54 protein-coding genes (2 of these 54 only partly in view) are annotated in these 55,455 nt (G+C 66.4%); 23 read left to right on the top strand and 31 right to left on the bottom strand.

The window, feature by feature from the left end; translation table 11 throughout:
- Both guaB and cysE read left to right on the top strand, forming a co-directional pair.
- A protein-coding gene (gene guaB / locus ABWV23_RS17635; RefSeq protein ID WP_353350085.1) for an IMP dehydrogenase crosses the window boundary here: on the top strand, positions 1-244 show its end. It extends 1,205 nt beyond the left edge of the window; 244 of the gene's 1,449 nt are visible here — the last part of the coding sequence; its start codon lies beyond the left edge, outside the window; its stop codon occupies positions 242-244.
- A 197-nt stretch (positions 245-441) separates the two neighbouring features.
- Entirely contained in the window at positions 442-1,260 is an 819-nt protein-coding gene (cysE, locus tag ABWV23_RS17630) for a serine O-acetyltransferase (protein WP_353350083.1), read from the top strand.
- Positions 1,261-1,317: 57 nt separating this feature from the next.
- Here cysE and ABWV23_RS17625 read toward each other — a convergent pair whose 3' ends face one another.
- The 5 genes from ABWV23_RS17625 to ABWV23_RS17605 all read right to left on the bottom strand — a co-directional run bounded on the left by ABWV23_RS17625 (position 1,318) and on the right by ABWV23_RS17605 (position 5,936).
- Positions 1,318-1,653 carry a carboxymuconolactone decarboxylase family protein gene (locus ABWV23_RS17625; RefSeq protein ID WP_353350081.1) on the bottom strand — a complete coding sequence of 112 codons (336 nt, stop codon included), beginning with the start codon at positions 1,651-1,653 and terminating at the stop codon, positions 1,318-1,320.
- Between the two features lie 190 nt (positions 1,654-1,843).
- Entirely contained in the window at positions 1,844-3,145 is a 1,302-nt protein-coding gene (locus ABWV23_RS17620) for a pyruvate dehydrogenase complex dihydrolipoamide acetyltransferase (protein ID WP_353350079.1), read from the bottom strand.
- Positions 3,146-3,156: 11 nt separating this feature from the next.
- The gene (locus ABWV23_RS17615) at positions 3,157-4,530 is read right to left on the bottom strand and encodes a pyruvate dehydrogenase complex E1 component subunit beta (RefSeq protein ID WP_353350077.1); all 1,374 of its coding nucleotides are present in this window, start codon (positions 4,528-4,530) and stop codon (positions 3,157-3,159) included.
- A gap of 1 nt (position 4,531) precedes the next feature.
- Entirely contained in the window at positions 4,532-5,545 is a 1,014-nt protein-coding gene (pdhA, locus tag ABWV23_RS17610) for a pyruvate dehydrogenase (acetyl-transferring) E1 component subunit alpha (protein WP_353350075.1), read from the bottom strand.
- Positions 5,546-5,636: 91 nt separating this feature from the next.
- Positions 5,637-5,936, bottom strand: coding sequence for an FtsB family cell division protein (locus tag ABWV23_RS17605; RefSeq protein WP_353350073.1), 300 nt, complete (start codon positions 5,934-5,936; stop codon positions 5,637-5,639).
- A gap of 197 nt (positions 5,937-6,133) precedes the next feature.
- On the opposite strand from ABWV23_RS17605, the gene ABWV23_RS17600 reads away from it, so the two are divergent.
- Together ABWV23_RS17600 and ABWV23_RS17595 are read left to right on the top strand one after the other, a co-directional pair.
- Positions 6,134-7,768: an acyl-CoA dehydrogenase family protein gene (locus ABWV23_RS17600; RefSeq protein ID WP_353350071.1), complete on the top strand. Its 1,635-nt coding sequence runs from the start codon at positions 6,134-6,136 to the stop codon at positions 7,766-7,768.
- Between the two features lie 70 nt (positions 7,769-7,838).
- The gene (locus ABWV23_RS17595) at positions 7,839-8,324 is read left to right on the top strand and encodes a bacterioferritin (protein WP_353350069.1); all 486 of its coding nucleotides are present in this window, start codon (positions 7,839-7,841) and stop codon (positions 8,322-8,324) included.
- Positions 8,325-8,388: 64 nt separating this feature from the next.
- Here the strand turns inward: ABWV23_RS17595 and ABWV23_RS17590 are convergent, their stop codons facing one another.
- From ABWV23_RS17590 to ABWV23_RS17580, 3 genes are all read right to left on the bottom strand, one after another.
- The gene (locus tag ABWV23_RS17590; RefSeq protein WP_353350067.1) at positions 8,389-9,282 is read right to left on the bottom strand and encodes a fructose bisphosphate aldolase; all 894 of its coding nucleotides are present in this window, start codon (positions 9,280-9,282) and stop codon (positions 8,389-8,391) included.
- A 258-nt stretch (positions 9,283-9,540) separates the two neighbouring features.
- Complete coding sequence (locus tag ABWV23_RS17585; RefSeq protein ID WP_353350065.1) at positions 9,541-11,121, bottom strand: hypothetical protein; 1,581 nt, start codon at positions 11,119-11,121, stop codon at positions 9,541-9,543.
- Between the two features lie 49 nt (positions 11,122-11,170).
- Positions 11,171-12,376: a phosphoglycerate kinase gene (locus ABWV23_RS17580; protein ID WP_353350063.1), complete on the bottom strand. Its 1,206-nt coding sequence runs from the start codon at positions 12,374-12,376 to the stop codon at positions 11,171-11,173.
- Between the two features lie 134 nt (positions 12,377-12,510).
- Here ABWV23_RS17580 and ABWV23_RS17575 point away from each other — a divergent pair, with 134 nt between their 5' ends.
- The 3 genes from ABWV23_RS17575 (at position 12,511) to ABWV23_RS17565 (ending at position 14,706) form a co-directional block, all read left to right on the top strand.
- Entirely contained in the window at positions 12,511-13,017 is a 507-nt protein-coding gene (locus ABWV23_RS17575) for a peptidylprolyl isomerase (protein WP_353350061.1), read from the top strand.
- Positions 13,010-13,567, top strand: a complete 558-nt coding sequence (locus ABWV23_RS17570; protein WP_353350059.1) for a peptidylprolyl isomerase — start codon at positions 13,010-13,012, stop codon at positions 13,565-13,567. Before ABWV23_RS17575 ends, ABWV23_RS17570 begins: the two co-directional genes overlap by 8 nt.
- Positions 13,568-13,722: 155 nt before the next feature.
- Entirely contained in the window at positions 13,723-14,706 is a 984-nt protein-coding gene (locus ABWV23_RS17565) for a DUF3179 domain-containing protein (protein WP_353350057.1), read from the top strand.
- A 73-nt stretch (positions 14,707-14,779) separates the two neighbouring features.
- On the opposite strand, the gene ABWV23_RS17560 is transcribed toward ABWV23_RS17565, so the two are convergent.
- From ABWV23_RS17560 to ABWV23_RS17545, 4 genes are all read right to left on the bottom strand, one after another.
- Complete coding sequence (locus tag ABWV23_RS17560; RefSeq protein ID WP_353350055.1) at positions 14,780-15,304, bottom strand: bactofilin family protein; 525 nt, start codon at positions 15,302-15,304, stop codon at positions 14,780-14,782.
- On the bottom strand, positions 15,294-16,619 hold the full coding sequence (locus ABWV23_RS17555) for a DUF5930 domain-containing protein (RefSeq protein WP_353350053.1): 1,326 nt from the start codon (positions 16,617-16,619) through the stop codon (positions 15,294-15,296). The genes ABWV23_RS17560 and ABWV23_RS17555 overlap by 11 nt, the downstream gene beginning before the upstream one ends.
- 183 nt (positions 16,620-16,802) lie before the next feature.
- Entirely contained in the window at positions 16,803-17,636 is an 834-nt protein-coding gene (locus tag ABWV23_RS17550; protein WP_353350051.1) for a ferritin-like domain-containing protein, read from the bottom strand.
- A 61-nt stretch (positions 17,637-17,697) separates the two neighbouring features.
- Complete coding sequence (locus ABWV23_RS17545) at positions 17,698-18,159, bottom strand: peroxiredoxin (protein WP_353350049.1); 462 nt, start codon at positions 18,157-18,159, stop codon at positions 17,698-17,700.
- A 195-nt stretch (positions 18,160-18,354) separates the two neighbouring features.
- Here ABWV23_RS17545 and ABWV23_RS17540 point away from each other — a divergent pair, with 195 nt between their 5' ends.
- From ABWV23_RS17540 to ABWV23_RS17515, 6 genes are all read left to right on the top strand, one after another.
- On the top strand, positions 18,355-21,609 hold the full coding sequence (locus tag ABWV23_RS17540) for a YhdP family protein (RefSeq protein WP_353350047.1): 3,255 nt from the start codon (positions 18,355-18,357) through the stop codon (positions 21,607-21,609).
- 41 nt (positions 21,610-21,650) lie between these two features.
- A complete protein-coding gene (gene queA / locus ABWV23_RS17535; protein WP_353350045.1) occupies positions 21,651-22,706 on the top strand; it encodes a tRNA preQ1(34) S-adenosylmethionine ribosyltransferase-isomerase QueA in 1,056 nt (351 codons plus the stop codon).
- A gap of 177 nt (positions 22,707-22,883) precedes the next feature.
- Positions 22,884-24,155: an MFS transporter gene (locus ABWV23_RS17530; RefSeq protein ID WP_353350043.1), complete on the top strand. Its 1,272-nt coding sequence runs from the start codon at positions 22,884-22,886 to the stop codon at positions 24,153-24,155.
- Between the two features lie 107 nt (positions 24,156-24,262).
- Positions 24,263-24,841, top strand: coding sequence for a DUF924 family protein (locus ABWV23_RS17525; RefSeq protein WP_353350041.1), 579 nt, complete (start codon positions 24,263-24,265; stop codon positions 24,839-24,841).
- 152 nt (positions 24,842-24,993) lie between these two features.
- Complete coding sequence (lpdA, locus tag ABWV23_RS17520; protein WP_353350039.1) at positions 24,994-26,388, top strand: dihydrolipoyl dehydrogenase; 1,395 nt, start codon at positions 24,994-24,996, stop codon at positions 26,386-26,388.
- A 193-nt stretch (positions 26,389-26,581) separates the two neighbouring features.
- Entirely contained in the window at positions 26,582-27,115 is a 534-nt protein-coding gene (locus tag ABWV23_RS17515; RefSeq protein ID WP_353350037.1) for a methyltransferase, read from the top strand.
- Between the two features lie 6 nt (positions 27,116-27,121).
- Here ABWV23_RS17515 and ABWV23_RS17510 read toward each other — a convergent pair whose 3' ends face one another.
- Positions 27,122-27,481, bottom strand: a complete 360-nt coding sequence (locus ABWV23_RS17510; RefSeq protein ID WP_353350035.1) for a rhodanese-like domain-containing protein — start codon at positions 27,479-27,481, stop codon at positions 27,122-27,124.
- A gap of 182 nt (positions 27,482-27,663) precedes the next feature.
- Here ABWV23_RS17510 and uvrA point away from each other — a divergent pair, with 182 nt between their 5' ends.
- Together uvrA and ABWV23_RS17500 are read left to right on the top strand one after the other, a co-directional pair.
- The gene (gene uvrA / locus ABWV23_RS17505; RefSeq protein ID WP_353350033.1) at positions 27,664-30,522 is read left to right on the top strand and encodes an excinuclease ABC subunit UvrA; all 2,859 of its coding nucleotides are present in this window, start codon (positions 27,664-27,666) and stop codon (positions 30,520-30,522) included.
- Positions 30,519-31,412, top strand: a complete 894-nt coding sequence (locus ABWV23_RS17500; RefSeq protein WP_353350031.1) for a patatin-like phospholipase family protein — start codon at positions 30,519-30,521, stop codon at positions 31,410-31,412. The genes uvrA and ABWV23_RS17500 overlap by 4 nt, the downstream gene beginning before the upstream one ends.
- A gap of 6 nt (positions 31,413-31,418) precedes the next feature.
- On the opposite strand, the gene ABWV23_RS17495 is transcribed toward ABWV23_RS17500, so the two are convergent.
- From ABWV23_RS17495 to ABWV23_RS17475, 5 genes are all read right to left on the bottom strand, one after another.
- Positions 31,419-31,619 carry a YgaP family membrane protein gene (locus ABWV23_RS17495; RefSeq protein ID WP_353350029.1) on the bottom strand — a complete coding sequence of 67 codons (201 nt, stop codon included), beginning with the start codon at positions 31,617-31,619 and terminating at the stop codon, positions 31,419-31,421.
- 134 nt (positions 31,620-31,753) lie between these two features.
- Complete coding sequence (gene mmsB / locus ABWV23_RS17490) at positions 31,754-32,626, bottom strand: 3-hydroxyisobutyrate dehydrogenase (protein ID WP_353350027.1); 873 nt, start codon at positions 32,624-32,626, stop codon at positions 31,754-31,756.
- Positions 32,623-33,672 (bottom strand): enoyl-CoA hydratase/isomerase family protein, encoded by a 1,050-nt coding sequence (locus ABWV23_RS17485; RefSeq protein WP_353350025.1) that lies wholly within the window; start codon positions 33,670-33,672, stop codon positions 32,623-32,625. Before ABWV23_RS17485 ends, mmsB begins: the two co-directional genes overlap by 4 nt.
- An 11-nt stretch (positions 33,673-33,683) precedes the next feature.
- Positions 33,684-34,826 carry an acyl-CoA dehydrogenase family protein gene (locus ABWV23_RS17480; protein WP_353350023.1) on the bottom strand — a complete coding sequence of 381 codons (1,143 nt, stop codon included), beginning with the start codon at positions 34,824-34,826 and terminating at the stop codon, positions 33,684-33,686.
- 164 nt (positions 34,827-34,990) lie between these two features.
- Positions 34,991-36,106, bottom strand: coding sequence for a carboxylate-amine ligase (locus tag ABWV23_RS17475; protein ID WP_353350021.1), 1,116 nt, complete (start codon positions 36,104-36,106; stop codon positions 34,991-34,993).
- Between the two features lie 147 nt (positions 36,107-36,253).
- Here ABWV23_RS17475 and ABWV23_RS17470 point away from each other — a divergent pair, with 147 nt between their 5' ends.
- On the top strand, positions 36,254-37,114 hold the full coding sequence (locus tag ABWV23_RS17470; protein WP_353350019.1) for a class I SAM-dependent methyltransferase: 861 nt from the start codon (positions 36,254-36,256) through the stop codon (positions 37,112-37,114).
- Positions 37,115-37,197: 83 nt separating this feature from the next.
- Here ABWV23_RS17470 and ABWV23_RS17465 read toward each other — a convergent pair whose 3' ends face one another.
- Together ABWV23_RS17465 and ABWV23_RS17460 are read right to left on the bottom strand one after the other, a co-directional pair.
- Positions 37,198-37,797, bottom strand: coding sequence for a L,D-transpeptidase (locus ABWV23_RS17465; RefSeq protein WP_353350017.1), 600 nt, complete (start codon positions 37,795-37,797; stop codon positions 37,198-37,200).
- A 160-nt stretch (positions 37,798-37,957) separates the two neighbouring features.
- On the bottom strand, positions 37,958-38,383 hold the full coding sequence (locus tag ABWV23_RS17460) for a hypothetical protein (RefSeq protein ID WP_353350015.1): 426 nt from the start codon (positions 38,381-38,383) through the stop codon (positions 37,958-37,960).
- Between the two features lie 254 nt (positions 38,384-38,637).
- Here ABWV23_RS17460 and ABWV23_RS17455 point away from each other — a divergent pair, with 254 nt between their 5' ends.
- Entirely contained in the window at positions 38,638-39,099 is a 462-nt protein-coding gene (locus ABWV23_RS17455; protein ID WP_353350013.1) for a DsrE family protein, read from the top strand.
- 64 nt (positions 39,100-39,163) lie between these two features.
- On the opposite strand, the gene ABWV23_RS17450 is transcribed toward ABWV23_RS17455, so the two are convergent.
- Positions 39,164-40,663 (bottom strand): CoA-acylating methylmalonate-semialdehyde dehydrogenase, encoded by a 1,500-nt coding sequence (locus tag ABWV23_RS17450; RefSeq protein ID WP_353350011.1) that lies wholly within the window; start codon positions 40,661-40,663, stop codon positions 39,164-39,166.
- Positions 40,664-40,763: 100 nt separating this feature from the next.
- Between ABWV23_RS17450 and ABWV23_RS17445 the strand changes: the two genes are divergently transcribed.
- The 3 genes from ABWV23_RS17445 to coaD all read left to right on the top strand — a co-directional run bounded on the left by ABWV23_RS17445 (position 40,764) and on the right by coaD (position 42,747).
- Complete coding sequence (locus ABWV23_RS17445) at positions 40,764-41,660, top strand: LysR family transcriptional regulator (RefSeq protein WP_353350009.1); 897 nt, start codon at positions 40,764-40,766, stop codon at positions 41,658-41,660.
- Positions 41,661-41,720: 60 nt separating this feature from the next.
- Positions 41,721-42,152, top strand: coding sequence for a CBS domain-containing protein (locus ABWV23_RS17440; protein WP_353350007.1), 432 nt, complete (start codon positions 41,721-41,723; stop codon positions 42,150-42,152).
- Between the two features lie 97 nt (positions 42,153-42,249).
- Positions 42,250-42,747: a pantetheine-phosphate adenylyltransferase gene (coaD, locus tag ABWV23_RS17435; protein ID WP_353350005.1), complete on the top strand. Its 498-nt coding sequence runs from the start codon at positions 42,250-42,252 to the stop codon at positions 42,745-42,747.
- 42 nt (positions 42,748-42,789) lie between these two features.
- Here coaD and ABWV23_RS17430 read toward each other — a convergent pair whose 3' ends face one another.
- Both ABWV23_RS17430 and gap read right to left on the bottom strand, forming a co-directional pair.
- Positions 42,790-42,933 carry a hypothetical protein gene (locus ABWV23_RS17430; RefSeq protein WP_353350003.1) on the bottom strand — a complete coding sequence of 48 codons (144 nt, stop codon included), beginning with the start codon at positions 42,931-42,933 and terminating at the stop codon, positions 42,790-42,792.
- Positions 42,934-43,014: 81 nt separating this feature from the next.
- A complete protein-coding gene (gap, locus tag ABWV23_RS17425; protein WP_353350001.1) occupies positions 43,015-44,016 on the bottom strand; it encodes a type I glyceraldehyde-3-phosphate dehydrogenase in 1,002 nt (333 codons plus the stop codon).
- A gap of 211 nt (positions 44,017-44,227) precedes the next feature.
- On the opposite strand from gap, the gene ABWV23_RS17420 reads away from it, so the two are divergent.
- The gene (locus tag ABWV23_RS17420; protein WP_353349999.1) at positions 44,228-45,196 is read left to right on the top strand and encodes a DUF808 domain-containing protein; all 969 of its coding nucleotides are present in this window, start codon (positions 44,228-44,230) and stop codon (positions 45,194-45,196) included.
- A gap of 60 nt (positions 45,197-45,256) precedes the next feature.
- Here the strand turns inward: ABWV23_RS17420 and gltA are convergent, their stop codons facing one another.
- Positions 45,257-46,552 (bottom strand): citrate synthase, encoded by a 1,296-nt coding sequence (gltA, locus tag ABWV23_RS17415; protein WP_353349997.1) that lies wholly within the window; start codon positions 46,550-46,552, stop codon positions 45,257-45,259.
- Between the two features lie 108 nt (positions 46,553-46,660).
- On the bottom strand, positions 46,661-48,076 hold the full coding sequence (gene gltX, locus ABWV23_RS17410) for a glutamate--tRNA ligase (protein WP_353349995.1): 1,416 nt from the start codon (positions 48,074-48,076) through the stop codon (positions 46,661-46,663).
- An 81-nt stretch (positions 48,077-48,157) separates the two neighbouring features.
- Here gltX and ABWV23_RS17405 point away from each other — a divergent pair, with 81 nt between their 5' ends.
- Positions 48,158-50,191, top strand: coding sequence for a ComEC/Rec2 family competence protein (locus ABWV23_RS17405; RefSeq protein ID WP_353349993.1), 2,034 nt, complete (start codon positions 48,158-48,160; stop codon positions 50,189-50,191).
- Here ABWV23_RS17405 and lexA read toward each other — a convergent pair.
- The 6 genes from lexA to ABWV23_RS17375 form a co-directional block, all read right to left on the bottom strand.
- Entirely contained in the window at positions 50,185-50,883 is a 699-nt protein-coding gene (gene lexA / locus ABWV23_RS17400; protein ID WP_353349991.1) for a transcriptional repressor LexA, read from the bottom strand. The two genes, ABWV23_RS17405 and lexA, sit on opposite strands and share 7 nt — an antisense overlap.
- 78 nt (positions 50,884-50,961) lie before the next feature.
- Positions 50,962-52,137 (bottom strand): molybdopterin molybdotransferase MoeA, encoded by a 1,176-nt coding sequence (locus ABWV23_RS17395; RefSeq protein WP_353349989.1) that lies wholly within the window; start codon positions 52,135-52,137, stop codon positions 50,962-50,964.
- On the bottom strand, positions 52,134-52,610 hold the full coding sequence (gene moaC / locus ABWV23_RS17390) for a cyclic pyranopterin monophosphate synthase MoaC (RefSeq protein ID WP_353349987.1): 477 nt from the start codon (positions 52,608-52,610) through the stop codon (positions 52,134-52,136). The genes ABWV23_RS17395 and moaC overlap by 4 nt, the downstream gene beginning before the upstream one ends.
- A 1-nt stretch (position 52,611) precedes the next feature.
- Positions 52,612-53,427, bottom strand: a complete 816-nt coding sequence (gene trpC / locus ABWV23_RS17385; RefSeq protein WP_353349985.1) for an indole-3-glycerol phosphate synthase TrpC — start codon at positions 53,425-53,427, stop codon at positions 52,612-52,614.
- Complete coding sequence (trpD, locus tag ABWV23_RS17380) at positions 53,424-54,443, bottom strand: anthranilate phosphoribosyltransferase (RefSeq protein WP_353349983.1); 1,020 nt, start codon at positions 54,441-54,443, stop codon at positions 53,424-53,426. Before trpD ends, trpC begins: the two co-directional genes overlap by 4 nt.
- Positions 54,440-55,021 carry an anthranilate synthase component II gene (locus ABWV23_RS17375; RefSeq protein WP_353349981.1) on the bottom strand — a complete coding sequence of 194 codons (582 nt, stop codon included), beginning with the start codon at positions 55,019-55,021 and terminating at the stop codon, positions 54,440-54,442. The genes trpD and ABWV23_RS17375 overlap by 4 nt, the downstream gene beginning before the upstream one ends.
- Positions 55,022-55,193: 172 nt before the next feature.
- Between ABWV23_RS17375 and ABWV23_RS17370 the strand changes: the two genes are divergently transcribed.
- Positions 55,194-55,455: the start of a divergent polysaccharide deacetylase family protein gene (locus tag ABWV23_RS17370; protein ID WP_353349979.1), read on the top strand. The gene runs 1,313 nt beyond the window's last position; only the first 262 of its 1,575 coding nucleotides appear in the window; it begins with the start codon at positions 55,194-55,196; its stop codon lies off the right edge, out of view.

The following is a 55,455-nucleotide window of genomic DNA, read 5'->3' as shown; positions in this document are numbered from 1 at the left end:
CGCCAGCGACAAGCTGGTGCCCGAGGGGATCGAGGGGCAGGTGCCCTACAAGGGAACCGCCAATGCGGTGATCCACCAGCTCGTCGGGGGGTTGCGCGCGGCGATGGGCTATACCGGCTGCGCCACCGTCGAGGAGATGCGCCACAACTGCAACTTCGTGCGGATCTCGGGCGCCGGGCTCAAGGAAAGTCACGTGCACGACGTCCAGATCACCCGCGAAAGCCCGAACTACCGGATCGGGTAAGTCCGACAAAAGACGCCCGGAGGGGATCGGCAACCGCCGTTCTCCCCGGGCCGTTCCGCACCTTGCCTCCTGCGGCCCCGATGGGTGCGGCGGGTGGCGGCGCCTGCATCCCTCTCTCACATCGCCGTCATCCCGGGTTTGCGTTTGGTGTTTTTTCGCCTAGATGGCATGCTAGGGACAGGAAAGGACCGTTCGCCATGCTTGAACCGCGCACGAAAATCGCCCCGATCGACCCGGTCTGGGACCGGATCCGGTCCGAGGCTCAGGACATCGTCCAGAACGCCCCGCTGATGGGCGGGCTGGTACATGCCTGCGTCCTGCATCACCCGAGCTTGAACAAGGCGCTGTCCTATCGCATCGCCGCCAAGCTGAGTTCCAACGAGATGTCGATGGTGGTGCTGCGCGAGATCGTCGATCAGGCCTATTCCGAGATGCCCGAGCTGATCGGGGCCGCCCGCGCCGACCTGATGGCGGTCTATGACCGCGATCCCGCCTGTCACCGGCTGGTGCAGCCGGTGCTCTATTTCAAGGGATACCAGGCGATGCAGGCCTATCGCATCGGCCACTGGCTGTGGAATCAGGGCCAGCACGACCTGGCCTATTTCTTCCAGATGCGGGTGTCGGAAATCTTCGGCATCGACATCCACCCGGCGGCGCGGATCGGCAAGGGGATCATGATCGACCATGCCCATTCCATCGTGATCGGCGAAACCGCGGTGGTGGGCGACAATGTCTCGATGCTGCACTCGGTCACCCTGGGCGGCACCGGCAAGGAAGAAGAGGATCGTCACCCCAAGATCGAGGATGGCGTGCTGATCGGGGCCGGGGCCAAGGTGCTGGGCAATATCCGCGTCGGCCATTGCAGCCGCATCGCCGCCGGCTCGGTGGTGCTGGAGGATGTGCCGCCGTGCAAGACCGTGGCGGGCGTGCCGGCCAAGATCGTGGGCGAGGCCGGGTGCGACCAGCCTTCGATCAGCATGGATCAGAACCTGCCCGCCGGGATCAGCGGCGACTGAGGGCAGGGGGAGACTTGTCGGAGGAAGCGGGGGCGCCGGCGGCGCCCCTTTTCGCGATCAGGCGGTGAACTCGTCGTAGGCCGCCAGTGCCTTGACCCCGTACATGTACGAGGGGCCGCCTCCCATCAGGATGCAGACGCCCACGGTTTCCTCGATCTCGGCGCGGGTGGCACCGGCCTCGATCGAGGCCTTGACGTGAAAGGCGATGCAATCGACGCATTGCTTGGCGATGCCGAGTGCCAGCGCCATCAATTCCTTGTGCTTGTTGCTGATCTGCCCCTCGGCGACCGAGGCGCCGTGCAGGGCGCCGAACCCCTCGGCCGTCGCGGTCTGCGCCGCGCTGAATCCCTCCATGCCGCCCTGCGCTTCGTTCAGTTTGTCGGTCCAGCTCATCCCGTGTTCCTTTCGAAAATTCCCTGATTTCCATGAGCATAGCGGGCTGCGATGCAGCGGACCTTGATGCACGTCATGGGCAGAGGCAGGCTGGCGCGATTCTCCACCGGCAGCGCGACGTGACCGGCGCAAGAAAAAGGCGCCGGTCACGGAAACCGGCGCCTGCATTCTGCGGGTGTCGCGGGCGGCTCTAGGCCAGCATCACCATCGGGTTTTCAAGGTTCTCGACGATGGCCTTGAGCAGCTCGGCCCCAAGCGCACCGTCGATGACCCGGTGATCGACGCTGAGCGTCACGCTCATCACGGTGGCCACCGTCAACTCGCCATCGGCACCGACCACGGGTTTCTTGACCCCGGCACCGACCGCGAGGATCGCGCCATGCGGCGGGTTGATCACCGCGTCGAAATTGTCGATCCCGAACATCCCGAGGTTGGAGATCGCAAAACTGCCGCCCTGGTATTCATGCGGCGCCAACTTGCGGTCGCGGGCGCGGGTGGCCAGATCCTTCATCTCCGCCGACAGCGCCGAGAGCGATTTCATCTCGGCATCTTTCAGCACCGGCGTGAACAGCCCGCCCTCGATCGCTACGGCAACCGCCACGTCCGAGGGTTTCAGCTTCAGCATCCGGTCACCGGCCCAGACCGCGTTGGCCTCGGGCACCGATTGCAGCGCCAGCGCGCAGGCCTTGATGATGAAATCGTTGACCGACAGCTTCACGCCACGCCCTTCGAGCTGTTTGTTCAGGTCGGCGCGGAACTTCAGCAGCGCGTCGAGCTTGATATCGCGACGCAGGTAGAAATGCGGGATCGACTGTTTCGCCTCGGTCAGCCGCGCTGCGATGGTCTTGCGCATGCCGTCGAGCTTGACCTCTTCGTATTCGCGACCCTCGTACATCTTGGCGACCGCATCGGCCGAGGGGCCGGCAGCCATCGCCGGGGCGGCGGCTTGCGGGGCAGGGGCACTCGCGGGCGTAGCGGCGGGTTTCGGCGCGGTGCTGGCCTCCTCGACGTCAGCCTTGACGATCCGCCCATGCGGGCCGGAGCCGGTGATCTGGCCCAGGTCCAGCCCCTTGTCGGCGGCGATCCGACGCGCCAGCGGCGAGGCGAAGATGCGGGTGCCGCCCGCTGTGGGCGCGGGCGGGGCGACCTTTGCCGCCGGTGCCGGTGCCGCAGCTGCCGGCTCTGCCTTGGCCTCCGGCGCGGGGGCTGCGGCCGGGGCAGGGGCGCTGTCAATGTCGTCGGCACTCTCGCCCTCTTCCAGCAACACCGCGATCGGGGTGTTGACCTTGACCCCCTCGCTGCCCTCGGGGATCAGGATCTTGCCGACGGTGCCCTCGTCGACGGCCTCGAACTCCATCGTGGCCTTGTCGGTCTCGATCTCGGCGAGGATGTCGCCGGATGCGACGGTGTCGCCCTCTTTCACCAGCCATTTGGCCAGCGTGCCTTCCTCCATGGTGGGGGAGAGGGCGGGCATCAGGATTTCGGTGGGCATGGTTCTGCTCCTTACCGGTAGGTCACGTGTTTCACCGCAGCGATCACCTCGTCGGTGGTGACCAGCGCCAGTTTCTCGAGGTTCGCCGCATAGGGCATCGGCACGTCCTTGCCGGTGCAGTTGATCACCGGCGCGTCGAGGTAATCGAACGCCTCCTGCATCAGCACCGACGAGATGTAGCTGCCGACCGAGCCTTGCGGCCAGCCCTCTTCGACGGTGACGCAGCGGTTGGTTTTCATCACCGAGCGGATGATCGTGGCGGTGTCCATCGGGCGCAGCGTGCGCAGGTCGATCACCTCGGCCGAGATGCCCTCTTCGGCCAGCTTGTCGGCGGCCTCCAGCGCATAGGTCATGCCGATGCCGAAACTGACGATGGTCACGTCAGACCCCTCGCGCCAGATCCGCGCCTTGCCGAAGGGAACGGTGTAATCGTCCATGTCCGGCACGTCGAAGCTGCGGCCATACAGGATCTCGTTCTCGAGGAAGATCACCGGGTTGGGATCACGGATCGCCGTTTTCAGCAGCCCCTTGGCGTCCGAGGCCGAATAGGGCATCGCCACCTTCAGCCCGGGGATCTGCATGTACCATGCGGCGTAATCCTGGCTGTGCTGGGCGCCGACACGGGCCGCCGCGCCGTTGGGGCCACGGAACACCATCGGCGCGCCCATCTGGCCGCCCGACATGTACAGCGTCTTGGCCGCCGAGTTGATGATCTGGTCGATCGCCTGCATGGCGAAGTTGAAGGTCATGAACTCGACGATCGGCTTGAGCCCGCCAAAGGCGGCACCGACGGCGATGCCGGTGAACCCGTGCTCGGTGATCGGCGTGTCGATCACCCGTTTTGAGCCGAACTCGTCCAGCAACCCCTGGCTGATCTTGTAGGCGCCCTGGTACTCGGCCACCTCTTCGCCCATCAGGTAGACCTCGCCGTCGCGGCGCATTTCCTCGGCCATGGCATCGCGCAGGGCCTCGCGCACGGTCTGGGTCTTCATCGCGGTGCCCTCGGGCCAGTCCGGGCTCAGATCGGCCTCGGGGGCGGCGGGGGCAGCGGCCTGCGCCGGTGTCGGTTTCGCCTCCGGCACGGCGGCCGGTTCCGCAGCGGCAGGGGCCGGGGCAGGGGTCGAAACGTCGCCGACCTCTTCGCCCTCTTCGACCAGAACCGCGATCGGGGTGTTGACCTTGACCCCCTCGGTGCCCTCACCGATCAGGATCTTGCCGACGATGCCCTCGTCGACGGCCTCGAATTCCATCGTCGCCTTGTCGGTCTCGATCTCGGCCAGGATGTCGCCGGAGGATACGGTATCGCCCTCTTTCACCAGCCACTTGGCCAGGGTGCCTTCTTCCATGGTCGGGGATAGAGCGGGCATCAGGATCTCGGTTGCCATCTCAGTTCACCTCCTGCGGGATTGCCTCGGCATAGATATCGGTCCACAGCGCATCGACCTGCGGTTCCGGGCTCTCGCGGGAGAAGTCGGCGGCCTGACTCACGATGTCCTTGATCTCCTTGTCGATGGCCTTGAGATCCTCCTCGCTCGCGTGCTTGCCGGTCAGCAGCATGGCGCGGACCTGTTCGATCGGGTCGCGTTCCTCGCGCATCTTCTGCACCTCTTCGCGGGTGCGGTACTTGGCCGGGTCCGACATCGAGTGGCCGCGATAGCGATAGGTCTTGATTTCCAGGATATAGGGCCCCTTGCCGGCGCGGCAGTGCGCCACGGCCTTTTCGCCCGCCTCCTTGACCGCCAGCACGTTCATGCCGTCTACCATGTCGCCGGGGATGCCGAAGGCCTCGCCGCGATGGTAGATGTCCTTGGTCGAGGTCGAGCGCGCCTGCGCCGTGCCCATCGCGTACTGGTTGTTCTCGATCACGAAGACCACCGGAAGCTGCCAGATCGCGGCCATGTTGAAGGTCTCGTAAACCTGGCCCTGGTTCGCCGCACCATCGCCGAAATAGGCAAAGGTGACGCGCCCGTTCTCCTTGTACTTGTCGGCAAAGGCGAGGCCGGCGCCGATCGGCACCTGGGCGCCGACGATGCCGTGTCCGCCATAGAAATTCTTTTCCTTGGAGAACATGTGCATCGAGCCGCCCTTGCCCTTGGAATAGCCGCCCTCGCGCCCGGTCAGCTCGGCCATGACGCCCTTGGGGTCCATGCCGCAGGCCAGCATGTGGCCGTGGTCGCGGTAGGAGGTGACGCGTTTGTCGCCCTCTTCGGCGGCGGCCTCCAGCCCGACGACGACGGCCTCCTGCCCGATGTACAGGTGACAGAAGCCGCCGATCAGGCCCATGCCGTAAAGCTGGCCGGCCTTTTCCTCGAATCGGCGGATCAGCAGCATCTCGCGGTAATAGGTGGTCAGTTCCTCGGCGGAAACGTTTGGTTTCCGGGCGCTTTTGCGCGTTGCCATCGCGGCGTCCCTCCTCCTGAAAAGGATAGTTTAGCGTTAAACTATCTATTACAGGATTTTGACTGCGCTGACGAGGGGGATTTTGCCGCGCCTAGCGGATGACGATTTCGTCGGCCCGCAACAGGCCCAGGACCGAGCGCGCCTGCTGGTCCAGCAGGTCGAGGTCAAGGTAATCGTCCGACAGCCGGTGGGTCAGATTCTCCATCCGGGCGATCTCGGCGTTCAGCTTGTCCAGATCGGCGCGCAGCGCATCGGCCTCGGCGGCGATCTCGACCCGGCGGAACAACCCGTAATCCCCCTGCACGGCGGCAAAGGTGAAATAGGCCCCGACCGCGAAGGCGGCCGCGAAATAGAAGAAGGCGCCGAAATGGGGTCGGTTGGAACGGGTCACGTGCTGCTGTCTTTTCTGCCTCGGGTGCGCCCTTTGCGGGCGTCTGTTGCCGATTATGACACAGGTGATTCGCGGTGTGAATCCCCTTTCTGCCTTTGCCGCCCCTCCCGTGGCGGCAGGCCTGACCCGGCGTTTCGATTGAAACCGACCGGGACCGGGCGCAGTCTTGCGCCGAAGCAGATGGGAGGAGTTTTGCAATGACCGTCACGCCACCCCGCGCCGACCTCGGCACGCATGAGGTCTCGAACCAGCCGGCGCCGCGCGGCGCCCGCGATCTCTGGGCCGAAGACGTGGCCCTGCGCAGCGCCGTGACCCGGGCCGGTGGTCGCGCCGATGACCTGGCCCACGCTGGCGCCATCTATGGCAGCGACGAGATGCTGCTGGCCGCCGAGGAAGCCCGCCGTGACAAGCCCCGGCTGATGCCCTTCGAGCGGTCCGGTCGCCGGCTGGACGAGGTACGTTTCAACGCCGGTTACCACCATGTGATGAAAACCGCCTCGGCGCTCGGCTATGCCGGTGCGGCCTGGAACGGCGAACCGGGCGGCCATGTGACCCATGCCGCCCATGTCTACATGCTCAACCAGGTCGAGCCGGGCTGCTGCTGCCCGCTGACCATGACCTATGCCGCCGTCCCGGCGTTAAACGCCGACCCGGCGCTGGCCGCGCTCTGGCAACCGAAACTGACCTCGGGGCTCTACGATCCCACCGCCCGGCCGGTGGCCGAGAAACCCGGCGCAACCATGGGCATGGCGATGACCGAGAAACAGGGCGGCTCGGACGTGCGCGCCAATACGACGCGGGCGGTCCGCGACGGCGATCACTATCGCCTGACCGGGCACAAGTGGTTCTGCTCCGCGCCGATGTCCGACGGATTTCTTACCCTGGCCCAGGCCGAGGGCGGGCTGACCTGTTTCCTGGTGCCGCGCTGGCTGGAGGGAGAACGCAACGGCATCCGCGTGCAACGGCTCAAGGACAAGCTGGGCAATACCGCCAACGCCAGTTCCGAGATCGAGTATGTCGACGCGCTGGCCCACCCGCTGGGCGAGGAGGGTGCCGGCGTGCGCACCATCATCGAGATGGTGCATCATACCCGTCTGGATACCGCGATGGCGCCCGCCGGGCTGATGCGCGCGGCCTTGGCCGAGGCGGCGTGGTGGGTGTCGGGCCGTGCCGCGTTCCAGCGCCGGCTGATCGACCAACCGCTGATGCGCAGCGTGCTGGCCGACCTGGCGCTCGACTGGGAGGCCTCGGTCAGCCTCGGCTTTTTTGTCGCCGCCGCCTTTGACCGCGACGACGCCGAGAGCCGCGCACTGGCCCGGATCGGCGTGGCGCTGGCCAAGTACCTCGGCAACAAGCGCTGCATCTCGGTGATCGGCGAGGCGATGGAGGTGCTCGGCGGCATGGGGTACATTGAGGAGACCCCGATGCCCATGCTCTACCGCGAGGCGCCGCTCAACGGCATATGGGAGGGGTCGGGCAACGTGATTTGCCTCGACATCCTGCGCACGCTGGCGCGGGAGCCGCTGGCGGGCGAGGTGCTGAATGCCACGCTGGACGGCGCGCGCGGACGCGACCCCCGCTTTGATACCGCGCTGGCGGCACACCGCGCCCGTTGGCCGACCCTGCCGCCCGAGGCGCAGACGCGCTGGTTCGTCGAGAGCCTGGCCAGCCTGCTTGCCGCCGCGACCCTGTTCGACACCGCCCCCGACGCCGTCGCGGCGGGTTATGTCACCTCGCGGCTGTCGGGCGAACGCGGCAGCCTGCCCGGCGCCATTGCCGGTCTCGACACCGAGGAGATCTTGAAACGGCTGACAGAACATACAGGTACATGACCGAAGGCCGGCGGGGCCGGTCCGATTCACGGACCGCACCCCGTCCGGCATCGGACAAAAGGAGTTCTCGATGACGAACGAACACGCAAGCCTGAAGACCCTGCAAACCGCCCTGTCGATGGAGATGGCGGCGGCTTCGCAGTACCTGCTGCATGCCCATGTGCTCGACGATTGGGGGCTCGACAAGCTGGCCGACCAGATGCGCGAGGAAATGCAGGAAGAACTGGGCCACGCCGGCCGGTTCATCGACCGCATCCTGTTCCTCGGCGGCGATCCTTCGGTCACGCCCGAGAAGGCCCCGGTGCGTGCCAAGAACCTCAAGGAGATGTTCGAGATCGACAAGGCCGACGAAAAGGAGGCGATCACCTTCTACACCCGTGGCGCGCGCGCCGCCTATGAAGCCGACGATATCGGCACCAAGGCCCTGTTCGAAGAGGTCGCGCTGGACGAAGAGGGGCACTGGGGCTGGCTCGACCTGCAACTCGACCTGCTGGAGCGGATGGGCGAACCGGCCTTCATCTCGAAATACATGAGCATCGACGCCCACGACGGCTGAGCGGCGCCGAAACGCAAGAAGGCCCGGCGCGATGCCGGGCCTTTCGCATGTCAGGGCGGGGTGTTCAGCCGGCCAGCGAGGCCTGGAAGATGCTGTCGATGCTTGCCGCGAGCATCTTGTCGAACTCCTCGTCGCTCTGTTGCGCCGAGAGCCCTTCGGTCAGCGCCCGCGAGAAGCTGGCGATCATTCCGGTGTTCTGCGCCAGCCGCGCGTTGGCCTCGTCGCGCGAATAGCCGCCCGACAGCGCCACGACACAGAGCACGCGCGGGTGATCCACCAGCGGCTTGTAGTGGTTGGCGACCTCCGGCAGGGTCAGCTTCAGCATCACCTGCTTGTCCTCGGGCAGGGCATCAAGCTGCTTGGCGATCTCGGTCCGCAGGATCTCCTCGGCCTCGGCCTTGTCGGCGATGCTGATGGTCACCTCGGGCTCGATGATCGGCATCAGCCCATGCGCCAGGATCTGCTTGCCGATCTCGAATTGCTGGGCGACCACGGCGGCGATGCCGCTGGGCGAGGCGGCGTTGATGACCGAGCGCATCTTGGTGCCGAAGATCCCCTTGGCGGCAGCCTTGTCCAGCAGCGCGTCCAGATCGGGCATCGGCTTCATCATCTGCACGCCGTCGGCCTCATCGGCCAGCCCCTTGTCGACCTTGAGGAAAGGCACGACACCGCGCTCCTCCCACAGGTAGGTGGCGGTGGGCACGCCGTCGATGTCGCGGTCCATGGTCATCTCGAACAGGATCGCGCCGGCGACCCGGTCGCCGGTAAAGGCGGTCGACTTGATGATCCGGCTGCGCATCTGGTGGACCAGGTCGAACATCTCCTGTTCCGAGCCATAGGCATCCTCGTCCACGCCATAAAGGCGCAGCGCCTTGGGGGTCGACCCGCCGCTCTGGTCGAGGGCGGCGATGAACCCCTTTGCGGCGCGGATCTGTTCGGTCTGTTTCTGTTTTGACATATCGGTTTTCCGCCCAAATTGATTATCTACTGCATGGTTTTCGGGGCCAGCCCCGCTGCCCTGTCCATAGGCAAGCGGGCCGCGCGTTGCAATTGAGTTAGCGCGAACATCCGGGCCAGGTCGGCGCGGGATGTGACAGGTGCTATGGGAACGCGCCCGGCCAGGAAAACACGAGCAGGGCGGCGGGGTGTTTTCCGGTCGCCCGATCCGTGCCATTCGCAAGGTTCTGTCAGTGGTCGCCGCGCAGCCCGCGCGAGATCAGCGCAGCCGCGCCGGAACGTCCTTGGCCATCCAGTCGCGCAACACGCCGTTCTCAAGGCTTTCGGCTTCGGCCGCCCATGCCTCCGCATCGCCGCGCAGCCGCAGGGTTTCGCTGATCTCGTCGCGCAGCGCCGCGCCCGAGGCATCGCCGGCCGCCGCCGCCATCGCCGCCCAGTAATAGGCCGCCCGCCAAGATCGCGCCCGCCCGGTCCCAGTCAGAAAGGCGCGCGCCGCCGCCCGCATTCCGGCCAGGTCCCCGAACAGGGCCTCGTCCGGCCCGCCCATCAGCACGTTCTGCGCCGCGATCACCTCCGCAAAAGGCAGCTCCCGCTCGATCCGGTCCAACACCGCCAGCGCGCCGGGTTCATTGGCCGCGGCGGCCCGCAGCGCATGGGCATAGGCATTGGCGGGCTGGCTCTCGGCCACCCCCTCGGCGATCAGCAGCGAGGCCTCGGTATTGCCGTCCCGCGCCAGCGGCAACAGCAGCCGCAGCCCCTGGGCCGGGTTGCGCGGTGCACCGATCCCGGTCATCAGCGCGCGTCCGATGGCCATGGCCTCGACCGGCGGGTTTTCGGCATCGAGCGCGGCCTGCAACGCCGCCACCGGCACCGCCCCGCGCAGCGCGGTGGGCTGTACCCCCACCTGCGGCTTCAGCGCGTCAAACAGCGCGCGGAACGAGTCCACGCTGCCTTCGTCCAGGCGAAACGGCCCATCGGAGATCGCGGTGGACAGCACCACCCGCCCGCCGGGGGCAAACCCGGCGGCGACCTGGCCGGCCTGTTGGGCAAAAGCGCGCTGCGCCGCGCTGGCCGGCACCTCCGGCCCGTTGGCCCCGGCAATGCCCTCGGCCACGGCGCCCTCGATCACCGGACCAAGGGCGCCCGGTTGTTTCAACTCCGCCGGCAGGAAATTCTGCGCCAGCGTCCAGGCGCCCAGGTCGCGCAGCACCAGTTCGGCGTGGGTCAGATCGGCGGCAAAGACCGGCTCCTCGGTGTCGAAATTCATTCGGTAGCTGACATAGTCCAGATCCGCGCTCAGGTTCAGCGAGGCCAGCCGCGCGATATCGGTGCTGAACCGCGCCTGCAGCCCGCCCGAGCCATGGTCGTACAGCAGGTCAAGCTCGGCCCAGGGGGCGTGCAGGGTGGCAAACCCCATCGCGCGCAGCATGTTCGCCCCCTCGGGTGGCAGGCAGCCCGCCGCGACATCCATCCCGTCCAGCGCCAGCCGCATGCGCCCGGCGTCGATCCGGTCCAGCGGGGTGCCGTTGATCGTCATCCGCGCGGCGGTGATGCGGCAACTGTCGGGCGGCAAGTCGGGGATCAGCGGCGCGATCTCGACCCCGGTCAGGGTGGCCCGCGCCGCCACCGGATCGACGCTGAGCTGGTCATAGCGGATGTCGGCCAGCAGCCGCGCCCAGTTCATCAGGGTGTGCATCGCCGCTGTCGCCAGGCGATCCGCGGTGATCATCTGCAAGAACGACGGGCGGGTCGGGGGCGGTGCCTCGGCCTCCTGCGCGACGACGGGCAGGGCGGCCAGGGCCAGCGCCCCGGCGGTCAGGTGGGGGGTAAAACGGGTCATCGGAAAACTCCTCGGCAACACAATGACCCGAGGTTAGCCCAGGATGGCGTCAGGCCAAAACGCCCTGTTGGTCCAGGACCGCCACGCCGGGCAGGGTCTTGCCCTCCATCCACTCCAGAAAGGCACCGCCGGCGGTGGAGATATAGGTGAAATCCTCCGCCACCCCGGCCTGGTTCAGCGCTGCCACCGTGTCGCCGCCGCCGGCGACGCTGATCAATTGCCCGTCGCGGGTCAGCGCGGCGGCGGTCTGCGCAGCGGCATTGGTCGCGGCGTCGAAGGGGTCGATCTCGAAGGCGCCCATCGGTCCGTTCCAGATCAGGGTCTTGGCCCCCTCCAGTGCCCGGGCGACGCGCGCGACCGTCTCGGGGCCGGCATCCAGGATCATCGCGTCGGCCGGACAGGCGCTGGCCGGCACGGTCTGATGGTCAGCACCGGCCTTGAATTCACGGGCCACCACCACGTCGGAGGGCAGCAGCACGGCACAGCCGGTCTGCTCGGCCTTGGCCAGGATTTCGGCGGCTGTGCCGGTCATCTCGTGCTCGCACAGGGATTTGCCCACGTCGATGCCCTGGGCGGCAAGGAAGGTATTGGCCATGCCGCCACCGATCACCAGGTGATCGACCTTTTCCACCAGGTTGCCCAACAACTCCAGCTTGGTCGAGACCTTGGCGCCGCCCACCACGGCCATCACCGGGCGCTGCGGCTTGCCCAACGCGGCCTCCAGCGCCTCCAGCTCCGCCTGCATCAGCCGTCCGGCGCAGGACGGCAGGATGCGCGCCACGCCCTCGGTCGAGACATGCGCCCGATGCGCGACGGAAAAGGCGTCGTTGCAATAGACATCGCCGAGTGCCGCGATCTCCGCGGCCAGCTCGGGACAGTTCTTTTCCTCGCCGGGATGGAACCGGGTGTTCTCCAGCACCAGGATGCTGTCCTGGTCAAGCGCCGCCAGCGCCGCCTCGGCCGCCGGGCCACGGCAGTCGGCACAGAACGCCACCGGCGCGCCAAAGGCGGCCTCCAGCGCCGGTACCAGCGGCAACAGCGACATCTCGGGCACGCGCTTGCCCTTGGGGCGGTCGAAATGGGCCAGCAGGATCGGCTTGCCCCCGGCGGCGCGGATGTCGTTCAGGGTCGGGACCAGCCGCCGGATGCGGGTGTCGTCGGTGACGGTGCCGTTCTCGATGGGGACGTTGACGTCCACCCGTACCAACACCCGTTTGCCGCGCAGATCCACATCGTCCAGCGTGTTCCAGCCCATACCGTCACCTCGAAATCGAATGGTCGTAATCGCCGGTTTGTTTCCACGCATTTGGCCGCGAGGTCAATGCGCGACTTGGCATTCCGCCGCGCCGGTCTTAGGTATCGGGTCAAACGCCAAGACAGGAGTGCCCGATGGCCGAGATCAAAGACCCCGAGAACACCATCCTGATGGAACTGAAGGATGGGACCGTCACCATCGAACTGCTGCCCGACGTTGCGCCCGAGCATGTCGCGCGGATGAAGGAACTGGCCCGCGCCGGCGCCTATGACAACGTCTGCTTCCACCGGGTGATCGACGGCTTCATGGCCCAGACCGGCGACGTCCAGCACGGCAACATGGAAGAGGGGTTCAACCTGCGCATGGCCGGCACCGGCGGTTCCGACATGCCCGATCTTCCGGCCGAGTTCTCGCGCCTGCCGCATGATCGCGGCACCCTGGGCGCGGCGCGCAGCCAGCACCCCAACTCGGCCAACTCGCAGTTCTTCATCAACTTCGGCGACAACCATTTCCTCAACGGCCAGTACACCGTCTATGGCCGCGTCATCGAGGGGATGGAGCATGTCGATGCAATCACCCGGGGCGAGCCCCCCGCGACCCCTGACCGCATGATCAGCGTCAAGGTGGCCGCCGATGCGTAAACTGGCACTCGGCGCGGCGCTGGCCGCGCTGCTGGCGGGCCCCGCGCTGGCCACCGAGCTGGCCATCGAGGTCGCGGGCGAGGGCGCCAATGGCACCATCGTCATCGACCTGGCCGACGACGTGGCGCCAAACCACGTGGCCCAGATCACCGCGCTGGCCAAGGAAGGCGCCTATGATGGTGTCGTGTTTCACCGGGTGATCGACGGCTTCATGGCGCAGACCGGCGACGTGCAGTTCGGCAAGCTGGGCGGCGACATGCGCCGCGCCGGCATGGGCGGCTCGGAACGGCCCGACCTCAAGGCCGAGTTCTCCGATGTGCCCTTCGAGCGGGGTGTCGTCGGCATGGCGCGGTCGCAGAATCCCGACAGCGCCAATTCGCAGTTCTTCATCATGTTCGCGCCCGGTCCGTTCCTGAACGGTCAATACACCGTGGTGGGTCGCGTGACCGAGGGCATGGATGTGGTCGACGCCATCAAGCGCGGCGACGGGCCGAACGGCGCCGTGATCGGCCAGCCCGACGTGATGAAATCGGTGACCGTGCGCGACTAGACCCGCGCGCCGATCCGCAAACATGACCATGACGACCGCGCCCGCCGGACATCCCGGCGGGCGCGCGCATGTTCACACCCCGTTCACATCCGCGTGCGGCGGCTGGACCCGGGGCGGCGTGACGCGCAGACTGCTCGGATGAGGGAGGGATCGCCATGCCGCTCCGTTTCATCCTGGCCGCCCTGTGGCTGACCTTCGCCAGCACCACTGGCGCCCTATCCGATCCGGCCCGCTGGGCGGCGGAATGGCCGCGCACGGATTTCACCACCACCAGCCTGACCGACTGGGACGAGATCCGCTCGGGCGGTCCGCCCCGCGACGGCATCCCGGCGCTGAGCGATCCCGCGTTCTGGCCGGTGACCTCGGAAACCCGGCTGGCCGCGCGCGAGCCCGTGATCGCGCTGGAGCTGGACGGCAGCCCGCCGCGCGCCTATCCGCTGCGCTATCTGACCTGGCACGAGATCGTCAACGACCGCATCGGCGGCGTTCCGGTCGCGGTCACCTTTTGCCCCCTGTGCAACTCGGCCATCACCTTTGACCGGCGCACCGCGCAGGGCACGCTGGTCTTCGGCGTCTCGGGCAAGCTGCGCCATTCCGACATGGTGATGTACGACCGCCAGACCGAGAGCTGGTGGCAACAGGCGCGCGGCGAGGCGATCGTCGGCGCGCTGACCGGCACCCGGCTCGAAACCCTGCCAAGCTGGGTCGAAAGCTGGGCGGTGTTTCGCGCCCGCAACCCCGACGGGCTGGTGATGGAGGAACCGGCGTTTCCGCGCGCCTATGGCCGCAACCCCTATCAGGGCTATGACCGCTCGGCCTGGCCGTTCCTCTACTCGGGCGAGCGCCCGCCGCACGGCATCGAGCCGCTGGCGCGGGTGGTGCGGGTCGGGGACCGGGCCTGGCCGCTGGCGCGGCTGCGCGCGGCGGGCGAGATATCCGAGGACGGCATCACCCTGAGCTGGCGCGCCGGGCTCGCCTCGGCGCTGGATAGCGGGCAGATCGCCAAGGGACGCGAGGTTGGGATGATCCGGGTGCGCGACGGCGCCGGCCGGGACTTGTCCCATGACCTGATGTTCGCCTTCGCCTTCCATGCCTTCTGGCCCGAGGGGCGCTGGATGCTGGACGGTGTGACGGATTAACTGGCCGGGGCAGACGAAAAAGGCGCCGCAGGGATCTGCGACGCCGGATCTGTAGTGAACAGGGGCGGGCGGCTTACTTGCTGCCGGCCTCGGCCTTGGGCTGTGCTGCGGCGGCGGGCTGCTGGCCACCCTTGGGGGCGCCGCGGCCGGGGTTCAGCGGATCGTCCTGACGCTGCACCGAGCCTTCGAAATGCGCGCCGCTCTCGATCGCGATGGTCTTGTGGATGATGTCACCCTCGACCCGGGCAGTCGAGGTCAGGCGCACTTTCAGCCCGCGCACGCGACCGACGATGCGACCGTTGATCACCACGTCATCGGCGGAAACCTCGCCCTTGATGGTGGCGGTTTCGCCCACGGTCAGCAGGTGGGCGCGGATGTCGCCCTCGACGGTGCCTTCGACCTGAATATCGCCGGTGGTCTTGAGGTTGCCGGTGATGTGCAGGTCCGAGGACAGCACCGATGCCGGCGGCTTGGCCTTGGGCGTGCTCGACTTGTAGTCGCTCGCGGCCGGGGCGGCGGTGGCCGTCGGTTGGGCAGAGGGGGCGGCGGTATCCGGGGTCTTGGAGCCGGGCTCGTTGATTTTGCTCTTAGAAAACATTTCTCGCAGCCTTGATGTAATTCATGGGGTTCACCGGTCTTCCGTTTACCCGTACTTCATAGTGCAGATGGGTGCCGGTGGACCGTCCGGTGTTACCCATATCAGCAATGTGATCCCCGCGCGAGACCCTTTGGCCCTTCTTCACGAGGATGCGCGACGTGTGGGCATAACGGGTTTCGATGCCGAACGCGTGCTTGATGATGACCAACCGGCCATAACCCGATTGCCAGCCCGCGTGGGTGACCACGCCGTCAGCGGTGGCAAAGATGTCGGTCCCGTGCGGACCGGCGAAATCCGCGCCGTTGTGCATCCGCCGCCCGCCGGTCTTGGGATCGCGGCGATAGCCGAACTGGCTGGTGTGGCGGACCGAGGCGTGAACCGGGTTCGCAAAGGGGGCCTTTTGCGCCGCGATGCGGTAAAGGTTCAGCTTGTCCATCTGGTGCAACAGCTTGTTGGCGCGCAGCTCGTCCGGGGTGGGTTCCTCGCCACGGGTCGAGAACGAGATCGGAGTCAGCGGTCCGCCCTGGCCGCTATAGCCGCTGCGCACCTGCTCGATGATCCGTTCCGGCGGCATGCCGGCCTGGCGGAACATCTTGTTCAGCGGCTCGACCGAGATCGCCATCGCCTCTTCCAGCTGGCGAAAGATCTGGTCGTTGCGCTCGCGCATCAGCTTGATTTCCAGCTGCAACTCGTCGCGTTGCTCCAGCGCCGAGTGGGCGTCGGCAATCACCTGGTCACGTTCGTGCGCCGTATCGGCGAGCACCGTGGTCATGAAATCCATCTGCACCGGGATCACCGGGTCGGCGGCGGTGCCCTGTGCGCCGGCACCGTCCTGCTCCAGCGCGGCCAGCGTCTCGCGCGCCGAGTCGCGGTCGCGCAGGGCGGCACGCAGGGTGGTCTGGATCACCTCGATCCCGGTCTCGAGCTCGCGCCGCCGGGTCTCCGAGGCGAGCAGTTCCGACTGCATGACCGAGATCTGCTCCAATGCCGCGTTGAACCGCGCCTGGGCGGCCAGCGCCTCTTCGGCGCGGGCATTGCGTTCGGCCGACATCACGTTCAGCCGGTCCTGGTAGATGCGCTGGTCGCGCTTGGCCTGTTCGCGAAAGTTGCCGGCGCCGATGCTGTCCATCATCAGGATCGCGGTGGCGACGATGGCCCAGGCCACGATCAGAAGCGCCCCGGAATAGGCGGCCGCCTGGGTGACCGGGCGCAGCCGGATATAGCGGGTGTCGGTGTCCGATTTCAGAAAGACGCGGCGCTCGGGAAAGATCCTTTCCAACACCGCGTGAACTTTGATCGCGAGTCGTGTACGCAAGCCGTCGTCCTTGTCCCATCCCCCGGACCCGGCGTTACTGCTCGGTCGGGCCTTCGGCCATTGGCTTAAACGCCCGGCGACAATGGGGCAAGTTTGTTGACCTCTTCTGCGGCGTTTCTGCGCCGAACTGGGGAGTTTAGGCAATAAATTGCCGAGTTTCGTCAGTTTGTTACCCGCTCTTGCTTACCCACGCGGGGGGATTTCGTCGGCCAGCGGCCAGTAGAAATCCGGCGGCAGGCCGGCCTCGGCGCGCTTTTCCTCGTTGAAGGGGGGCTTCAGCGCGCCGTGGAAATATGTCCGCACCAGCGCGTGAAACACCTCTTTCGGATCGGCATTTTCGCGCCCGCAGAGGAAATGGAACCATTTCGAGCCATAGGCGACATGGCCCACCTCCTCGGCATAGATGGTTTCCAGCGCGGCGACGGCGTGATCGACGCCGGCCTTGCGAAAGATCCCGATCATGCTCGGCGTCACGTCCAGCCCGCGCGCCTCCAGCACCATCGGCACCACCGCGAGGCGCCCCATGAGATCGCCCGCGGTGTCCTCGGCGGCGCGCCACATGCCGGCATGGGCAGGCAGGGCGCCGTAATGGCTGCCCAGCTCTTCCAGGCAGTCGCAGACCAGGTTGAAATGCTTGCTCTCCTCGTCGGCCGCCTTGACCCAATCGTCATAGAACCCCATCGGAAACGGCACATGGCTGAACCGCGCGATGAGATCCCAATGCAGGTCGACGGCATTCAACTCGATATGGGCCACCGCATGCAGCAGCGCGATCCGCCCGGCGGGCGAGCCCGGCTTGCGCTTGGGCACCTCGCGCGGCGACAGCAACTCGGGCCGGGCCGGTCGTGCTGGATGCAGCGGCGGGCTGGCGGTGCCCACGGGCATCGGCTCTGCCCCCTCGGCGCGCGCGGCGAACCAGGCCGCCGCATGGGCATGCGACAGCGCGGTCTTTGCGCGCCCGTCGGCGGTACGCAGCACCTCTTCGGCGCGTTGGGCAAGGGTGAGATCGGCGGTCATGCGGGGGCACCGGGGTATTGTACGGATCGGCAGGAAAAAAGTACGAAAGGCGCGGCGCGTCCTACAGCGCCCGGACCGCCTCGAGCACCTCATCGACGTGGCCGGGCACCTTCACCTTGCGCCAGATCCGGGCGATTTTGCCCTCGGCGTCGATCAGGTAGGTGGCGCGCTCGATGCCCATGGATTTCTTGCCGTACATGTTCTTTTCGACCCAGACGCCATAGGCTTCGCAGACCTCGCCCTCGGCGTCCGACAGCAGTGGCACGGTCAGATCATGCTTGGCGATGAACTTGTCATGCTTGGCGACCGTGTCGCGCGAAATGCCGAAGACCTCGGCGCCGGCATCGGCAAAAGCCTGCAAGGCCCCGGAAAAGCCGATGGATTCCTTGGTGCAGCCCGGGGTATCATCGCGCGGATAGAAAAACAGAACAACGGTACGACCGCGCAGCGCCGACAGGCTGACCTGGCCGCCGCCATCGCGGGGCAGGGTGAAATCGGGGGCGGTATCGGAAATATCGGGCATCGGGTGACTCCGCTGACATGACTGAACAGATGGGTTCCATATTAGCGCGCCGCCGGCAACCGGAAAGCGGTGCCCGTCCGCTCCCGCGGGGCTGGACCCCAGTAGAAGCCCATGACAAGGGCTGAACCGCGCCAGCGCCGGCGCCTCGCCGGCCGGGCCCTGCGCCACACGGGTGTTTGGGGATTCCGGTTCACCATGATCGCCGTGATCCTGGCCTCGGTGACACTGATCATCATCGTCAACCGGCGCCTCAGCCCGCCGGAATGGCTGCTCGTCCGGGTCGAGGAGCGGATCGAACGGGGGCTGGACGGGCTTCAGATATCCTTTGGCGACATCGACCTGGTGATCCGCAAGGGGTTGCACGCGCGGCTGCACCTGCGGGACGTGGTCCTGTCCGACCCGGACGGGCGCATCCTGGCGCGGTTGTCGGACGCCGAGGCGGGCCTTGCCCTGCGCCCGCTGCTGCAGGGCAAGCTGCAGCCGAAGCGGATCGCGCTGAGCGGTCTGTTCGCCACCCTGCGCCGCGACCGCGACGGCGCGGTGTCGCTGATGCTGGACGAGACCGCCGCGCCAGTGGGCGAGGCGGCGGGGGTGCCGCAACTGCTGGACGAGGCCGAGCATATCCTGCTGCGTCCGCAGCTCGCGGCGCTGGTCGCGGTGGATGTCGACGCGGTGACCCTGCGCTACGAGGATGGTCGCAGCGGCAAGGCCTGGACCCTCGACGGCGGCCAGGTGCGGCTGACCCGGAACGGCGACGACCTGCAGGTCGGGGCCGGGTTCGCCGTGCTCAGCGGTCGCGATTTCGCCAGTTCGGTCGAGTTGAACTATGCCAGCCGGATCAGCGGGACCGGGGCCGAGTTCGGCGCCTCGGTGCAGGACATCGCGGCAGGGGACATCGCCGCGCAGGCGGTGGCGCTGAGCTGGCTCGACGTGCTGCGGGCGCCGATCTCGGGCGCGTTGCGCGGCAGCGTTGACGAGGACGGCGCCTTCGGGCCGCTCTCGGCCACGCTGCATATCGGCGCCGGCGCGGTGCAGCCGACCGAGGCGACGCGCCCGATCCCGTTCAGTGGCGCGCGCAGCTATTTCACCTATGATCCGTCCGAACAGACCCTGACCTTTGACGAGTTGTCGGTCGACAGCGCCTGGGGCTCGGGCCATGGCGAGGGGCGCGCCTATCTCGGCGGGATCGAGGACGGCAAGCTGACCGATCTGGTCGGGCAGTTCAGCTTCAACAAGATCGCGTTGAACCCGGCCGGGCTTTACCCCGAGCCGCTGCAGATCGCCGGAGGCACGGCGGATTTCCGGATGGAACTGGCACCCTTCCGGTTGACCCTGGGTCAGATGCACCTGGCCGATAAGGGCGACGGGATCGACCTGTCGGGCGACCTGAGTGCCGGCGAGACCGGTTGGCGCCTGGCCCTCGACGGGCGACGGGATCGGATCAGCCCCGAGCGGCTGTTGGAGCTTTGGCCCGCCACAGTGGCGGAAAAGCCGCGGACCTGGGTCAAGGAGAACGTCCTGGCCGGAAGCCTGCACAACATCGACCTGGCGCTGCGGCTGAACGCGGGCGCCAAGCCCGACATCTATGCCGGTTTCGATTTCGAGGAGGCCAGCATCCGCTTCAACCGGTTCCTGCCGCCGGTGACCGGGGCCGACGGCACCGTCTCGCTGGACCGGGGGCGGCTGGTGGCCACGGCGGCGGGCGGGACCGTGGCCGCTCTGCAGGGCGGCGCGCTGCAGGCGGCGGGCACCTCGTTCATCATTCCCGACATCACGCTCAAGCCGGCGCCGGCGCTGGTCCGGGTGCGCACCGCCGGGCCGGTCACGGCGGTGATGTCGCTTCTGGACGGGCCGCCGTTGCACGTTCTGCGCGACACCAAATTGCCGGTCGACCTGGCGCAGGGGCAGGCGCGGATCGAAGGGACCTTGTCGATGCCGCTCAAGAAGGGTGTGCCCTTTCAGGACATCGCCTTTCACCTTACCGGCGCGCTGAACGACGTGAAAAGCGAGGTGCTGGTGCCGGGGCAAAAGCTGTCGGCGACCGCGCTGCGGCTGGAGGCCGACCAGAACCGGGTCGAGATCGAGGGCACCGCCCGGGTCGGGGACCTGCCGGTGGCGGTGAACTGGACCCAGCCGATCGGGGCCGAGGCCAGGCGCGGCAGCCAGTTGCGCGGACAGGTGGAGCTGTCGCAAACCCTGATCGACACCTTTTCCATCGGCCTGCCCGAGGGGAGCGTCAGCGGTCAGGGCACCGGGACCTTCACGCTGGATATCGCCCAAGGTGAACCGCCGGCGCTGCACCTCACGTCGGACCTCCAGGGTGTCGGGTTGTCAATCCCGACGCTGGGCTGGCGCAAGCGCGAGGCGGACACCGGCATGCTCGACCTGGCCGGGACGCTGGGCGACGTGGCCCGGATCGAGCGCCTGGCGGTTCAGGCCGCCGGGCTGACCGCGACCGGCAGCGTGGTCAGCCGCAAGGAGGGTGGGCTGGACCGCGCGCTGCTCAGTTCCCTGCGGCTGGGCAACTGGCTCGAGGCCGGCGTGGAACTGATCGGCCGGGGTACGGCGCCGCCGGACGTGCGCATCCTGACCGGCACGCTCGACCTGCGCCGCGCCCCGCTGGGCGGGGGCGGTGACGGGGGCGGCGCGCTGCAGGTGCGGTTGGACCGGCTGCAGATCTCCGAAGGGATCGCCCTGAATGATTTCAAGGGTGATTTCACCACCTACGACGGGCTGCGCGGCACCTTTACCGGCGTGCTGAACGGACAGGCCCCGGTGCGCGGTCGTGTCGAGCCGAAAGACGGGCGCAGCGCGTTCCATGTCGAGGCCGACGACGCCGGTGGCGTGTTCCGCGCGGCGGGCATCCTGAACCAGGGCCACGGCGGCAGCTTCAGGTTGTCTCTGCTGCCGGTGGAGGGGGATGGCAAGTTTGACGGCACCCTCAAGGTGACCAACACGCGGGTCAAGGATGCCCCGGCGATCGCCGCGCTGTTGAACGCGGTCAGCGTGGTCGGCCTGATCGACGAGATGTCGGGCCAGGGGATCCAGTTTTCCGAGGTCGAGGCGCGGTTCCGGCTCGAACCGGACCGGCTGGTCCTGCATGAAAGCAGCGCCACCGGCCCCTCGATCGGGCTGTCGATGGACGGGATCCACAATCTCAAGACCGGGGTGCTGAACATGCGCGGGGTGATCTCCCCGGTCTATCTGATCAACGTGGTGGGCAGCATTCTGACCCGCAAGGGCGAGGGGATGATCGGGTTTTCCTACACGCTGAAGGGGCCGGCTTCGTCCCCCAAGGTCCAGGTCAACCCGCTGTCGGGGCTGGCGCCGGGTTTGTTCCGCGAGATCTTTCGTGGGGCCACGCCGACCATGCCGGGGGAGGAGGCCGTCGAGGAGGAGCGCCCGAAATTCCGTCACTTCGACCAGATCCACGGGACCGGGGGGCGATGACGGATGGTCAATCCGCCGCGCCCGTCCTATAGCGCGACCCGATGAAACTGAGCGATTTCGATTTCGACCTGCCCGAGCGGCTGATCGCCACGCGCCCGGCCAGCCCGCGCAGTTCCGCGCGGCTGCTGGTGGCGCGGGGCGACTCCATCACCGACGCCCATGTGCACGACCTGCCGGACTGGCTGAGGCCGGGCGACCGGCTGGTGCTGAACGACACCCGGGTGATTCCCGCGCGGCTGAGCGGCACGCGGGCCCGCTCCGGTCCGCAAGGTGAGACCCGCGCGCGGATCGAGGTGACGCTGCTGGAGCCGCGCGCCGATGGCTGCTGGGCGGCGCTTCTGAAACCGTTGAAAAAGATCCGCCCGGGCGAGGAGATCGTCTTTTCCTCCGGGTTGAGCGCGACGCTGGAGGGCGTTGAGGACGGGCAGGGACGGCTGCGCTTCAACCTCGCGGGCGAGGATTTCGATGCCGCCCTGGCCGAGGCCGGGGCGATGCCACTGCCGCCCTATATCGCCGCGAAGCGGCCGGCGGACGACCGTGACAAGACTGACTACCAGACCGTCTGGGCCAAACGGTCGGGCGCCGTCGCGGCGCCCACCGCCTCGCTGCATTTCGACGCGGACCTGCTGGCGCTGCTGCGCGACCAGGGAATCGATTTCACCTATGTCACGCTCCACGTCGGCGCCGGAACCTTCCTTCCGGTCAAGGTCGAGGACGTGACCACGCACCGGATGCACGCCGAATGGGGCCAGGTCAGCGCCGAGGCGGCCGCCGAGATCGCCGCCACCCGCGCCGCAGGCGGCCGGGTGATCCCGGTCGGCACCACCGCGCTGCGGCTGATCGAGACCGCCGCGCGGGGCGGGCAGATCGCGCAATGGGAAGGGGAGACCGACATCTTCATCTATCCCGGCTTCACCTTTCGGGTGACCGATGCGCTGATGACCAATTTCCATCTTCCGAAATCGACCCTGCTGATGCTGGTCTCGGCCCTGATGGGGCAGGACCGCATCCGCCGCATCTATGATCACGCGGTGCAGGCGGATTACCGGTTCTTTTCCTATGGCGATGCCTCGCTGCTGATCCCCGACCAGGGCTGAGCCGGGTCACAAGGGTTGCGGGGAAAGGGCCGGGCACGTTACGCCTGAGGGAAAACAGTGCCCTGCGGGCCGGTTTTGCCCGAATGCGACATCGCCTTTGTCGCGGACAGGGCGGACGCAGACAGATGGCCCCCGTAGCTGGGGAAAACCGCGACGCGTGCAACAGGGAGAACCCCGATGAAACAAGTCTTGTCGAGTGCCTGGGCGCTGCTGCTTGGCATGGGGTTGCTGATGGTCGGCAACGGGCTGCAGGGCACGCTGCTGGGCGTGCGCGGCGAGATCGAGGGATTCTCGACCTTCCAGATGTCGATCGTGATGTCGGCCTATTTCCTGGGCTTCCTGGGGGGCTCGAAACTGGCGCCCGAGATGATCCGGCGGGTCGGGCACGTGCGGGTGTTCGCGGCGCTGGCCTCGTTCATTTCGGCGGTGATGATCCTCTATCCTGCCTTTGCCGATCCGATCGCCTGGGCGCTGGGCCGGGTGATCATCGGGTTCTGTTTCTCGGGCGTCTATGTCACCGCCGAAAGCTGGCTCAACAATGCCTCGGACAATGAGAACCGCGGCAAGGCGCTGTCGCTCTACATGATCGTGCAGATGGCCGGTGTCGTGACCGCCCAGGCGATGATGTTGCTGGGCGACCCGGCGGGATACGAGACCTTCGTGCTGGCTTCGGTGCTGATCTCGGTTTCCTTCGCGCCGATCCTGTTGTCGATCAGCCCGACACCGGCGTTCGAGACCACCAAGCCGATGAGCCTGAAACGGCTGATGGAAACCTCTCCGCTTGGCTGTGTCGGCATGTTCCTGATGGGTGGGGTGTTCTCGGCGCAGTTCGGGATGAGCGCAGTCTACGGCGCCAAGATCGGGATGAGCGTGCCGCAGATCTCGGGCTTCATCGCCACTTTTTACGTCGGCGCGGTCGTTCTGCAATATCCGCTGGGCTGGATGTCGGACCGGATGGATCGGCGCGCGCTGGTCCTGATGGTGGCGGCTGGCGGCGGGGTCGGCGCGCTGTTGGGCATGGTGTTCGGCGGGCAATACGGGTTGCTGCTGGTCTCGGCTTTTCTCGTCGGCGGCATGACCAACCCGCTCTATTCGCTGCTGATCGCCTATACCAACGATTACCTGGAACCCGACGACATGGCCGCCGCCTCGGGCGGGCTGGTGTTCATCAACGGGCTGGGCGCCATTGCCGGCCCGCTGATCACCGGCTGGCTGATGGGGCAGGGGGTATTCGGCCCCGCAGGCTTTTTCCTGTTCATGGCGGTGCTGCTGTTCACGCTGATGGGCTATGGCATCTATCGCACCACGCAGCGTCCGGCGATCCCGGTCGAAGACTACGGCACCATCACGCCGATGTATCCGACCTCGACGCCGGTGGCGGTGGAGTTCGCGCAGGAATACGCCATCGAGACCGACCAGGAGGCCCAGGACGAGAGCGACGCCGCCTGAGGTCGCACGGAATATTGCCAGTGTTGCAAATTGTTACTGTAAATGTTGTGCAAAAGCAGTGTTAGACTGAAGCATGGCATTTCGACGACAAAATTGGAGTTTGGTCGATGGTTGGCCCGGAGGAGATACTGAAGTTCTGGCTCGACGAGGTGGGGCCGGAAAAATGGTACGCGCAGGAGGATGAGCTGGATGCCGAGATCCGAAAACGGTTCCTGCCCACCTGGGAGGGGGCGCAGGCCGGTCGGTTCTCGTTTTGGCTGACCTATCCCAGCGGATCGCTGGCCTATATCATCCTGAACGATCAGTTCTCGCGTAACATGTTCAGGGGCGAGGCCAAGGCGTTTTCCAGCGATCGCGCGGCGCTGGCGGCGGCGAAATCGGCCATCGACCGGGGATGGGACATGAAGATCGACGAGCCGGCGCGGCAGTTCTTCTACATGCCGCTGATGCACTCGGAGAACCTCTGCGACCAGGACCGCTGCGTGCGTCTGCTCTGCGAGAGGATGCCGGAGACCGGGACCTCGAACCTGTTGCACGCCCGCGCCCACCGCGAGGTGATCCGCACCTTTGGTCGGTTTCCGTTCCGCAACGCGGCGCTGGCGCGGCCGGCAACGGGGGCCGAAGCCGACTATGTCTCGGCCGGGGGCTATGGCCAGACCGTGCGTGCGCTCCAGACCGCGTCCTGAGCCGGACGCGAAAAAACTTTCCTTGCCTGGTTGGCAGTTATCCGCCGCGGCTCTGCCTGCGGCGGATTTGCCATTTCGCGCCCATTGATGCGCGTCGATAAATAGTTTAATGGTAAACTAGTTTTTTCAACGGCGGCGCCGAGGGGGATGTCATGGCTGCGAGTTCATTTGACCTGATCGTAATCGGCGCCGGGCCGGGCGGCTATGTGGCCGCGATCCGTGCCGCGCAACTGGGCCTGAAGGTGGCCGTGGTGGAACGCGAACACCTGGGCGGCATCTGCCTGAACTGGGGCTGCATCCCGACCAAGGCGCTGCTGCGCTCGGCCGAGGTGTTTCACCTGATGGAGCGGGCCAAGGATTTCGGCCTCTCTGCCGACAAGATCGGCTATGACCTCGACGCGGTGGTCAAACGCTCGCGCGGGGTGGCGAAACAGCTCTCGGGCGGGGTCGGGCACCTGCTGAAAAAGAACAAGGTCACCGTGGTAATGGGCGCGGCGACGGTCCCCGCCAAGGGCAAGGTCAGCGTCAAGACCGACAAGGGTAGCGAGGAGCTGACGGCCAAGAACATCATCCTCGCCACCGGCGCGCGGGCGCGTGAACTGCCGGGGCTGGAGGCCGACGGCGACCTGGTCTGGACCTACAAGCACGCGCTCAACCCGCCGCGGATGCCGAAAAAGCTGCTGGTCATCGGGTCGGGTGCCATCGGGATCGAGTTCGCCAGTTTCTTCAACACGCTGGGCGCCGAGACCACCGTGGTCGAGGTGATGGACCGGGTGCTGCCGGTCGAGGACGCCGAGATCAGCGCTTTTGCCAAGAAACAGTTCCTCAAGCAGGGCATGACCATCATGGAGAAATCCATGGTCAAGCAGCTCGATCGCGGAAAAGGCAAGGTCACCGCCCATATCGAGGCGAACGGCAAGGTGGAGAAGATGGTGTTCGACACCGTGATCTCGGCCGTCGGCATCGTTGGCAATGTCGAGGGACTGGGCCTTGAGGCGCTTGGCGTCAAGCTCGACCGGACCCACGTGGTGACCGATGAATTCTGCCGTACCGGGATCGACGGGCTTTATGCCATCGGCGATATCGCCGGCGCGCCCTGGCTGGCGCATAAGGCGTCACATGAAGGCGTGATGGTGGCCGAGCTGATCGCCGGCAAACACGCCCACCCGGTCAAACCCGAGAGCATCGCCGGCTGCACCTATTGTCAGCCGCAAGTGGCCAGCGTCGGCTATTCCGAGGCCAAGGCCAAGGAACTGGGCTATGACGTCAAGGTCGGCCGCTTTCCCTTCATCGGCAACGGCAAGGCGATCGCCCTTGGCGAACCCGAGGGCATGGTCAAGACCGTGTTCGACGCCAAGACAGGCGAACTTCTGGGCGCGCATATGGTTGGCGCCGAGGTGACTGAGCTGATCCAGGGCTATGTCGTGGGCCGGACGCTGGAAACCACCGAAGAAGACCTGATGAACACCGTCTTCCCGCATCCCACGCTCTCCGAGATGATGCACGAATCCGTACTGGATGCCTACGGGCGGGCGATCCACTTCTGAGCGGGCCAGAGGCGTCGGTAGGCTGAACGCGCCTTCGGCGCGTGCCTCCGGCGGGAGTATTTTACAAAGAGAAGAAGCGGGGCCTCGGGACAGGCAAGGTGTTTCTTTTCTGGACCCGGGGCCTGCGCCGTGGTCCCCTGCGGATCGGGTAACGGGGCAGGGGGCCGGGTTGGCAAGTCTCAATCGTATCGTAATGGGCCGGGCCAGCCGGCGGATGATCCGGGCGCTGGGGAGCGACCTGGACGTGGCCGAGATCTCGGGCAAATGGGGGCGGATGTTCGATTTCCGCGCCTACCGCCGCTTCAACTACCCCGAATTCGACATCTGCGCCGATCCCTTTACCGACGAGGCGGGCGCGGTGCTGCAATTCGACCTGATCCTGGCCAACCAGGTCTGGGAGCATCTGGATCGCCCCTATCGCGCCACGCGAAACGTGCATGCCATGCTGCGCCCCGGCGGGCATTTCTGGCTGGCAGTGCCGTTCTTCATCCCGTTCCACGCCGCGCCGATGGATTGCTCGCGCTGGTCGGCGCGTGGTCTGAAGAACCTGTTGATCGAGTGCGGGTTCGACGAGGATCAGATCCAGGCCGCGCAATGGGGCAACCGCAGCGCCGCCCGGCGCAACATGGAAGAGGACTGGCCGCCGAAATACGACCCCGGCCGCGACAGCCTCGACAACGATCCCGAGATGCCGATCTGCGCTTGGGCGCTGGCGCGCAAGAGCTGAAGGTGGTCAGACCGGCTCGACCGCGCCGCCGGCCTGCACCCAGTGGCCCAGCCCGCCGATGTTGTGAACGTCGGTATAGCCCAACTGCCTGAGCATCGTCGCGGCCGCGTTCGACCGCGCCCCGGAGGCGCAGTAGACGGCGATGGTCGCCTCGGGCAACAGGTCCTTGCAGAAATCCGGATGGCTCGGATCGGCCATGTCGCGCAGCCGCATCAACGGGATGTGAATCGCACCCTTGGCCTTGCCCGACATCGCCAATTCGCCATGATCGCGCACGTCGATCACGATCACGCGGCCCTCTTGCGCGCCGGCCACCGCCGCCTGCGGATCGAGGTCCCTGCTGCGGGCCTGTCGGAACAAGAACATTCTGCTGCCTTTCTGTCTTTCCTGCCCGCCGAAGTGGCGGGGTGTCGCTCATATAACATTCAGCATCGTGCATACAAATGCCGAAACCGGTGAATTCGATGATGTTCATACTTTGTTCACATTTTCCGGTTGGAGACTCGCCCCGGCTCACCTATTTCTTAGGCACGCGGAACGGGGATGAAATGGCTGAGCTGAAAAAGATCGAGGTGCGCGGCGCGCGCGAGCACAATCTGAAGGGGATCGACGTGGACATCCCGCGCGACGAACTGGTGGTGATCACCGGTCTGTCGGGGTCGGGCAAGTCGTCGCTGGCCTTCGATACCATCTATGCCGAGGGGCAGCGACGCTATGTCGAGAGCCTGTCGGCCTATGCGCGGCAATTCCTCGACATGATGGAAAAGCCGGACGTCGACCATATCAGCGGTCTCAGCCCGGCGATCTCCATCGAGCAGAAGACCACCAGCAAGAACCCGCGCTCGACCGTCGGCACGGTGACCGAGATCTACGATTACCTGCGGCTGCTGTTCGCGCGCGCTGGCACCCCCTACAGCCCGGCCACCGGCCTGCCGATCGAGGCGCAGCAGGTGCAGGACATGGTCGACCGCATCATGGCGATGGAGGAAGGCACGCGCGCCTACCTGCTGGCCCCCATCGTCCGCGACCGCAAGGGAGAGTACCGCAAGGAGTTCCTGGAGCTGCGCAAGCAGGGGTTCCAGCGGGTCAAGGTCAACGGCGAGTTCTACGAGCTTGATGAGCCGCCGACGCTGGACAAGAAATTCCGCCACGACATCGACGTGGTGGTCGACCGCATCGTGGTGCGCGAGGGGATGGAAACCCGGCTGGCCGACAGCCTGCGCACCGCGCTCGACCTGGCCGATGGCATCGCCGTGCTGGAAACCGCCCCGAAGGAGGGCGACCCCGAGCGCCTGACATTTTCCGAGAATTTCGCCTGTCCGGTTTCGGGCTTTACCATCCCCGAGATCGAGCCGCGCCTGTTCTCGTTCAACGCGCCCTTCGGCGCCTGCCCGGAGTGCGACGGGCTTGGGGTGGAGCTGTTCTTTGACGAACGCCTGGTGGTGCCCGATGCCACGCTGAAGATCTACGACGGCGCGCTGGCGCCCTGGCGCAAGGGCAAGTCGCCCTATTTCCTGCAGACCATCGAGGCGATCGCCAGGCATTTCGAGTTCGACAAGAACGCCCGCTGGAAGGATCTTCCGAAACACGTGCAGCAGGTGTTCCTCTATGGCTCGGGCGACGAGGAAATCCCGTTCCGCTATGACGAGGGCGGGCGCGTCTATCAGGTGACACGGGTGTTCGAGGGGGTGATCCCCAACATGGAGCGCCGCTACCGCGAGACCGACAGCAACTGGATCCGCGAGGAATTCGAACGCTATCAGAACAACCGCCCCTGCCAGGCCTGCGGCGGCTATCGGCTGCGCCCCGAGGCGCTGGCGGTCAAGATCGCCGGGCTGCACGCGGGGCAGGTGGTCGAGATGTCGATCAAGCAAGCCTTCGACTGGATCGACACCGTGCCCGAAACCCTCAGCGCGCAGAAGAACGAGATCGCCCGCGCCATCCTCAAGGAGATCCGCGAGCGGCTGGGATTCCTCAACAACGTCGGGCTGGAATACCTCACGCTCAGCCGCAACGCCGGCACGCTGTCGGGCGGCGAAAGCCAGCGGATCCGGCTGGCCAGCCAGATCGGCTCGGGCCTCACCGGGGTGCTTTACGTGCTGGACGAGCCCTCGATCGGGCTGCACCAGCGCGACAACGACCGGCTGATCGGTACCCTCAAGAACCTGCGCGACCAGGGCAACACGGTGATCGTGGTCGAGCATGACGAGGACATGATCCGGCAGTCCGATTACGTCTTTGACATCGGCCCCGGGGCCGGCGTGCATGGCGGCAAGGTGGTCAGCCACGGCACGCCGCTGCAGATCGCCGCTGACCCGGCCTCGATCACCGGGCAATACCTGTCCGGTGCGCGCGAGATCCCGATCCCGACCGAGCGGCGCGCCGGCAAGGGCAAGGCGGTCACCGTGGTCAAGGCCACTGGCAACAACCTGAAGAAACTCACCGCCGATTTCCCGCTGGGCCAGTTCGTTTGCGTCACCGGTGTCTCGGGCGGGGGCAAGTCGACGCTGACCATCGAGACCCTGTTCAAGACCGCGTCGATGCGCCTGAACGGGGCGCGCCAGACGCCCGCCCCCTGCGAGACCATCAAGGGGCTGGAGCATCTGGACAAGGTGATCGACATCGACCAGCGCCCGATCGGGCGCACGCCGCGGTCGAACCCGGCCACCTATACCGGCGCCTTCACCCCGATCCGCGACTGGTTCGCCGGCCTGCCCGAGGCCAAGGCGCGCGGCTACAAGCCGGGGCGGTTCAGCTTCAACGTCAAGGGCGGCCGCTGCGAGGCCTGTCAGGGCGACGGCGTCATCAAGATCGAGATGCACTTTCTCCCCGATGTCTATGTCACCTGCGAAACCTGCAAGGGCGCGCGTTATAACCGCGAGACCTTGGAAATCCGTTTCAAGGGCAAGAGCATAGCCGACGTTCTTGACATGACGGTCGAAGAGGCGCGCGACTTCTTCAAGGCGGTGCCGAGCATCCGCGACAAGATGGATGCGCTGCACCGCGTGGGCCTCGACTACATCAAGGTCGGCCAGCAGGCGACGACGCTTTCGGGGGGCGAGGCGCAGCGGGTGAAACTGTCCAAGGAGCTGTCGAAACGCTCGACCGGGCGCACCCTCTATATCCTCGACGAGCCCACCACAGGGTTGCATTTCGAGGATGTGAAAAAGCTGCTCGAGGTGCTGCACGAACTGGTCGACCAGGGCAATTCGGTTGTGGTGATCGAGCATAACCTCGACGTGATCAAGACCGCCGACCACATCATCGACATCGGTCCCGAGGGCGGCGACGGCGGCGGCGAGATCGTGGCGACCGGCACCCCGGAGCAGGTCGCCGACAACCCGCGCAGCCATACCGGGCGCTACCTCAAGCCGATTCTCGACGGCGCCCGGGTGGCGGCGGAGTGAGCTTGCGGCCGCTTGGTCTGGCGCTGGGGTCCGGCGGCGCGCGTGGCTGGTGCCACATCGGTGTGTTGCGCGCGTTGCAGGATCAGGGCGTGCGGCCCGCCATGGTGGCCGGCTGTTCGATGGGGGCGCTGGTGGGCGCGGCCTGGGCGGGGGGCCGTCTCGACTCGCTGGAGAATTGGGCGCGCAGCCTGAGCAGCACCAGTTTCATGGGCATGATCGACCTGCGGCTTGACCGCAGCGGGATGATGCGCGGCGCGGCGATCATGGAGATGCTGCGTGATCTCGGCCTGCCCGAGACCATCGAGGAGTTGGAGTTTCCCTTTATCGCGGTGGCCACCGACATGCAGACCGGGCGCGAGGTCTGGCTGCGCGAGGGATCGTTGGCCGACGCGGTGCGCGCCTCGATTTCGCTGCCGGCGATCCTGCGGCCGCACCGGATCGACGGGCGCTGGCTGCTCGACGGTGGGCTGATCAACCCGGTGCCGGTCTCTGCCGCGCGGGCGTTGGGGGCGCGGCGCATCCTTTCGGTCAATCCCAACGACAAGGGGGGCGGCCCCCTGTGGGAGCCGAGCGAGGGCCGGCTCTGGTCCGCTTTGCAGGCGCCGGAACTGCTCGACAAGCTGCCCGACCCGGTGCGCAAGCTGCTGCCGGAACGGGATGCCGGCCCGCTGGATCCGACCTATTTCGACGTGGTCTCGGCCTCGATCGACGTGCTGACGGAGTTCCTGCGCAAGAGCCGCGAGGCCGCCGATCCCGCCGATCTGGCGCTGGCGGCGGATCTGACCGACATGTCGACGCTGGAGTTCTACCGCGCCGGCCATGCCATCGACGAGGGCACGCGTATTACCTGTGCCGCCGCCGACCGCATCGCCCAGCTGGCCGAGGGGTAGGCGGGGTCAGTCGATCTCGCTGGTGCTGTGGTTCAGCTGCGCATAGATCGGGCAGGTGCCCAGCAGCCCCGAGGCCATCGGCAACAGTCCCAGCAGGAACAGCCAGGCGAAGGCCGCCGGAGCGAAAACGGTAAAGGCGATCAGCATCGCCGCCCCCAGAAGGATGCGGCCGATCCGGTCGATATTTCCAAGATTGCTGTTGAACATGCGCGGTCCTCATTCACCCGTTACATATGGCGGGGATTTGACCGCGCCCGTCTTAACGGACGGTGAAGACGGGACGCCGGAGCGGAAAAACCGCTCCGGCGAAACGTGCGGGGGCGTGGCCCCGCGTCACTGCGTCATTCGCGGTGGCGTTTCTCGAACCGCGGCAGCATGGCGGAAAAGTCCATGCCCTTGCCGTCCTCCTGTTCGACGAACTGCGCATAAAGCGCCTGCGCCAATGCGCCCATCGGGGTGTCGGCATCGGCGCTCTCTGCGGCCTGCTGGCTCAGCCGCAGATCCTTGAGCATCAGGTCGGCGGCGAAACCGGGCTTGTAATCGTTGTCCGACGGCGATTGCGGGCCGACGCCCGGGGCCGGGCAATAGGCGTTCATCGTCCAGCTATAGCCGGAGGAGGTCGAGACCACGTCGAACATCTTCTGCCGGTCCAGACCCAGCTTGTCGGCCAGCGCAAAGGCCTCGCAGGTGGCGATCATGGTCACGCCCAGGATCATGTTGTTGCAGATCTTGGCGGCCTGTCCGGCGCCGGCGTCGCCGCAATGCACCGCCTTTTGCCCCATGATGTCGAACAGTGGATTGGCCTTGGCGAACGCCGCCTCCGAACCACCGGCCATGAAGGTCAGCGTACCGCCCGTCGCTCCGCCGGTGCCACCGGAAACCGGCGCATCCACCGCCAGAAGGCCGGCGTCCTCGGCCTGCGCGGCCACGGCGCGGGCGCTGTCGACGTCGACGGTCGAGCAATCGACAAAGGTTGCGCCCTTGTCCATCGCCGGGATGATCTCTGCCGCCACGGCGCGCAGGATCTGCCCGTTGGGCAGCATGGTGATCACCACCTCGGCCCCCTTGGCGGCCTCGGCGGCCGATCCGGCCATCTGCACGCCCTCGATGGCGACATCCGCCATGTCAAAGCCGGTCACCTCGTGCCCCGCCTTGGCCAGGTTGGCCGCCATCGGCCCGCCCATGTTGCCCAGCCCGATAAACCCGATCTTCATCTGTCAGTCTCCTCTTCGAATGTCAGCGCCTCGTCCCCCAGCGGCGCCAGCATGCGCAGCATGTCCGCCTCGGGCACCTCCGCGCCGGCGTGTTTCCACCGCGGATTGCGGTCCTTGTCGATGATCTGGGCGCGGATCCCTTCCAGGAAATCGCCCTCTTCCATCGCCCGCCAGGTAAAGCGGTATTCCAGGTCCAGCGCCTGCCGGATACCACCGCCCCCGGCGCGCAGCCGGCGCAGCATCTCGACCGTGCAGGCCATCGACAGCGGCGAGTTTCGTTCCAGCGCGGCGCGGGACTTTTGCGCGAAATCGCTCTCGTCCCCGGCCAGCGAGGCCTGGATCGCCGCCAGCGAGCCGCCGCCGAAATGGCGGTCGATATCGCCACGCATCTCGCCCAGCGCCGAGGGCGGGGCGGGCAGGGCATGCGCCGCCACATGGGCCACGTCGCCGCTGGCCTCCAGCATCTCGATCAGGTCGGACCATTTTTCGCGCGGGATGAAATGGTCGGCGAAGCCGGCCAGGATCGCGTCGCCCGCCGCCATCCGTCCGGCGGTCAGCCCCAGGTATTCGCCCAAGTGCCCCGGCGCGCGCGACAGCAGGTGGCAACCTCCCACGTCCGGTATCAGCCCGATGCCGCATTCCGGCATTGCGATGCGCGAACTGTCATCCACCACCCGGTGCCCGCCGTGGCAGCCGATGCCGACGCCGCCGCCCATGGTGAACCCCTGCATGAAGCTGACCACCGGCTTGGGGTATTCGGCGATAAAGGCGTTCAGCCGGTACTCGTCGCGCCAGAAGTTGCGACCATAGGCGAAATCGCCCTTGGTGCCGGTGTCATAGAGCGCGGCGATATCGCCACCGGCACAGAACGCCTTGTCGCCCTCGGCATCGATCACCACCAGGTCCACATCGTCATCGTCGCGCCACAGCCGCATCTCGGCGTCGATCGCCATGCACATGTCATAGCTCATCGCGTTGAGTGCCTGCGGCCGGGTAAAGGTGATGCGCCCGGCGCGCCCGGTGACCCGGATGTCGATATCGGCCATGCTCAACCCCCTCAGCGTTCGGCCAGCAGGTTTCGGGCGACGATCATCCGCATGATCTCGTTGGTGCCCTCGAGGATCTGGTGCACCCGCAGATCGCGCACCAGCTTCTCGATGCCGTAATCGGCCAGGTAGCCATAGCCGCCGTGCAGTTGCAGGCACTGGTCGACCACCTTCGATCCGGCCTCGGTGACGAATTTCTTGGCCATGGCACAGAACTTGGTCGCGTCCGGCGCGCCCTGGTCCAGCTTCCACGCAGCCTGCCGCAGGAAGGTACGCGCCGCCTGAAGCTCGATCTCCATGTCGGCCAGGCGGAATTGCAGCGCCTGGAACTGGTCGATGCTTTTGCCGAACGCCTTGCGCTCGCCCATGTAGGCCAACGTCATGTTCAGCGCGGTCTGCGCCGCCCCCAGCGAACAGGCCGAGATGTTCAGCCGACCGCCATCAAGCCCCATCATCGCGTATTTGAAGCCGTCGCCCTCATTGCCGATCAGGTTGCCGGCGGGGATCTTGCAATCGTCGAACTGCACCTGCGCGGTGGGTTGGCTGCGCCAGCCCATCTTGTCTTCGAGGCCGCCGAAACTCAGCCCCGGAGTGCCGTCCTCGACGTACACGGACGAGATGCCCTTGGGGCCGTCCGCGCCGGTGCGCACCATGCAGACATAGGCATCCGAATAACCACCGCCCGAGATGAACGCCTTGGTGCCGTTCAGGGTATAGCCCTCGTTGCTCTTTTCCGCCCGCGTCTTCAGCGCGGCCGCGTCCGAGCCTGATCCCGGTTCGGTCAGGCAATAGCTCAGCACCGTGTTCAACCCGATCACGTCCGGCATGATCCGCGCCTTGAGCGCGTCATCGGCAAAGCTGTCGATCATCTTGGCGCACATGTTGTGGATCGACAAAAACGCCGCGACCGAGGGGCAGGCCATGCTCAGCGCCTCGAACACCAGCGTGGCGTCAAGCCGGCCCAGACCGGCGCCGCCGCCTTCTTCCGAGACATAGAGTCCGCCAAAACCCAGTTCGCCGACCTGCGGCCAAAGCTCCTTGGGGATGGTGCCCTGCGCTTCCCAGTCGCGCGCGTGCGGTGCGATCTGCTCCTGCCCAAAGGCAAAAGCCATGTCGAAAATCGCCGTCTGTTCTTCGGTGAGTGCAAAATCCATGGCACGCCTCCCCTCATACCCGGTTAATTGAACATATGTTTAATTTTATCCCCGCAACCCGCCACGATCAAGCCGCATTGCTGCAAAGTCGTCTTGCGTTTCTGATTCATTTGACGTTTCGCGGCGACGGGCGCGCCGCAAGGCCCCGGATACAGCCCGGCCGATCAAAGGTCGGCGTGAAATTCCTCGATTAGGTGCCGCACGACGGCCTGCCCGGGATCCTCGCCCTTGGCCTTTGCTTCGGCGAAAACCCGGCGCTGGCGGGTGGCGCTGGTGCCCTGTTCGACCATGGGGCGCAGCGCGGCGATCTCTTCCATCGTGCCCAGGGCCTCGGCATCCTCGGCCAGCAGCCCGGTCAGCTCGTCGGTCAGTTGCAGCATCGGCTTGATCCGGCGCTCTCCGAAATCGATCAACCCCTCTCCCACGCCGTAGCGTTGCGCGCGCCAGCGGTTCTCGTCGATCAGGAACCGGTCGTATTCGCGCCAGCGCAGGTTGCGTTCGCGCAGCCGCATCAACATGCGGATGATCGCCTGGGTCAGCGCCGCCAGCGACAACGCGTGTTCCAGCCGGGGCGAGACGTCCATGATCCGTGTCTCCAACGTCGGAAAGGCGTGCGAGGGGCGCAGATCCCACCAGATCTTGCTGGTGTCCTCGATCACCCCCAGCTCAATCAATGCGCCGGTGGTCCGTTCATATTCGGCCCAGCTCGAGAACGCCGGCGGCAGCCCGGTGCGCGGCAGGTTGTCGAACACCGTCAGCCGGTATGAGGCCAGCCCGGTGTCCTCGCCCTGCCAGAACGGCGAGGAGGTGGACAGCGCCAGCAGGTGCGGCAGGAAATAGCACATCTGCGGCATCAGGTCGGTGCGCAGCGACGGGTCCTCGATGCCCACATGCACATGCATGCCGCAGATCAGCATGCGCCGGGCCACCCCGCCCAGGTCGTGCTGGAGGCTATCATAGCGCTGCTTGCGGGTGTGAGACTGATCCTTCCAGTCGGCAGAGGGGTGGCAACTCACCGCGATCGGGGCCAGCCCGTGCTCGGCGGCCCGTTTCGACACCACCGCGCGCAGCCGCCGCAGATCCTCGCGCGCCTCGGCGATGGTGGCGCAGACGCGGGTGCCCACCTCGATTTGGCATTGCAGGAATTCCGGGCTGACCTGATCGCCCAGGTCATTCTTGCAGGCGGTCATCAGCGTCTCGGGCGCCTCGGCGAGCCGCAGCGAGTCGCGGTCGACCAGCAGGTACTCCTCTTCGATCCCGAGGGTGAAGTCGCTTTGCATGCACGGTCTCCGGACTGGGACGTTCCGACCAGTCAAGCGCGACACAGGCCCAATGCCAAGCGAAAACGCCCGCCCGGGGCGATCGGCGGTTGCGCCGATGCGGGGCAGGGCGCTATGCAGGCCGCCGCAGCCAGACGGAGCGCCCCCATGCCCAAGCCCCCCTTGCCGGACCTCGATGCGATGATTGCCGGTCTCGATCCGGCGCAAATCCGGCGGCTGGCGCGCAGCTTGGGCGAGCAGGCGCAGGAACGCGCGCGGCTGAAGGCCTTCGAGGCCGCCGGCGGGCTGGACCGCCCGGTCTACGCGCTGTCGCCGGGGATGGAGGGGTTTGACATCGCCCCGCTGGTCGAGGGTTACCGCGCCCATGCTGGCGATCTCGCCCGCCTTGCCGATCCCGCCGGCACCGACAGCGGTTATGTCCCGGACAACGGCTATTTCGACACCCCGGACGCCGAGGCGCTGTACCTGATGGTGCGCCGCTTTGCCCCCCGGCGGGTGATCGAGGTGGGCTGCGGCAATTCCACCCGCGTCACCCGGCAGGCGATCACCGATGGAAGGCTGGACACCACCTTGACCGCCGTCGACCCTTGGCCGCGCGCCGATATTGCCGATGTGGTGGACCGTTTCGAACAGGCGGCGCTGGAAACTGTCGACCCGGCGCTATTCGCCACGCTGCAGGCCGGCGACATCCTGTTCATCGATTCCAGCCACCAGCTGCGGATGAGCAACGACGTCGCGCATCTGTTCTGCCGGATCATCCCGGCACTGGCGCCCGGCGTGGTGATCCACGTCCACGACGTGTTCCTGCCCTACGAGTATCCCAAGCGGTTCTTCTACGACTGCCCGTCCTGGGGCGAGCAATACATGCTGCACGCGCTGTTGCAGGGAGGCGGCTACGAGATCCTCTGGCCCGGCTACCTGTTGCAGCGCGACCGCCCCGACGCGGTGGCGGCGCTGCCGTTCCTGGCACGGGGTCGGGCGCAAAGCTTCTGGATGCGCAAGCGATAGGGCGACCGGCCCGGATCAGACGCAAAACGGGCGGCCCGACCGGACCGCCCGCCTTGTACGAAACAGGGCCTGAATTCCCCGATTCAGAGCAGCCGGACCTGCGTGCCGATCTGCACCAACGGGTAAAGCTCTTCGACGTGCTGGTTATAAAGCCCGATGCACCCCGACGAGCTTTGGCGCCCGATCTTGCGGGTGTCATGGGTGCCATGCACCAAGTAGGCTGGCCAGCCCAGGTACATCGCCCGGGTGCCCAGCGGGTTGCCCGGCCCGCCCTTCATGAACGCGGGCAGCGAGGGGTCGCGTTCGCGCATCGAGGGCGTCGGAGTCCAGCGCGGATTCTCGGCCTTGCGCACGACCTTTGTATAACCGCGCTTGGTCAGTTCCTCGGTCAGCGGCACCGAGGAGGGGTAGAGGCGATAGGTCTCGCCGTCGGGGCCCCAATAGTGCACCGCGCGGCTGGAAATGTCGGCCAGCAGGCAGCCCTTGCCCAGCTCGTCGAAATGGTCTTGCCAATGTTGCTCTCGGAACGACGAGATGTTGCGACGCACCGGGAACTGATCGCTGATCGGCTGTTCCTCTTGCGGAAAGGCGTCGGTGGACTGAGCCCGAAGAAGGGCGGGGGTGGCGAGAGTCACGGCAGCGCCAAGCAGCGCGCTGCGGCGGGTGATGCGTTTGTCAGTCATGTGCTCGGACCTCGGATAGATTAGGTTCTGGGGGTTGAATACGTAAACCGCGCCCGCAAATCCAGTGCGCCCCCTGCCGCAGAGGCCGGTCTCACGCGATTGTTAGCGGTTGCGCGGCAAATCGCCTTGGTTTCAGCCAATACAGGTGGGTTTTCCCGGCTCAGGCTTCCTTGGCGATGCTCCATAGCTCATCAAGCTGGCGTTCGGGCTGCCCCAGAAGCTCCAGCGCGTGGGCCTCGTCCTCCTGCACCAGGGCGACGACCGAGTCGAACGGCTCCCACGAGCGCAGGATATTCCGCGCCAGCTGCTTGCCCAGGTGGTGCGGAGCGACATAGACCATCAGCGTCTCGGCGCCCTCGTCGCCGAAGACCTCGGATTTCTGCGCCTGCACCTGCATCAACTGGACGAAATCCTGTTCGACATCGGTCACAGCGGACAGATCGACGAGTTGCTTTTGCCCTGGGCGGCAGTCGGGGTGCCGGGCATATTCGGCAAAGGCGTTCATCGTGTCTTCCAGCCGGAGAACCCCGGCGTAGCGGACAAAGACCAGCCCGCGGTCAGGGAGGATGCGAAAGGATACCGACATGAGTGCCCCCGAAAGAGGTCTGAGGTGAACGAACAGTTTGCCTTTGAGACCATGGTCTCGCCAATCGGTCAATCCTGTCGCGCAGCCTTTGCGACGGCGTGACGGTTTTCCGCAACGGCGGGGGTGGTCAACCTGACATGGGGGAAAGGGCGCTGCGCGCCACGAACCTTCCTGCACTGGAGGGTTTGATTCAGGTCATATCGAGTATTTGAAATGTGTCTTAGGTTCAGGCGGATCACCCACAGGAGAAAACCATGAAATCGAAGATCTTATCCCTGGTTCTGGCCTTTGCGGTCGCACTTCTTGCCGGCGTCGGGGCAGACGTCGCCCGCGCCGACGAGGGTGCCAAGCGGGGCCTGTTCATCAACCTGACCACCGATGACACTTGGGCGGCCGCCAAGGCGATCATGTTCGCGCATCAGAAATCGCTGAAAGGCGGTCATGACACCGCGATCTGGCTGAACGTGCGGGCGGTCTACCTGGCCGACAAGAAGCGGGCCAGCCATGTGCACGGGCTGATGGCGGAAAGCGGAACCTCGATCCAGGACATGCTGACGGCCTTCATCGCCGACGGCGGCACGGTCATCATGTGCGGGGCTTGTTCCAAGGCGGCCGGGTTGACCAAGGAGGATTACATCGACGGGGTCGAGATGGGAACCTGGCCAGTGGTGGAAAGCTGGTTGTTCCGGGACGGGATGCAGACGCTCGCTTGGTGAGGCGCTTGCGCAAACGCAAAAGCCCCGGCCGGTTGGCCGGGGCTTTCTTTTTCATGACAGATGGTTAGTCCATTGCCTTGAAGTGGAACTCGCCGCCCTCTTTCAGGCCCGAGGGCCAACGCGAGGTGACAGTCTTGGTCCGGGTGTAGAACTTGAAGGCGTCCGGCCCGTGCTGGTTCAAGTCACCGAAGGCCGATTTCTTCCAGCCACCGAAGGTGTGATAGGCCAGCGGAACCGGGATCGGCACGTTGATGCCGACCATGCCGACATTGACCTTGCTGGCGAAATCACGGGCGGTGTCGCCATCGCGGGTAAAGATCGCGGTGCCGTTGCCCATCTCGTGATCCATGGCCAGTTTCAGCGCCTCGTCATAGCTCTGGGCGCGCACGGTGGAGAGCACCGGGCCAAAGATCTCCTGCTTGTAGATGTCCATGTCCGGGGTCACCTTGTCGAACAGGTGCGGGCCGACGAAGAAGCCGTCCTCGTACCCCTGCAGCGAGAAACCGCGACCATCGACCACCAGTTCGGCGCCCTGATCGACGCCCGACTGCACCAACCCGAGGATCTTTTCCTTGGCGGCGGAGGTCACGACGGGGCCGTAATCGACGTCATCGCCGGCGGTGTAGGGGCCGACCTTGAGCTTTTCGATGCGCGGCACCAGCTTTTCGATCAGCTTGTCTGCGGTCTCGTCGCCCACCGGCACGGCCACCGAGATCGCCATGCAGCGTTCGCCGGCGGCGCCGTAACCGGCCCCGATCAGCGCGTCGGCGGCCTGGTCCATGTTGGCATCCGGCATGATGATCATGTGGTTCTTGGCGCCACCGAAACATTGCACCCGCTTGCCGTTGGAGCAGCCACGGCCATAGATGTACTCGGCGATCGGGGTCGAGCCGACAAAGCCGACCGACTGGATGACCGGATGATCGAGGATGGCGTCGACTGCCTCCTTGTCGCCGTTCACCACCTGCAGGATGCCCTTGGGCAGGCCAGCCTCTTCGAACAGTTCGGCCAGCATCAGCGGCACCGAGGGGTCACGCTCGGACGGTTTCAGGATGAAGGCGTTGCCGCAGGCGATGGCCGGGGCGAACATCCACATCGGGATCATGGCGGGGAAGTTGAACGGGGTGATGCCGGCGGTGACGCCGAGCGCCTGACGCATCGAGTAGATGTCGATGCCGGGGCCGGCGCCATCGGTGAATTCACCCTTCAGCATCTGCGGCGCGCCGATGCAGTATTCCACCACTTCCAGACCGCGCTGCACGTCGCCCTTGGCGTCGGGGAAGGTCTTGCCGTGCTCGCGGCTCAGCGCCTCGGCCAGCTTGTCCATGTCGCGGTTCAGCAGATCGACGAATTTCATCAGCACGCGGGCGCGGCGCTGCGGGTTGACGGCGGCCCAGGCCGGTTGTGCGGCGGCGGCGATGTCGACGGCCTTCGCCATTTCCTCGACGCTGGCCAGCGGAGCCTTGGCCTGAACCTCGCCGGTGGCGGGATTGTAGACATCGGCAAAGCGGCCGGATGTGCCCTTGACGTGGGCGCCGTTGATGTAGTGGGTCAGTTCCTGCATCGGAATACTCCTCCAGTGATTTTGCGGCAGGATAGGCTTGCGCAAATCCCTTGAACAGAGGCAAGATTTCAAAAAGGCTTTGCATTTTCGCAGGAGTGACATGGAACCGCATTGGGATGACATGAAGGTGTTTCTGGCCGTCGCGCGGGAGGAGAGCCTGTCCGGTGCGGGCCGGGTGCTGAAGCTTGATCCGGCCACGGTGGGGCGCCGCATCACCCGGCTCGAGCGCGCGTTGGGCGCCGCGATCTTCGTGAAATCGCCACAGGGCTATGCGTTGAGCGCGGCGGGAGAGCGGCTTTTGGCGCATGGCGAGGCGGCGGAGGCCGCGATGCGCGCGGCGGGCGAGGCGCTGAGCGGGCCGAGCGACCGGCTGTCCGGCCAGATCCGCATCGGGGCGCCGGACGGCTGCGCCAACTACGTGCTGCCGCAAGTCTGCGCCCGGATCGGCGACGAGAACCCGGACCTCGATATCCAGATCGTGGCGCTGCCCCGGGTGGTGAACCTGTCGCGGCGCGAGGCCGACATGGCGATCGCCGTGAGTGCCCCGACGGCGGGGCGGCTTCTGGTGCAGAAAATCTGTGACTATCACCTGCATCTTGTCGCCTCGCAGGGGTTCCTGAACGCGCATCCGCCGCTGACCACGGTGGAGGACCTGCAACAGGTCCGCATGGTTGGATACGTGCCCGAGATGATCTTTGACGAGGAGTTGGATTATCTCGGTGACCTGGGAATCCGGCGGGTACCGCTGGCCTCGAACTCGGTCTCGGTCCAGTTGCGACTGGTGGCGCAGGGCACGGGCGTCGGCGTGGCGCATGATTTCTGCCTGCCGTCGCATGACAACCTGCACAAGGTACTGACGGATCAGGTCAGCCTGGCCCGGAGCTTTTACCTGGTGCGCTACCAGGGCGCACAGCGCAGCGTTCTGCTCACCCGTTTCGCCGAGGCGCTGTGCGACGGGGTCCGCGCCGAGGTGGCCCGGTTGGAAAGCCTCACTTGACTTGATCACTTATTGCGGCAACGCTTTGTGGAACGACAGAAAATTGCGGAGGTACACAGAATGCTTGTTCAATCGATTCTCAAGGGCAAGTCCGCCGGGGTCGTGACCATCCGCCCCGATGCAACGGTGTCGGACGCGTCCAAGGTTCTGGCGGAAAAGCACATCGGGTCGCTGGTGGTGTCCGAGGACGGAACCACGGCGCAGGGTATCCTGTCGGAGCGCGATATCGTGCGCGAACTGGCCCGCATCGGCAGCGGCTGCCTGGAGAAAAGCGTGGAGCATTACATGACCCGCGATCTGGTCACCTGTACCAGTCAGAGCAGCGTCGAGGACGTTCTGACGCAGATGACCGAAGGACGGTTTCGACACGTTCCCGTTGTCGAGGACGACCAGTTGGTCGGCATCGTCACCATCGGCGACCTGGTCAAGGCGCAACTGACCGAACTGGCGATGGAAAAGAACGCCCTGGAAGGCATGATCATGGGGCATTGAGCCGGGTAATTTTCTTGCCCTGAGCCTTGCGTGCCCTTGCAAATCATTTCCCTGTCGTGTTGCTTATGCTGCAGGAGCAAACAGGCAGGAGGACGCCATGCGCGTAGCGCTCTATCCGGGGACATTCGACCCGATCACCCTGGGTCATATCGACATCATCAGTCGGGCGTCGGCGCTGGTCGACAAGCTGGTGATCGGGGTCGCGATCAACCGTGACAAGGGGCCGTTGTTCTCGCTGGAAGAACGCGTGGCGATGATCGAGGCGGAATGCGCCAAGCTGAGCGAGCAGACCGGCACCGAGATCGTCGCGCATCCGTTCGAGAACCTGCTGATCGACTGTGCCCATGACGTCGGCGCGCAACTGATCGTGCGCGGCCTGCGCGCGGTGGCGGATTTCGAGTATGAGTTCCAGATGGTCGGCATGAACCGGGCGCTGGATGCCAGTGTCGAGACGGTGTTCCTGATGGCCGATGCGCGCCGCCAGGCGATTGCCAGCAAGCTGGTCAAGGAGATCGCGCGGCTGGGCGGGGACGTGTCCAAGTTCGTCACCCCGCTGGTGAACGAGGCGTTGAAGGAGCGGCTTGCCGTCAATTAGGGGCCGAAGGACTGGCCGGGCAGGGGGCCGATGGCGCCCTGCCTAGTGCCAGAAGGCCATCCATTCGGTCAGCTCGAACAGTTTCTTGCCCAGAAAGATCATGTGCCCGCTCCCGTACAGGGCGAGGTCGATCACGAGGGCGGACAGGATCATCAGACCCAGGGTCAGGGCAAGTCTGTCGGTCATAAGCGATCCGGTAAATGCAGAAACACCCGGTCAGGTATGCCCGACCGGGTGCTTTGAGACAAGGGGCTGCGCCGGGTGTGTTTACCCGCGCTTGCCCATCGCGACGGCCACGTCGGCCATGCGCACCGAGAAGCCCCATTCGTTGTCGTACCAGCTGAGCACGCGGACCATGCGGCCGCCGACGACGCGGGTCTGGTCGGGCGCAAAGATCGAGCTTTCCGAGCTGTGGTTGAAATCGGTGGAGACCAGCGGCGCGGGCTCATAGCCCAGCACGCCCTTCATCGGCCCCTCCGCGGCGGCTTGCGCCAGCGCGTTGATCTCGTCGGCGGTCACGTCGCGGCCGGCGCGGAAGGTCAGGTCGACGGCAGAGACGTTCGGGGTGGGAACCCGCAGCGCGGAGCCGTCGAGCCGGCCCTTGAGATTCGGAAGCACTTCGCCCAAGGCCTTGGCGGCGCCGGTCGAAGTGGGGATGATCGACATAGCGGCGGCGCGGGCGCGATACAGGTCCTTGTGGCGGCGGTCCAGCGTCGGCTGGTCGCCGGTATAGGCGTGGATCGTGGTCATGATGCCGCTTTCGATGCCCACGCCCTCGTCCAGCATCTTGGCCAGCGGCGCCAGGCAGTTGGTGGTGCAGGACCCGTTCGAGACCATGCGGTCGTCAGCGGTCAGCGTGTCGTCGTTGACGCCAAAGACGATGGTCTTGTCGACGTTCTTGCCCGGCGCCGACAACAGGACCTTTTTCGCCCCCCGTTCCAGGTGGGTCTTGGCCTTTTCGCCGTCGTTGAACTTGCCGGTGCATTCCAGCACCACGTCGCAGCCGTCCCAGTCAAGCTCGCCCATGTCGTAGGTCGAGAACATCTGCATGTCGCCGCGACCCAGGTTCATGGTGCCGTCGCCGATGGTGACCTCGCCGGGGAAACGGCCATGCACGCTGTCGTACTTGATCAGGTGTGCGGCGGTCTCCAGCGGGCCGGTGGCGTTCACCTTGATCACCTCGATATCGTCGCGCCCGGAGGCAGCGATATGCGCCAGCGTACAACGGCCAATACGGCCGAACCCGTTGATCCCGACTTTGATGGTCATGACAAGCTCCACTAAAATTCCCGCCGGTGCTATAGCCCCCCGGGGGGAGGGCAAAAAGGGGAAAACGACGCCCCGCCAAGTGTTTGCGCAAACGGAAACCCCGATGCCGCGTCCAAGGGCGCCCGGCGGCATCCTCCGGTCGGATCGGGGTTTGCCCTTGCCCGCCCTGACCCTTGGGCTAGGGTGGAGCAAACCGGAAACAGGGGGCGATATGAGCGGGCTTCTGGCATTGCTGGACGATGTGGCGGGGCTGGCCAAGGTGGCGGCGGCCTCGGTCGATGACGTGGCGGTCTATGCCGGCAAGGCCGGCGCCAAGGCGGCGGGCGCGGTGATTGACGATGCGGCGGTGACGCCGAAATACGTGCACGGGTTCGAGGCCAGCCGCGAACTGCCGGTCATCTGGCGCATCACCAAGGGATCGCTGCGCAACAAGCTGCTGTACTTGCTGCCGGCTGCACTGGTCCTGTCAAGTTTCGCGCCCTGGCTGATCGCGCCGCTGCTGATGCTGGGCGGATCCTATCTGTGTTTCGAAGGGGCCGAGAAGATCGCCCATGCGATCCGGCCCCATGCCGCCCACCCGGAGAGCGTCGACGAGATCCCCGACGATCCCGCCCACCTCGAGGAACAGAAGGCCTCGGGCGCGATCAAGACCGATTTCATCCTCTCGGCCGAGATCATGACGATCGCCCTGTCCGAGATCCCGAAAAGCGGGCTGGCGATCGAGGCGGCGTCGCTGGCGGTGGTGGCGGTCGGGATCACCGTCGTGGTCTATGGCGCGGTGGCGCTGATCGTGAAGGCCGACGATGTCGGGCTGCACATGGCCGGGGTCGGGCGGCTGGCCCTGACCCGTGCCCTTGGGCGCGGGTTGGTGCGTGCCATGCCCGGGTTCATGAAACTTCTGACCACCGTGGGCACGGCGGCGATGCTCTGGGTCGGCGGTTCGATCATCGTGCACGGTCTGGGCGAGATGGGCTGGCATGTCCCCGAGGAGGCGATCCACCATGTCGCCGTCCTGGCTGGCCAGGCCCTGCCGCAGGCGGTCGCGACTGTGGAATGGACCGTGACCGCGGCGCTGGACGGCGTTCTGGGGCTGGCGCTGGGTTTGGTCCTGTTGCCGCTGGGAACGCGGGTGATCACCCCGCTGTTGCGGGCGGTCAGCGGCGGCAAAGCCGGTCACTGACACGAAAAAACGCCCCGCGAAACCTCGCGGGGCATTTCGTGTTCGGAATCAGGGCCGCAGTCAGCGGTTCTCGATATCCACGTAGTCGCGGGCCGTATTGCCAAGGTAAAGCTGGCGCGGACGGCCGATCTTGTGCGCCGGATCGGCGAGCTGTTCTTTCCACTGGCTGACCCAGCCGACGGTGCGCGACAGCGCGAAGATCGGGGTGAACATCGAGGTCGGGAAGCCCATCGCCTCGAGGATGATGCCCGAGTAGAAATCGACGTTGGGGAACAGCTTCTTCTCGGCGAAGTACGGATCCTCCAGTGCCTGCTTTTCCAGCTCCTTGGCGACCTGCAGGATCGGGTTGTCCTCGATGCCGAGCAGGTCCAGAACCTCGTCGGCGGACTGTTTCATCACCGTCGCGCGCGGGTCGAAGTTCTTGTAGACCCGGTGACCGAAGCCCATCAGGCGGAACGGATCGTTCTTGTCCTTGGCGCGGGCGATGAATTCGGGAATGCGCTCGACGCTGCCGATTTCCTTGAGCATCTCCAGGCAGGCCTGGTTGGCGCCACCGTGGGCCGGGCCCCAGAGGCAGGCGATGCCGGCGGCGATGCAGGCAAACGGGTTTGCACCCGAGGAGGAGGCCAAGCGCACGGTCGAGGTCGAGGCGTTCTGCTCGTGATCCGCGTGCAGGGTAAAGATCCGGTCCATGGCGCGGGCGAGGATCGGGTTCACCTCATATTCCTCGGCGGGCACGGCAAAGCACATGCGCAGGAAGTTCGAGGCGTAATCCAGATCGTTGCGCGGATACACGAAGGGCTGTCCGGTGTGATACTTGAATGCCCAGGCCGCGATGGTCGGCATCTTGGCGATCAGCCGGATCGAGGCGACCTCGCGCTGCCACGGGTCGTTGATGTCGGTCGAGTCGTGGTAGAAGGCCGACATCGCACCGACCACGCCGACCATGATCGCCATCGGGTGGGCGTCACGGCGGAACCCGCGGAAGAAATACTGCATCTGTTCGTGCAGCATGGTGTGACGGGTGACCCGGGTTTCGAAATCCTCAAGCTCGGTGGCGGTCGGCAATTCGCCGTAAAGCAGCAGGTAGCAGACCTCGAGATAGTGGGATTTGCCGGCCAACTGGTCGATCGGGTAACCGCGGTGCAGCAGCTCACCCTTGTCGCCATCGATGAAGGTGATGGTGCTGTCGCAGCTGGCGGTGGAAGTGTAGCCCGGATCATAGGTAAAGACACCTGCCTCGGCGTACAGTTTGCGCACGTCCAGCACATCGGGACCCGCCGTTGGCGACAGAATGGGCAGTTCCACGGATTTCCCATCCAGTTGCAGCGTGGCGGTCTTGTGTTTTTCAGTCATTATTAGTCCCTTCCTCTTTTTGGCACGGGACGCGAAAACGCCTGTCTCCGCGCGGGCGGACCATGCGGCTGACGCCGGCCCGTATTCTGTCGCCGCGGTCTTGTCCGGTCAGTCAGACCCGACGCGCCCGGCAGCATCCTCGAGGCGGGCCAGGGTTTCCTCCCGGCCCAGCACAAGCATCATGTCGAACACCGAAGGGGTCACGGCACGCCCGGCCAGCGCGGCCCTGAGCGGACCCGCCATCTTGCCAAACTTGATGCCCCTTGCTTCGGCGAAAGCGCCCAGAGTCGCCTCCAGCTCGTCTCGCGTCCAGCTAGCATTTTGCAAATGCGGCGTCAATTCAGACAGTATACCGTCGGATACCGATGCCAGCGCCTTGGCCGCCTTCTGGTCCGGCTCGACGGGGCGGGATGCCAAGACAAAATGCGCCTTTTCAAGGAGTTCCGGAAAGGTTCGCGCGCGATCCTTGAGGCAGTACATGGCCCGTTCCAGCGCGTCCGCTTGTGGTGTTGTCAACGCTTCGTGATCGGCAGCGGCCAGATAGGCCTCGATTTCGCGCCGCAATGCAGCGTCATCGCTAACGGCGATATGCTGCCCGCAGAGATTCTCCAGTTTCTTCAGGTCGAACCGGGCGGGGCTCTTGCCGATTCCGTCAAGGTCGAACCACGCCTTGGCCTGTTCATCGGTAAAGAATTCGTCGTCGCCGTGGCTCCAGCCCAGCCGCGCCAGGTAATTGCGCATCCCCGCTGCCGGATAGCCCATGGCCTGGTATTCCTGTGCCCCCAGCGCGCCGTGACGCTTCGACAGTTTCTTGCCGTCCGGGCCGTGGATCAGTGGGATATGCGCCCAGACCGGCACCGGCCAGCCCATCGCCTCGTAGATCATCATCTGCCGTGCGGCGTTGTTGAGGTGGTCGTCGCCACGGATCACGTGGGTCACGCCCATGTCGTGATCATCCACCACCACCGCCAGCATGTAGACCGGGCTACCGTCGCTGCGCAGCAGAACCATGTCGTCGAGCTGGTCGTTGCGAATCGTCACCTCGCCCTGGACCCGGTCGCGGATCACCGTGGTGCCCGCCTGTGGTGCCTTGATGCGGATGACATGGGGCGCGTCCGGATGGGTCGCGGGATCGGCATCGCGCCACGGGCTGCGGAACAGGGTGCTCTTGCCCTCGGCGCGGGCGGCCTCGCGAAAGGCGGCGATTTCTTCCTGCGTCGAGAAACATTTATAGGCCTTGCCCTCGGCCAGCAGGTGCTGTGCCACCTCGGCATGGCGGTCGGCGCGGGCGAACTGGCTGATCGGCTCGCCGTCCCAGTCCAGCCCAAGCCAGCTCAACCCCTGCAGGATCGCCGCCGTTGCCTCGGGGGTGGAGCGTTCGCGGTCGGTATCCTCGATCCGCAGCAGGAACTTGCCGCCGCGCCCGCGCGCGTAGAGCCAGTTGAACAGGGCGGTGCGAGCGCCCCCGATGTGCAGAAAGCCGGTGGGCGAGGGGGCGAAACGGGTGACGACCTGATCGGGCATGAGGGCGCTTTACCTTTTGGTAACCATGGGAGGGATAGCGTTTTGCGGCCTGTCTAGCGGGCCGCGCGACGGGGGGCAAGCATGGGCAATCTGGCACGGGTCGGCGCGGCGCTGGATCGTCAGCGCGGACACCTGTTTCCCTGGGCTCCGGTGTGTTTCGGCATCGGGATCGGGGTCTATTTCGCCTGGCCGGGCGAGCCGGCCTTGTGGACCTACCTTGCTGGTGCCCTGGCCGGAGCTGTGGGGGCTGTACTTGCGCTGTGGAGGCGGGGCGGGGTCGCGGCCTTGGGATGGGCTGTGGCGCTGATCGCCGGCGGGATGGCGGCGGCGGCGGGGCGTGCGCATCTGGTCGCGGCGCCGGTCCTGCCCGCGCGCTATTTCGGGCCGGTCGAGGGCCGGGTCGTGGCGCTGGACCGCTCGGCCTCGGACGCGCTGCGCCTGACGCTCGACCGGGTCCGGTTGTCCGGCGTTGCGCCGGAGGCGGTTCCGGCACGGGTGCGCATTTCCCTGCACGGGATGGCGGACGGGGGCGCGGTCCGGCCCGGTGCGCGTGTCATGACCACCGCGCATCTGTCGCCACCGCGCGGCCCGGCGGAGCCCGGCGGTTTCGACTTCCGGCGCCATGCCTGGTTCCAGCGAATGGGCGCGGTGGGGTACACGCGGGTGCCGGTCCTGGTTGCGGAGCCATCGACCGGCGCGCTGCGCCTGTTTCGCCTGCGGATGGCGGCGTCGGCCCGGTTGCGCGCGGCACTGCCCGGGGATGTCGGCGGATTCGCGGCCGCCGTGACCACGGGCGACCGCAGCGGCGTCGGGCAGGCCACGCTGGAGGCCCTGCGCGCCAGCAATCTTGCGCATCTGCTGGCAATTTCCGGGTTGCACATGGGGCTGCTGGCCGGTTTCGTGTTTGGCGCCGTCCGGCTGGCCTTGGCGGCGGTGCCGGTTCTGGCGTTGCGCTGGCCGGTGCGAAAGCTCGCCGCCGTCGCCGCAATCATCGCGGCGGCGGGATACCTGGCGCTGTCGGGCGGCAACGTGGCGACTGAGCGGGCCTTCGTGATGACGGCGGTTGTGCTGGGCGCAGTGATCGCCGACCGGCGCGCGTTTTCACTGCGAGCGGTGGCCCTGGCGGCGATGGTGGTGTTGATGATGCGGCCCGAGTCGCTGCTCGGGCCGGGGTTCCAGATGTCCTTTGCCGCCACCACGGCACTGATCGCCGTGTTTGGGGCCCTGCGGGACCACAACATCCGGCTTGGTCCGCGCTGGCTGGCGCCGGGCTTTGGTGTCGCGGTCTCCTCGCTGGTGGCGGGATTGGCCACGGCACCGGTGGCCGCGGCGCATTTCAACACGATGGCGCATTTCGGCTTGCCGGCCAACCTTTTGGCGGTGCCGGTGATGGGGCTGGTGGTGATCCCGGCGGCGGTTCTGGCGGCGCTGCTGGCGCCCTTCGGGCTCGAGATGCCGGGGGTGCAGGCAATGGGGCTGGGGCTGCGCTGGATCCTCGGGGTCGCGGATTGGGCCGCCGGTCTGCCCGGTGCGCGCGGCCACGTGCCCAGCCCGGGGCCATGGGTGTTGCCGGTGTTCGCGCTGGGGATGCTGGTGGTGATCCTGTGGCAGGGGCGCGCGCGTCTGACGGGGCTGGTTCCGGCCGCGGCGGCCTTTCTGTTGTGGGCGGGGGCAGAGCGTCCGGCGGTTCTGGTGGCCGAGTCCGGCACGCTGGTGGGGGTGATGACGCCGCAGGGCCGCGCCCTGAGCAAGCCGCGCGGGGCGGGTTTCGTGGCCGGGATCTGGCTCGAGAACGACGGCGACAGCGTTCCCCAGGCCGAGGCGGCGGCGCGGTGGCCCGGGGGCGATGGTCTGCTGCGCCGGGTCGAGGTGGGGCCGCGCCAGATCGTCCATGTGCCCGGCAAGCGGGCGGTGCGGGCCGTCACCGGGTGCACGGGGGCGCAGGTCGTGATCGCCCCGGTGCCGCTTGCGCTGGAGGGGCCGTGCCTCGTGCTCGACCCGCCACGATTGCGGGCAACCGGTGCGGTGGCATTCGACGCTGACGGAACCCTTCACGCCGCCCGCGATCCGACCCGCCGCCGGCTCTGGTCCGGGCGGAGCGGTCCGATTCAGTAGGTTCGGATCAGCCCAACCAGGCGGCCCTGTACCTTGACCTTGTCGTCGGGAAAGACGCGCGTTTCATAGACCGGGTTGGCGGCCTCCAGCGCGATGGCGTTGCCCTTTCGAAAGAACCGCTTCAACGTCGCCTCGTGATCCTCGACCAGGGCCACCACGATATCGCCGTTCTCTGCGGTCTCGGTCTCGCGGATGATGACCACATCGCCGTCGTTGATCCCCGCCTCGATCATCGAATCGCCCTTGACCTCCAGCGCGTAGTGCTCGGCCTGGCTGGTCAGCATCGTGCCCGGAACCGCGACGGTGTTCGACACGATGCTGATCGCCTCGATCGGCACGCCGGCGGCGATCCGGCCCATCATCGGCAGTTCGACCGAATAATGTTCCACCCCGTCGGCATTGGCCGGGCGCGGGGCGCGCGGGCCATCGCCCTGGATCACGCGGGGAGAAAACCCTGCTCCCGGATCCCCCCCCAAGCTTTCGGGAAGCTTGACGATCTCGATCGCGCGGGCACGGTGCGCCAAGCGGCGGATAAAGCCGCGCTCCTCCAGCGCCGTGATCAGTCGGTGAATGCCCGACTTGCTGCGCAGATCCAGCGCCACCTTCATTTCGTCGAAACTGGGCGGCACCCCGTCACTCTGAACGCGTTTATGGATAAATTCCAGCAAATCCAGTTGTTTCCGGGTCAGCATCTGTCACACCTCGTGGGCCTGCGTTTCGTTTTGTTCTACGCATGTTCACGTTTTGTGTCAAGTGGTCCGGCCGGCCCCTCAGATCGAGAGATAGGCGACCATGGTGCCGGCCTCGTGCGCGGGATCGTTCGGCGGGCGCCGGATCAACGCGTTGGACGCCGAGAGCACCGAAAGGAGCGAGCTGTCCTGATCGCCTCCCAGGGTGATCCGCCCGTCGGCGCCGATCTGCGCGCGCATGTAATGCTCGCGCGGGCCGTTGGCGGCGATTCCCTGCGCCAGCGGCGCCTGCGACAGGGCGGGGGCCTCGGCCCCGAGTCCCAACATCGCCCGGATCATCGGCACCAGGAAGATGCGCCCACAGACCATGGCCGAAACCGGGTTGCCCGGCAGGCCGACCATGGCTGCGCCGTTCAGACGCCCGGCCATCAGCGGTTTGCCCGGTCGCATCAGCACCTTGTAGAACGACCGGTCCATTCCCAGATCGCCGGCAACGCGACCGACAAGATCGTGATCGCCGACCGAGGCGCCGCCGATGGTGACCACCAGGTCGGCGCCCTCGGCGAGGCCAAAGGCGGTGGTCAGCGACCCGATGGTGTCCCGCGCAATCGGCAGGATGCGGGCCTCGGCCCCCAGCTCCTCGAGCATCGCCTTGAGGCCAAAGGTGTTGGAGGCGATGATCTGGTCGGGTCCCGGCGCCTCGCCCGGCATCACCAACTCGTCCCCGGTGGAGATCAACGCCACCACCGGTTTGCGCGCCACCGGCACCCGGTCGATGTTCATCGCCGCCAGCAGTGCGATGTCGGCGGGTCGCAACAGACGTGGGGCCTGAACCGTCGCCCCGTCGTGGAAATCCACCCCGACAGGGCGCACATTGTCCTTGGTTCCGGGCGCGTTGACGATGGTCACCAGGTCGCCGCTTTGGCTCACGTTCTCCTGGATCACGACGAAATCGGCCCCTTCGGGCATCGGCGCGCCGGTAAAGATGCGCACCGCTTGCCCGGCGCCGACCTGGCCGGTGAACCGGCGCCCGGCAGCGGCCTCGCCGATCAGCTTGAACATCGCGTCTCGTTCGACCTCGGCGGATTTCACCGCGTAGCCGTCCATCGAGGAGGCGGCAAAGGGCGGCTGATCGCGCCTCGCGGCGACATCGCGGGCCAGAACCCGGCCCGCGGCCTGCACCAGCGGAACCTCTTCCACCGGCATCAGCGCCGCCAGTTCGAACAGCCGCGCGCGGGCCTCGTCAACGGTGATCATTGTGCCTCGTACCGCCCTGATTTTCCGCCATCCTTCAGCAACACGCGAATGCCGCCGATCTGCATGCCCTTGTCCACCGCCTTGACCATGTCGAACACGGTCAGCGCGGCGACGCCGACCGCGGTCAGCGCCTCCATCTCGACGCCGGTCTGGCCGGTGGTCTTGACCGTGGCGCGGATATGCAGCCCGGGCAGGCCGGGATCACCCTGCAACTCGACCGACACCTTGCTCAGCGGCAGCGGATGGCACAGGGGGATCAGATCGGGCGTTTTCTTGGCCCCCATGATCCCGGCCAGTTGAGCCACGCTCATCACGTCGCCCTTTTTCGCATGGCCTTTGGTAATCATGTCAAAGGTTTGCGGGCTCATGCTAATGTGGCCCTCGGCGGTGGCGATGCGGGCGGTCCCGGGCTTGTCCGAGACATCGACCATCACCGCATTGCCGGCGGCGTCGAAATGGGTGAGGTCGGGCATCTCACATCCCTCCTGGCGCGGTCAGCGGGTTGGCCAGCAACTGGCGGGTGGCCTCGGCCACGTCGTCCTGGCGCATCAGGCTTTCGCCGATCAGGAAACAGCGCGCGCCGTAATGGGCCATGTCGGCCAGGTCCTCGGGGGTGTTCAACCCGCTTTCGCAGACGATGGTGCGGTCGAGGGGCACCAGTTTGGACAGCCGCCGCGTGTTGTCCAGCGTGGTCTCGAAGGTTTTCAGATTGCGGTTGTTGATGCCGATCAACGGGCTTTTCAGCAGCGATGCACGCTCCAGTTCGGCCTCGTCATGGACCTCGATCAGCACGCTCATCCCCCAGTCAAAGGCGGTCTGTTCCAGCTCGGCGGCCTGGCCGTTCTCGACCGAGGCCATGATGATCAGGATACAATCGGCCCCCAGCGCGCGGGCCTCGACCACCTGGTAGGGATCGTACATGAAATCCTTGCGCAGAACGGGCAGGTCGCAGGCGGCGCGGGCGGCGGTCAGATACGCCTTCGCGCCCTGGAAACTGGGCGTATCGGTCAGCACCGACAGGCAGGTCGCGCCACCCGCCGCATAGGCCTGCGCCAGCGCCGGCGGGTCGAAATCCGGGCGGATGAGACCCTTGGACGGGCTGGCCTTCTTGATCTCGGCGATCAACCCGTATCCGCCGCGGCTGGCCATTTGCAGCGCCTCGGCAAAGGGCCGCACCGGACCGGCGGCGCGGGCCTCGGCCTCGACCTCGTCCAGTGGTTTGGCGGATTTGTCGGCGGCGACCTCGTCCAGCTTGTAGGCCTTGATGCGGTCCAGAACGGTTTCGGTCATTTCCCCTCCTGCGTGATCCGGGCCAGGGTGTCGACGCGGGTCTTGGCTTGGCCGCTGTCAATGCTCTCGGTGGCCATGGCGACCCCTTCGCGCAGGTCGGTGGCGGCCTCGGCGATTACCAGCGCGGCGGCAGCGTTGAGCAGCACCGCATCGCGATAGGCCGAGGGCGCCCCGTCGAGCAGGGCGCGCAGCGCGGCTCCGTTTTCGGCCGGCGTGCCGCCGAGGATCTCCTCGAAGGGATGCACCGGCAGGCCGGCGTCCTCGGGGTGCAACTCGGCCTCCTTGACGGTGCCGTCCTCCAGCGCCGCGACCCAGCTGATCCCGGTGATGGTCAACTCGTCGGTTCCGTCCGAGCCATGCACCAGCCAGGCGCGTTCGGATCCCAGCCGGCCCAGCGTTTCGGCCATCGGGCGGATCAGGTCGCGGGTGAAGGTGCCGGTCAACTGCCGTTTCACCCCCGCCGGGTTGGTCAGCGGCCCGAGGATGTTGAAGATCGTGCGCGTGCCCAGTTCCGTGCGCGCCGGTCCCACGTGGGCCATGGCCGGGTGATGCATCGGCGCCATCATGAAGCCGATCCCGGCCTCGCGCAGGCCGCGTTCGACGACCTCGGCGCCGACCATGGTCTGTATGCCCATCTGGCCCAGCGCATCGGCCGAGCCCGATTTCGACGACAGGTTGCGGTTGCCGTGCTTGGCCACCGTTACGCCGGCGCCCGCCACCACGAAGGCGGCGGCGGTCGAGATGTTCAGCGTGCCCTTGCCGTCGCCACCGGTGCCGACGATGTCCATCGCACCCTCGGGGGCGGTGACCGCATGACACTTGGCACGCATCACCGCGGCTGCGGCGGCGTATTCGTCGACGGTTTCGCCACGGGTGCGCAGCGCCATCAGCAGACCGCCGATCTGCGCCGGGGTCGCCTCTCCGTCGAACAGGATGGTAAAGGCGGCCTCGGCCTCCTCGGGGGTCAGCGGGCGTTCGGCGCTGGCGCCGATCAGCGGTTTCAGCGCGTCGCTCATGCGGGAACCTTCATCTCGTTCAGGAAATTCTTCAACAGGCTGTGCCCATGCTCCGAGGCGATCGACTCGGGGTGGAACTGCACCCCGTGGATCGGCAATTCGCGATGTTGCAGCCCCATGATGGTGCCATCCTCGAGCCAGGCAGTCACCGCGAGGCTGTCGGGCAGGCTGTCGCGATCCACAACCAACGAGTGATAGCGCGTTGCCTCGAACGGCGAGGGCAGCCCCTGGAACACGCCCTGTCCCGCGTGGTGGATCACGCCCATCTTGCCATGCACGATGTCCGCCGCGCGCACCACCTTGCCGCCAAAGGCCTGGCCGATGGTTTGGTGGCCCAGGCAGACGCCCAGCAGCGGGATCCGCCGGCTTGCCGCCGCCTCGGTCAGGGCCAGGCAGATGCCGGCCTTGTCCGGGTCGCAGGGACCGGGCGAGAGCAATATGCCCTCCGGCCCCATGTCAAGGGCCTCCTGCACGCTCAGCGCATCGTTGCGACGGGGGACCACCTTGGCCCCCAGTTCGCCCAGGTAGTGCACCAGGTTGTAGGTAAATGAGTCGTAATTGTCGATCAGCAGAAGCATGGCATCCGGGCAGATTGGGGGCTGGTGGCAAAAGGGCCGCCGGCACTATAGTGGTGGTGCCATACATGTTCAGGGATGGCCACCAGCGTCAAGGGCCAGAGGGCGGGACAGAATGTTGCCCCCCAAGGGACCGGGCCGGTGCAGTCGCGTCGAGAAGAGGGGCAAGGCAGGGATGCGCGGATTTATTGGGGGTCTGGTACTGGGCGCCGTTCTGATGGCGGCCGGGGCGGCGGGGCTGTCGTTGTTGGTGCCGTTGCAGCGACCTGATGTGGCAACTGAATCGCCCACCGTCGCCGCCGGGGGGAACACCGGCGGCGGCGAGGCCGGCGTCGCACCGGCCGGAACGGATGCCGACCTGGTCGAGGCCGCGCCCATCGCGCCGCGCGGCGCGGGCACCACGCCGGACGATCTGACGCCGATGGAGAACGCGGATA

It is taken from the genome of Aquicoccus sp. SU-CL01552, from assembly GCF_040365005.1.
Lineage (GTDB): Bacteria > Pseudomonadota > Alphaproteobacteria > Rhodobacterales > Rhodobacteraceae > Antarcticimicrobium.
The sequence above is the reverse complement of the archived record's forward strand: the minus strand, read 5'-3'. Positions and strand labels throughout refer to the sequence as shown.

Bases quoted from the DNA above. Each gene is read 5' to 3' on its own strand.
- cysE (WP_353350083.1), top strand. From the start codon at position 442: ATGCTTGAACCGCGCACGAAAATCGCCCCGATCGACCCGGTCTGGGAC.
- ABWV23_RS17625 (WP_353350081.1), bottom strand. From the start codon at position 1,653: ATGAGCTGGACCGACAAACTGAACGAAGCGCAGGGCGGCATGGAGGGA.
- ABWV23_RS17620 (WP_353350079.1), bottom strand. From the start codon at position 3,145: ATGCCCACCGAAATCCTGATGCCCGCCCTCTCCCCCACCATGGAGGAA.
- ABWV23_RS17615 (WP_353350077.1), bottom strand. From the start codon at position 4,530: ATGGCAACCGAGATCCTGATGCCCGCTCTATCCCCGACCATGGAAGAA.
- pdhA (WP_353350075.1), bottom strand. From the start codon at position 5,545: ATGGCAACGCGCAAAAGCGCCCGGAAACCAAACGTTTCCGCCGAGGAA.
- ABWV23_RS17600 (WP_353350071.1), top strand. From the start codon at position 6,134: ATGACCGTCACGCCACCCCGCGCCGACCTCGGCACGCATGAGGTCTCG.
- ABWV23_RS17595 (WP_353350069.1), top strand. From the start codon at position 7,839: ATGACGAACGAACACGCAAGCCTGAAGACCCTGCAAACCGCCCTGTCG.
- ABWV23_RS17590 (WP_353350067.1), bottom strand. From the start codon at position 9,282: ATGTCAAAACAGAAACAGACCGAACAGATCCGCGCCGCAAAGGGGTTC.
- ABWV23_RS17585 (WP_353350065.1), bottom strand. From the start codon at position 11,121: ATGACCCGTTTTACCCCCCACCTGACCGCCGGGGCGCTGGCCCTGGCC.
- ABWV23_RS17580 (WP_353350063.1), bottom strand. From the start codon at position 12,376: ATGGGCTGGAACACGCTGGACGATGTGGATCTGCGCGGCAAACGGGTG.
- ABWV23_RS17575 (WP_353350061.1), top strand. From the start codon at position 12,511: ATGGCCGAGATCAAAGACCCCGAGAACACCATCCTGATGGAACTGAAG.
- ABWV23_RS17570 (WP_353350059.1), top strand. From the start codon at position 13,010: ATGCGTAAACTGGCACTCGGCGCGGCGCTGGCCGCGCTGCTGGCGGGC.
- ABWV23_RS17565 (WP_353350057.1), top strand. From the start codon at position 13,723: ATGCCGCTCCGTTTCATCCTGGCCGCCCTGTGGCTGACCTTCGCCAGC.
- ABWV23_RS17560 (WP_353350055.1), bottom strand. From the start codon at position 15,304: ATGTTTTCTAAGAGCAAAATCAACGAGCCCGGCTCCAAGACCCCGGAT.
- ABWV23_RS17550 (WP_353350051.1), bottom strand. From the start codon at position 17,636: ATGACCGCCGATCTCACCCTTGCCCAACGCGCCGAAGAGGTGCTGCGT.
- ABWV23_RS17545 (WP_353350049.1), bottom strand. From the start codon at position 18,159: ATGCCCGATATTTCCGATACCGCCCCCGATTTCACCCTGCCCCGCGAT.
- ABWV23_RS17540 (WP_353350047.1), top strand. From the start codon at position 18,355: ATGATCGCCGTGATCCTGGCCTCGGTGACACTGATCATCATCGTCAAC.
- queA (WP_353350045.1), top strand. From the start codon at position 21,651: ATGAAACTGAGCGATTTCGATTTCGACCTGCCCGAGCGGCTGATCGCC.
- ABWV23_RS17530 (WP_353350043.1), top strand. From the start codon at position 22,884: ATGAAACAAGTCTTGTCGAGTGCCTGGGCGCTGCTGCTTGGCATGGGG.
- ABWV23_RS17525 (WP_353350041.1), top strand. From the start codon at position 24,263: ATGGTTGGCCCGGAGGAGATACTGAAGTTCTGGCTCGACGAGGTGGGG.
- lpdA (WP_353350039.1), top strand. From the start codon at position 24,994: ATGGCTGCGAGTTCATTTGACCTGATCGTAATCGGCGCCGGGCCGGGC.
- ABWV23_RS17515 (WP_353350037.1), top strand. From the start codon at position 26,582: ATGGGCCGGGCCAGCCGGCGGATGATCCGGGCGCTGGGGAGCGACCTG.
- ABWV23_RS17510 (WP_353350035.1), bottom strand. From the start codon at position 27,481: ATGTTCTTGTTCCGACAGGCCCGCAGCAGGGACCTCGATCCGCAGGCG.
- uvrA (WP_353350033.1), top strand. From the start codon at position 27,664: ATGGCTGAGCTGAAAAAGATCGAGGTGCGCGGCGCGCGCGAGCACAAT.
- ABWV23_RS17495 (WP_353350029.1), bottom strand. From the start codon at position 31,619: ATGTTCAACAGCAATCTTGGAAATATCGACCGGATCGGCCGCATCCTT.
- mmsB (WP_353350027.1), bottom strand. From the start codon at position 32,626: ATGAAGATCGGGTTTATCGGGCTGGGCAACATGGGCGGGCCGATGGCG.
- ABWV23_RS17485 (WP_353350025.1), bottom strand. From the start codon at position 33,672: ATGGCCGATATCGACATCCGGGTCACCGGGCGCGCCGGGCGCATCACC.
- ABWV23_RS17480 (WP_353350023.1), bottom strand. From the start codon at position 34,826: ATGGATTTTGCACTCACCGAAGAACAGACGGCGATTTTCGACATGGCT.
- ABWV23_RS17475 (WP_353350021.1), bottom strand. From the start codon at position 36,106: ATGCAAAGCGACTTCACCCTCGGGATCGAAGAGGAGTACCTGCTGGTC.
- ABWV23_RS17470 (WP_353350019.1), top strand. From the start codon at position 36,254: ATGCCCAAGCCCCCCTTGCCGGACCTCGATGCGATGATTGCCGGTCTC.
- ABWV23_RS17465 (WP_353350017.1), bottom strand. From the start codon at position 37,797: ATGACTGACAAACGCATCACCCGCCGCAGCGCGCTGCTTGGCGCTGCC.
- ABWV23_RS17460 (WP_353350015.1), bottom strand. From the start codon at position 38,383: ATGTCGGTATCCTTTCGCATCCTCCCTGACCGCGGGCTGGTCTTTGTC.
- ABWV23_RS17455 (WP_353350013.1), top strand. From the start codon at position 38,638: ATGAAATCGAAGATCTTATCCCTGGTTCTGGCCTTTGCGGTCGCACTT.
- ABWV23_RS17450 (WP_353350011.1), bottom strand. From the start codon at position 40,663: ATGCAGGAACTGACCCACTACATCAACGGCGCCCACGTCAAGGGCACA.
- ABWV23_RS17445 (WP_353350009.1), top strand. From the start codon at position 40,764: ATGGAACCGCATTGGGATGACATGAAGGTGTTTCTGGCCGTCGCGCGG.
- ABWV23_RS17440 (WP_353350007.1), top strand. From the start codon at position 41,721: ATGCTTGTTCAATCGATTCTCAAGGGCAAGTCCGCCGGGGTCGTGACC.
- coaD (WP_353350005.1), top strand. From the start codon at position 42,250: ATGCGCGTAGCGCTCTATCCGGGGACATTCGACCCGATCACCCTGGGT.
- ABWV23_RS17430 (WP_353350003.1), bottom strand. From the start codon at position 42,933: ATGACCGACAGACTTGCCCTGACCCTGGGTCTGATGATCCTGTCCGCC.
- gap (WP_353350001.1), bottom strand. From the start codon at position 44,016: ATGACCATCAAAGTCGGGATCAACGGGTTCGGCCGTATTGGCCGTTGT.
- ABWV23_RS17420 (WP_353349999.1), top strand. From the start codon at position 44,228: ATGAGCGGGCTTCTGGCATTGCTGGACGATGTGGCGGGGCTGGCCAAG.
- gltA (WP_353349997.1), bottom strand. From the start codon at position 46,552: ATGACTGAAAAACACAAGACCGCCACGCTGCAACTGGATGGGAAATCC.
- gltX (WP_353349995.1), bottom strand. From the start codon at position 48,076: ATGCCCGATCAGGTCGTCACCCGTTTCGCCCCCTCGCCCACCGGCTTT.
- ABWV23_RS17405 (WP_353349993.1), top strand. From the start codon at position 48,158: ATGGGCAATCTGGCACGGGTCGGCGCGGCGCTGGATCGTCAGCGCGGA.
- lexA (WP_353349991.1), bottom strand. From the start codon at position 50,883: ATGCTGACCCGGAAACAACTGGATTTGCTGGAATTTATCCATAAACGC.
- ABWV23_RS17395 (WP_353349989.1), bottom strand. From the start codon at position 52,137: ATGATCACCGTTGACGAGGCCCGCGCGCGGCTGTTCGAACTGGCGGCG.
- moaC (WP_353349987.1), bottom strand. From the start codon at position 52,610: ATGCCCGACCTCACCCATTTCGACGCCGCCGGCAATGCGGTGATGGTC.
- trpC (WP_353349985.1), bottom strand. From the start codon at position 53,427: ATGACCGAAACCGTTCTGGACCGCATCAAGGCCTACAAGCTGGACGAG.
- trpD (WP_353349983.1), bottom strand. From the start codon at position 54,443: ATGAGCGACGCGCTGAAACCGCTGATCGGCGCCAGCGCCGAACGCCCG.
- ABWV23_RS17375 (WP_353349981.1), bottom strand. From the start codon at position 55,021: ATGCTTCTGCTGATCGACAATTACGACTCATTTACCTACAACCTGGTG.